General features: G+C 40.8%; 59 protein-coding genes (2 of these 59 running past the window's edge). 56 read left to right on the top strand and 3 right to left on the bottom strand.

Annotation, left to right across the window (positions count from 1 at the left end; genetic code table 11):
• The 23 genes from aroB to BW961_RS00525 all read left to right on the top strand — a co-directional run.
• Positions 1 to 389, top strand: the 3' portion of a protein-coding gene (gene aroB / locus BW961_RS00635) for a 3-dehydroquinate synthase (RefSeq protein ID WP_068590196.1). It extends 718 nt beyond the left edge of the window; 389 of the gene's 1,107 nt are visible here — the last part of the coding sequence; its start codon lies off the left edge, out of view; the stop codon is at positions 387 to 389.
• Positions 382 to 756 (top strand): chorismate mutase, encoded by a 375-nt coding sequence (aroH, locus tag BW961_RS00630; RefSeq protein ID WP_068590200.1) that lies wholly within the window; start codon positions 382 to 384, stop codon positions 754 to 756. The genes aroB and aroH overlap by 8 nt, the downstream gene beginning before the upstream one ends.
• A 294-nt stretch (positions 757 to 1,050) precedes the next feature.
• The gene (gene trpE / locus BW961_RS00625) at positions 1,051 to 2,604 is read left to right on the top strand and encodes an anthranilate synthase component I (protein WP_068590203.1); all 1,554 of its coding nucleotides are present in this window, start codon (positions 1,051 to 1,053) and stop codon (positions 2,602 to 2,604) included.
• A 157-nt stretch (positions 2,605 to 2,761) separates the two neighbouring features.
• Positions 2,762 to 3,787 (top strand): anthranilate phosphoribosyltransferase, encoded by a 1,026-nt coding sequence (gene trpD / locus BW961_RS00620; protein WP_411830664.1) that lies wholly within the window; start codon positions 2,762 to 2,764, stop codon positions 3,785 to 3,787.
• Positions 3,777 to 4,586 (top strand): indole-3-glycerol phosphate synthase TrpC, encoded by an 810-nt coding sequence (gene trpC / locus BW961_RS00615; protein WP_068590205.1) that lies wholly within the window; start codon positions 3,777 to 3,779, stop codon positions 4,584 to 4,586. The genes trpD and trpC overlap by 11 nt, the downstream gene beginning before the upstream one ends.
• Entirely contained in the window at positions 4,587 to 5,276 is a 690-nt protein-coding gene (locus BW961_RS00610) for a phosphoribosylanthranilate isomerase (RefSeq protein ID WP_068590207.1), read from the top strand.
• Positions 5,273 to 6,469, top strand: a complete 1,197-nt coding sequence (gene trpB, locus BW961_RS00605; RefSeq protein WP_068590210.1) for a tryptophan synthase subunit beta — start codon at positions 5,273 to 5,275, stop codon at positions 6,467 to 6,469. Before BW961_RS00610 ends, trpB begins: the two co-directional genes overlap by 4 nt.
• On the top strand, positions 6,466 to 7,272 hold the full coding sequence (gene trpA / locus BW961_RS00600) for a tryptophan synthase subunit alpha (RefSeq protein WP_068590212.1): 807 nt from the start codon (positions 6,466 to 6,468) through the stop codon (positions 7,270 to 7,272). Before trpB ends, trpA begins: the two co-directional genes overlap by 4 nt.
• A gap of 27 nt (positions 7,273 to 7,299) precedes the next feature.
• Complete coding sequence (hisC, locus tag BW961_RS00595; RefSeq protein WP_068590214.1) at positions 7,300 to 8,397, top strand: histidinol-phosphate transaminase; 1,098 nt, start codon at positions 7,300 to 7,302, stop codon at positions 8,395 to 8,397.
• 31 nt (positions 8,398 to 8,428) lie between these two features.
• Positions 8,429 to 9,526, top strand: coding sequence for a prephenate dehydrogenase (locus BW961_RS00590; protein WP_068590216.1), 1,098 nt, complete (start codon positions 8,429 to 8,431; stop codon positions 9,524 to 9,526).
• A gap of 218 nt (positions 9,527 to 9,744) precedes the next feature.
• Entirely contained in the window at positions 9,745 to 10,149 is a 405-nt protein-coding gene (locus BW961_RS00585; RefSeq protein ID WP_169810340.1) for a DUF3224 domain-containing protein, read from the top strand.
• A gap of 556 nt (positions 10,150 to 10,705) precedes the next feature.
• On the top strand, positions 10,706 to 11,299 hold the full coding sequence (locus BW961_RS00580) for an RNA polymerase sigma factor (protein WP_068590218.1): 594 nt from the start codon (positions 10,706 to 10,708) through the stop codon (positions 11,297 to 11,299).
• Positions 11,296 to 11,898 (top strand): hypothetical protein, encoded by a 603-nt coding sequence (locus BW961_RS00575; protein WP_068590221.1) that lies wholly within the window; start codon positions 11,296 to 11,298, stop codon positions 11,896 to 11,898. The genes BW961_RS00580 and BW961_RS00575 overlap by 4 nt, the downstream gene beginning before the upstream one ends.
• Positions 11,899 to 11,932: 34 nt before the next feature.
• The gene (locus BW961_RS00570) at positions 11,933 to 12,526 is read left to right on the top strand and encodes a histidine phosphatase family protein (RefSeq protein ID WP_068590222.1); all 594 of its coding nucleotides are present in this window, start codon (positions 11,933 to 11,935) and stop codon (positions 12,524 to 12,526) included.
• A gap of 217 nt (positions 12,527 to 12,743) precedes the next feature.
• Positions 12,744 to 13,889 (top strand): hypothetical protein, encoded by a 1,146-nt coding sequence (locus tag BW961_RS00565; RefSeq protein WP_068590225.1) that lies wholly within the window; start codon positions 12,744 to 12,746, stop codon positions 13,887 to 13,889.
• Between the two features lie 42 nt (positions 13,890 to 13,931).
• A complete protein-coding gene (locus tag BW961_RS00560; protein ID WP_068590227.1) occupies positions 13,932 to 14,438 on the top strand; it encodes a gamma carbonic anhydrase family protein in 507 nt (168 codons plus the stop codon).
• A 24-nt stretch (positions 14,439 to 14,462) separates the two neighbouring features.
• Positions 14,463 to 14,642: an IDEAL domain-containing protein gene (locus tag BW961_RS00555; protein WP_068590229.1), complete on the top strand. Its 180-nt coding sequence runs from the start codon at positions 14,463 to 14,465 to the stop codon at positions 14,640 to 14,642.
• Positions 14,643 to 14,715: 73 nt separating this feature from the next.
• Positions 14,716 to 15,150, top strand: a complete 435-nt coding sequence (locus BW961_RS00550) for a DUF2487 family protein (protein WP_068590231.1) — start codon at positions 14,716 to 14,718, stop codon at positions 15,148 to 15,150.
• A gap of 178 nt (positions 15,151 to 15,328) precedes the next feature.
• On the top strand, positions 15,329 to 15,874 hold the full coding sequence (locus BW961_RS00545) for a QcrA and Rieske domain-containing protein (RefSeq protein ID WP_068590233.1): 546 nt from the start codon (positions 15,329 to 15,331) through the stop codon (positions 15,872 to 15,874).
• Between the two features lie 16 nt (positions 15,875 to 15,890).
• Positions 15,891 to 16,562 (top strand): menaquinol-cytochrome c reductase cytochrome b subunit, encoded by a 672-nt coding sequence (gene qcrB, locus BW961_RS00540; RefSeq protein WP_068530469.1) that lies wholly within the window; start codon positions 15,891 to 15,893, stop codon positions 16,560 to 16,562.
• Positions 16,563 to 16,580: 18 nt separating this feature from the next.
• A complete protein-coding gene (locus BW961_RS00535; protein WP_068590235.1) occupies positions 16,581 to 17,456 on the top strand; it encodes a menaquinol-cytochrome c reductase cytochrome b/c subunit in 876 nt (291 codons plus the stop codon).
• Positions 17,457 to 17,661: 205 nt separating this feature from the next.
• Positions 17,662 to 18,300, top strand: coding sequence for a DUF1405 domain-containing protein (locus tag BW961_RS00530; RefSeq protein WP_068590237.1), 639 nt, complete (start codon positions 17,662 to 17,664; stop codon positions 18,298 to 18,300).
• A 90-nt stretch (positions 18,301 to 18,390) separates the two neighbouring features.
• Positions 18,391 to 19,239, top strand: a complete 849-nt coding sequence (locus BW961_RS00525; protein WP_068590239.1) for a sporulation protein YpjB — start codon at positions 18,391 to 18,393, stop codon at positions 19,237 to 19,239.
• Positions 19,240 to 19,328: 89 nt separating this feature from the next.
• On the opposite strand, the gene BW961_RS00520 is transcribed toward BW961_RS00525, so the two are convergent.
• On the bottom strand, positions 19,329 to 20,198 hold the full coding sequence (locus BW961_RS00520; RefSeq protein ID WP_068590592.1) for a YitT family protein: 870 nt from the start codon (positions 20,196 to 20,198) through the stop codon (positions 19,329 to 19,331).
• Positions 20,199 to 20,381: 183 nt separating this feature from the next.
• On the opposite strand from BW961_RS00520, the gene BW961_RS00515 reads away from it, so the two are divergent.
• From BW961_RS00515 to BW961_RS00410, 22 genes are all read left to right on the top strand, one after another.
• Positions 20,382 to 20,711 carry a nucleotide pyrophosphohydrolase gene (locus tag BW961_RS00515; RefSeq protein ID WP_068590241.1) on the top strand — a complete coding sequence of 110 codons (330 nt, stop codon included), beginning with the start codon at positions 20,382 to 20,384 and terminating at the stop codon, positions 20,709 to 20,711.
• Between the two features lie 50 nt (positions 20,712 to 20,761).
• Positions 20,762 to 21,301 carry a tetratricopeptide repeat protein gene (locus BW961_RS00510; protein ID WP_068590243.1) on the top strand — a complete coding sequence of 180 codons (540 nt, stop codon included), beginning with the start codon at positions 20,762 to 20,764 and terminating at the stop codon, positions 21,299 to 21,301.
• Between the two features lie 22 nt (positions 21,302 to 21,323).
• Complete coding sequence (gene dapB / locus BW961_RS00505) at positions 21,324 to 22,127, top strand: 4-hydroxy-tetrahydrodipicolinate reductase (RefSeq protein WP_068590245.1); 804 nt, start codon at positions 21,324 to 21,326, stop codon at positions 22,125 to 22,127.
• Positions 22,128 to 22,145: 18 nt separating this feature from the next.
• Positions 22,146 to 22,568, top strand: coding sequence for a methylglyoxal synthase (gene mgsA / locus BW961_RS00500; protein WP_068590247.1), 423 nt, complete (start codon positions 22,146 to 22,148; stop codon positions 22,566 to 22,568).
• Complete coding sequence (bshB1, locus tag BW961_RS00495; protein ID WP_068590249.1) at positions 22,565 to 23,257, top strand: bacillithiol biosynthesis deacetylase BshB1; 693 nt, start codon at positions 22,565 to 22,567, stop codon at positions 23,255 to 23,257. The genes mgsA and bshB1 overlap by 4 nt, the downstream gene beginning before the upstream one ends.
• Before the next feature lie 110 nt (positions 23,258 to 23,367).
• Positions 23,368 to 24,546 carry an N-acetyl-alpha-D-glucosaminyl L-malate synthase BshA gene (bshA, locus tag BW961_RS00490; protein WP_068590251.1) on the top strand — a complete coding sequence of 393 codons (1,179 nt, stop codon included), beginning with the start codon at positions 23,368 to 23,370 and terminating at the stop codon, positions 24,544 to 24,546.
• 32 nt (positions 24,547 to 24,578) lie between these two features.
• On the top strand, positions 24,579 to 25,862 hold the full coding sequence (locus BW961_RS00485; RefSeq protein WP_244555831.1) for a CCA tRNA nucleotidyltransferase: 1,284 nt from the start codon (positions 24,579 to 24,581) through the stop codon (positions 25,860 to 25,862).
• A complete protein-coding gene (locus BW961_RS00480) occupies positions 25,855 to 26,826 on the top strand; it encodes a biotin--[acetyl-CoA-carboxylase] ligase (RefSeq protein ID WP_068590253.1) in 972 nt (323 codons plus the stop codon). Before BW961_RS00485 ends, BW961_RS00480 begins: the two co-directional genes overlap by 8 nt.
• A 334-nt stretch (positions 26,827 to 27,160) precedes the next feature.
• Entirely contained in the window at positions 27,161 to 28,033 is an 873-nt protein-coding gene (gene panB, locus BW961_RS00475) for a 3-methyl-2-oxobutanoate hydroxymethyltransferase (RefSeq protein WP_068590256.1), read from the top strand.
• On the top strand, positions 28,030 to 28,926 hold the full coding sequence (gene panC / locus BW961_RS00470) for a pantoate--beta-alanine ligase (protein ID WP_068590258.1): 897 nt from the start codon (positions 28,030 to 28,032) through the stop codon (positions 28,924 to 28,926). The genes panB and panC overlap by 4 nt, the downstream gene beginning before the upstream one ends.
• The gene (gene panD / locus BW961_RS00465; RefSeq protein WP_068590260.1) at positions 28,919 to 29,302 is read left to right on the top strand and encodes an aspartate 1-decarboxylase; all 384 of its coding nucleotides are present in this window, start codon (positions 28,919 to 28,921) and stop codon (positions 29,300 to 29,302) included. Before panC ends, panD begins: the two co-directional genes overlap by 8 nt.
• A 129-nt stretch (positions 29,303 to 29,431) precedes the next feature.
• Complete coding sequence (locus BW961_RS00460; protein ID WP_068590262.1) at positions 29,432 to 30,061, top strand: tetratricopeptide repeat protein; 630 nt, start codon at positions 29,432 to 29,434, stop codon at positions 30,059 to 30,061.
• 168 nt (positions 30,062 to 30,229) lie between these two features.
• Positions 30,230 to 33,091 carry an ATP-dependent DNA helicase DinG gene (gene dinG, locus BW961_RS00455; protein ID WP_068590264.1) on the top strand — a complete coding sequence of 954 codons (2,862 nt, stop codon included), beginning with the start codon at positions 30,230 to 30,232 and terminating at the stop codon, positions 33,089 to 33,091.
• Between the two features lie 37 nt (positions 33,092 to 33,128).
• Positions 33,129 to 33,803, top strand: coding sequence for a redox-sensing transcriptional repressor Rex (locus BW961_RS00450; protein ID WP_068590266.1), 675 nt, complete (start codon positions 33,129 to 33,131; stop codon positions 33,801 to 33,803).
• Positions 33,769 to 35,079 (top strand): amidohydrolase, encoded by a 1,311-nt coding sequence (locus tag BW961_RS00445; protein ID WP_068590268.1) that lies wholly within the window; start codon positions 33,769 to 33,771, stop codon positions 35,077 to 35,079. Before BW961_RS00450 ends, BW961_RS00445 begins: the two co-directional genes overlap by 35 nt.
• Before the next feature lie 23 nt (positions 35,080 to 35,102).
• Positions 35,103 to 35,615 carry a cell wall elongation regulator TseB-like domain-containing protein gene (locus BW961_RS00440; RefSeq protein ID WP_068590270.1) on the top strand — a complete coding sequence of 171 codons (513 nt, stop codon included), beginning with the start codon at positions 35,103 to 35,105 and terminating at the stop codon, positions 35,613 to 35,615.
• Between the two features lie 237 nt (positions 35,616 to 35,852).
• A complete protein-coding gene (locus BW961_RS00435) occupies positions 35,853 to 36,383 on the top strand; it encodes a hypothetical protein (protein WP_068590272.1) in 531 nt (176 codons plus the stop codon).
• A complete protein-coding gene (locus BW961_RS00430; protein WP_068590274.1) occupies positions 36,376 to 37,878 on the top strand; it encodes an AAA family ATPase in 1,503 nt (500 codons plus the stop codon). Before BW961_RS00435 ends, BW961_RS00430 begins: the two co-directional genes overlap by 8 nt.
• Before the next feature lie 134 nt (positions 37,879 to 38,012).
• A complete protein-coding gene (locus BW961_RS00425; RefSeq protein ID WP_068590276.1) occupies positions 38,013 to 38,885 on the top strand; it encodes a 3-hydroxyacyl-CoA dehydrogenase family protein in 873 nt (290 codons plus the stop codon).
• Entirely contained in the window at positions 38,882 to 40,087 is a 1,206-nt protein-coding gene (locus BW961_RS00420; protein WP_068590278.1) for an acetate/propionate family kinase, read from the top strand. Before BW961_RS00425 ends, BW961_RS00420 begins: the two co-directional genes overlap by 4 nt.
• 59 nt (positions 40,088 to 40,146) lie before the next feature.
• A complete protein-coding gene (asnS, locus tag BW961_RS00415) occupies positions 40,147 to 41,442 on the top strand; it encodes an asparagine--tRNA ligase (protein WP_068590280.1) in 1,296 nt (431 codons plus the stop codon).
• Positions 41,443 to 41,459: 17 nt separating this feature from the next.
• Positions 41,460 to 42,161 (top strand): DnaD domain-containing protein, encoded by a 702-nt coding sequence (locus BW961_RS00410; RefSeq protein WP_068590282.1) that lies wholly within the window; start codon positions 41,460 to 41,462, stop codon positions 42,159 to 42,161.
• 86 nt (positions 42,162 to 42,247) lie between these two features.
• Here the strand turns inward: BW961_RS00410 and BW961_RS00405 are convergent, their stop codons facing one another.
• Positions 42,248 to 43,051, bottom strand: a complete 804-nt coding sequence (locus tag BW961_RS00405; RefSeq protein ID WP_068590285.1) for an AAC(3) family N-acetyltransferase — start codon at positions 43,049 to 43,051, stop codon at positions 42,248 to 42,250.
• Positions 43,052 to 43,259: 208 nt separating this feature from the next.
• Complete coding sequence (locus tag BW961_RS00400) at positions 43,260 to 44,000, bottom strand: SDR family NAD(P)-dependent oxidoreductase (protein ID WP_068590287.1); 741 nt, start codon at positions 43,998 to 44,000, stop codon at positions 43,260 to 43,262.
• 173 nt (positions 44,001 to 44,173) lie between these two features.
• On the opposite strand from BW961_RS00400, the gene BW961_RS00395 reads away from it, so the two are divergent.
• From BW961_RS00395 to BW961_RS00345, 11 genes are all read left to right on the top strand, one after another.
• Positions 44,174 to 45,058, top strand: a complete 885-nt coding sequence (locus BW961_RS00395) for a LysR family transcriptional regulator (RefSeq protein ID WP_068590289.1) — start codon at positions 44,174 to 44,176, stop codon at positions 45,056 to 45,058.
• Positions 45,059 to 45,082: 24 nt separating this feature from the next.
• A complete protein-coding gene (locus tag BW961_RS00390; RefSeq protein WP_068590291.1) occupies positions 45,083 to 45,643 on the top strand; it encodes a DUF1697 domain-containing protein in 561 nt (186 codons plus the stop codon).
• Positions 45,644 to 45,759: 116 nt separating this feature from the next.
• Complete coding sequence (locus tag BW961_RS00385; protein ID WP_068590294.1) at positions 45,760 to 46,188, top strand: PH domain-containing protein; 429 nt, start codon at positions 45,760 to 45,762, stop codon at positions 46,186 to 46,188.
• A gap of 36 nt (positions 46,189 to 46,224) precedes the next feature.
• Positions 46,225 to 46,932 carry a class I SAM-dependent methyltransferase gene (locus BW961_RS00380; RefSeq protein ID WP_068590296.1) on the top strand — a complete coding sequence of 236 codons (708 nt, stop codon included), beginning with the start codon at positions 46,225 to 46,227 and terminating at the stop codon, positions 46,930 to 46,932.
• A gap of 377 nt (positions 46,933 to 47,309) precedes the next feature.
• On the top strand, positions 47,310 to 48,296 hold the full coding sequence (locus BW961_RS00375; RefSeq protein WP_394327647.1) for a phosphodiester glycosidase family protein: 987 nt from the start codon (positions 47,310 to 47,312) through the stop codon (positions 48,294 to 48,296).
• 47 nt (positions 48,297 to 48,343) lie between these two features.
• Positions 48,344 to 48,901 carry a hypothetical protein gene (locus tag BW961_RS00370; RefSeq protein ID WP_068590300.1) on the top strand — a complete coding sequence of 186 codons (558 nt, stop codon included), beginning with the start codon at positions 48,344 to 48,346 and terminating at the stop codon, positions 48,899 to 48,901.
• A 70-nt stretch (positions 48,902 to 48,971) separates the two neighbouring features.
• The gene (locus BW961_RS00365) at positions 48,972 to 50,753 is read left to right on the top strand and encodes a sensor histidine kinase (RefSeq protein WP_068590302.1); all 1,782 of its coding nucleotides are present in this window, start codon (positions 48,972 to 48,974) and stop codon (positions 50,751 to 50,753) included.
• On the top strand, positions 50,750 to 52,099 hold the full coding sequence (locus tag BW961_RS00360) for an ABC transporter substrate-binding protein (protein WP_068590304.1): 1,350 nt from the start codon (positions 50,750 to 50,752) through the stop codon (positions 52,097 to 52,099). The genes BW961_RS00365 and BW961_RS00360 overlap by 4 nt, the downstream gene beginning before the upstream one ends.
• A 387-nt stretch (positions 52,100 to 52,486) precedes the next feature.
• Positions 52,487 to 54,142, top strand: coding sequence for a response regulator transcription factor (locus tag BW961_RS00355; protein WP_326110746.1), 1,656 nt, complete (start codon positions 52,487 to 52,489; stop codon positions 54,140 to 54,142).
• Between the two features lie 204 nt (positions 54,143 to 54,346).
• On the top strand, positions 54,347 to 55,357 hold the full coding sequence (locus BW961_RS00350; protein ID WP_068590308.1) for an S-layer homology domain-containing protein: 1,011 nt from the start codon (positions 54,347 to 54,349) through the stop codon (positions 55,355 to 55,357).
• A 61-nt stretch (positions 55,358 to 55,418) separates the two neighbouring features.
• Positions 55,419 to 57,671: the 5' portion of a glycosyl hydrolase family 95 catalytic domain-containing protein gene (locus BW961_RS00345; RefSeq protein ID WP_169810341.1), read on the top strand. It continues 1,719 nt past the right edge of the window; 2,253 of the gene's 3,972 nt are visible here — the first part of the coding sequence; its start codon is at positions 55,419 to 55,421; its stop codon lies off the right edge, out of view.

The following is a 57,671-nucleotide window of genomic DNA, read 5'->3' as shown; positions in this document are numbered from 1 at the left end:
ACTTGCGTGCCATTCTTAATTTGGGGCATACCATCGGACATGCGATTGAGGCTGTTGCAGGTTATGGTGAATATATGCATGGTGAAGCCATTGCGATCGGTATGGCTGGATCAGCCCGCCTAGCCGTTCGACTTGGTCGTGATGCTACTATTTATGATGAAACGGTGAGTATGCTTCAATCCTTACGGTTGCCTGTTACGATGTCATCACATCTATCAACGGACGACATCATGGATGCAATGAAACACGACAAGAAATTTAGAGAAGGTCATATGCTCTTTATTATTCCAGATTCCATTGGATCTGTTAGCATTGTGAAGGATATACCCGAACAACTTGTACGTGAAACGATTGATCAACTCAGAGAAGGAGGAGAAACTCATGTATAACCGCGGAATTCGTGGAGCTACAAGTGTTACACAAAATGATGAGCAGGAAATACTACAAGAGACAGTGACGCTTCTTAAAGAAATTGTCATTCGTAATGAGATTGAGCCAGAAGATATCTGTAGTGTATGGATTACGATGACCGCTGATTTGGATGCAACGTTCCCTGCTAGAGCGATTCGTCAACTAGAAGGTTGGGACTTAGTTCCACTCATGTGCTCGGTAGAAATACCTGTTCAGGGTAGCTTACCTCAATGTATTCGGTTCATGATTCAGGTGAATACGGAGAAGAGTCAACGTGAAATGAAACATGTATATTTAAATGATGCACGTAAGCTAAGACCGGATCTTTCTACAACATCGAACTAATATATTCATTCTTCGGGTTGTCAAAGGCTACTGTAATCATGTATAGTTGAGTTAGTTGAGTAGAGCACAGTTTAGTTGAGATGAGTATAGTTGAGCAGAGTCCATATGTATTTTAAATTCGGTACAGAATCACTTCTGATTCTTGATCTTATTCCTTTAGCGTTAGCTATATTAGGTTTATGATCTTGAGATGAAGAATGAGATTTGTGACCGGACTCTTTCATATACTTCATTACCAGTAAACCTCTACTTTTGTAGAGGTTTTTTGTTTAATTTAATGAGGGAGGGATGGTCATGATGACCCCCAGTTTAGAACAGGTAATAACACTATCAAGTCAATTTAATCTTATTCCCGTAGTAAAACGTCTATTGTCTGATATGGAAACACCGATCCGTGTTTTTCAAAGGTATGCTCAGCGCGATCGCGCATTTCTACTAGAAAGTGTAGAGGGTGGGGTTCAATGGGCTAGATACTCCTTTATCGGAACAGATCCATTCCTCATGGTATCAGGTAAACAAGGGCGAATTGTTCTTGAAAAGAATGGCGTAGAAGAGATTATGAAGGGAAAACCGGTAGAGGAACTTAAGGCGTTATTACGTTCTTACCGTAGTCCCAAGCTAGAGGAGATGCCGCCATTTACAGGTGGTGCCATTGGATTCTTTGGTTATGATCTACTACAGTATTATGAGAATTTACCAGCACACGCAGTGGATGATCTCCATATGGATGACATTCGGTTCATGTTCTGCGATTCCATTATCGTGTTCGATCACGTAAAGCAACAAATTCTATTAGTAGGTAATGTGCATGTTAAGGATGGAGATACCGATCTTGATATTGCGCGAGAATACGAAGCTGTTAGTCGTAAGTTAGAAGATATCGCAGAGCAGTTAGAAGAACAAGGTCCACGTGAAAATGTGAATCGTAACAGTATCCCTCAGGATGTGGAACTTGGAGTCATCAAGTCCAACATGACCAAAGAACAATACATTTCGAACGTCGAACAAGCGAAAGAATATATCCGTGCGGGTGACATCTTTCAGGTTGTATTGTCCCAGCGGTTTCATATAGAAACAGAAGTATCACCTCTTCATGTGTACCGTGTACTTAGAACATTAAATCCTTCACCCTATATGTATTATTTGAAAATGGATGACGAGATCATTGTAGGAACGTCGCCTGAAGCACTTGTGAAAGTGAATGAAGGTCGAGTGGAGACTCGACCTATTGCAGGCACAAGGCCTCGTGGAATAAGTGAAAGCGAAGACCGTGCATTAGCTGAAGAATTGCTAGCAGATGAGAAAGAACGTGCAGAACATCTAATGCTCGTCGATCTAGGACGCAATGACCTGGGCAGAGTATCTAAATTCGGAACCGTTAAATGTGATTCATTTATGGAGATCGAGAAGTACTCACACGTGATGCATATCGTCTCTAATGTAACAGGTCAGCTCGATGAAGATAAAGATTTCTTCGATGCATTTCTATCTTGTCTACCTGCGGGAACCGTATCAGGAGCACCTAAGCTCCGAGCAATGCAAATTATTGCGGAGTTAGAGAAAGAAGCGCGTGGGGCATATGCTGGAGCTATCGGATACTTAGGTTTCTCCGGAAATATGGACTCTTGTATCACGATTCGCACATTGATATTCCGTAAAGGCAAAGCCTATATACAGGCGGGTGCAGGAATAGTGTGGGATTCTGTTCCAGAGAAAGAGTATGAGGAAACAGTTAATAAAGCAAAAGCGCTACTAAAAGCGATCCGTACGGCAGAGATCATGTTTCCACCAGCGAAACGAGATCACGATATGATAAATCAAGATTATTTATATGAATATACACCATAAGATCGTGTTCAAAATATGACTTTTTGAACAACCTCTAAAAGTGTTCGAATATTGGATAGGGGTTTAGAGAGCTGAACCCATGCAAATGAATATAATGGAGATGAGTATAGTGGAGAATAGTGTAGAAAAGTTGAGTAACGAATTGAATCAAGCAGATATGATTCAATCAAGCCTATCTAATTTGATTTCAGGAAATGATCTTTCAAGAGCAGAGGCACGTCAGGTTATGCAGAGTATTATGGACGGGGCAGCAACACAGGCTCAGATTGGTGGACTATTAACTGCACTTCGGATCAAAGGTGAGACTGTTGAAGAGATTACTGGTTTTGCTGAAGCGATGAGAGGATCGGGCACTCGAATGTTGACGGAAAGTGCCCACTTGCTGGATACATGTGGTACAGGAGGATCAGGAATACACAAATTCAATATATCGACGACCTCTGCCATCATTTCATCAGCTGTCTCTGTACGTGTAGCCAAGCATGGTAATCGCTCAGCGTCTGGACGTGCAGGAAGTGCAGATGTATTGGAAGCACTTGGAGTGAACATTAACATTACAGCTGAACAAGCGAAACGTTGTTTGGATGAGATCGGGATTTGTTTCTTATTCGCTCAAATTTACCATCCATCTATGCGACATGCAGCAGCACCACGTAAAGAGCTTGGTGTGCGAACAGTTTTTAATATGCTAGGGCCACTAACGAACCCGGCAGGAGCTGACCGTCAGCTCTTAGGTGTGTATGATCGAAAGATGACGGAGACGATTGCACATGTACTGAAGGAGCTTGGATTGAAGCGTGCTTTGGTCGTTTCAAGTTTAGATGGATTAGACGAGATTAGTATCTCTGCACCAACCCAGGTATCTGAATTACGTGGAGGTCAAGTAACGACTTATGAAATCAATCCACATGACTTAGGACTTGAGATGCATCCTCTAGAAAAAGTTCTAGGGGGGGATGCAGCAGAGAACGCCAGAATCATTCAAGGGGTTCTGCAAGGAGAGAAGAGTCCTTATCGAGATGTTGTCTTAGCAAATGCGGGTGCTTGCATTTATGTATCCGGCCTTTCTGAGAGTATCTTAGAAGGTGTCAAGCTAGCTACAGAAGCTATAGATAACGGCAATGCGTATGCTAAATTAAATCAATTGATTCAAATGACAGGAGAAGAGTCCTATGTATCTTGATAAAATCGTAGCAACTAAAGTAAAAGAGGTAGAGGAACTTGCGAAGAACTTTGATTTATCAACAACAGAACGAATCATTGCAAACTTACCTCCGACTAGAGGGTTTCTAAGAGCAGTATCGTCAGATCGTCATAGAGATATGGGATTAATTGCGGAGGTCAAGAAAGCCTCGCCATCCAAAGGTTTAATTCGTCCGGATTTCAATCCTGTAGAGATTGCACTTGCATATGAGCAGGCGGGAGCAGATTGTCTATCTGTGCTGACAGATGTAGATTACTTTCAAGGTAGTGGTGAATACTTGAGAGCTGTACGGACAGCAGTGAATATACCCCTTCTTCGCAAAGATTTCATTATTGATGAACGTCAAATCTATGAGGCTCGCTTGTTAGGAGCGGATGCGGTGCTTCTTATTGCAAGTATATTAACACCTTCTCAAATCTCTTCACTCATGAAGACGGCATCCTCGATTGGACTAGATGCATTAATTGAAGTTCATAACGCACAGGAGCTAGAGGATGTATTACATTTAGATCAGGCATCGTTAATAGGGATTAACAATCGTAATTTACAAACGTTTGAGACATCGCTAGAGACGACTGCCAAGCTGATTCAAATGATTCCAAAGGGGATTACGATAATCAGTGAAAGTGGAATTTCAAGCACAGATGATATGGCCTTCCTGAAGCAGTCAGGTGCAGATGGAGTGCTCATTGGCGAATACTTCATGCGTCAACAAGATGTTGGTGTGGCTGTAAATGAGCTGATGGGAGCTCCCCATGAATTCCAAGGAAGGTTATAGATGAACAATACAGTCGTAAAAATCTGTGGACTTCAGGACGTTGAAGTGCTAAAATCGATGTTAAACTTACCAGTAGATTATATCGGATTCGTATTTGCTAACAGCCGTAGACAAGTGACAGCTGAAGGTGCAAATATACTTTTACAACAGCTCCAAGCTTGGCAACATGAGACCCGTCCTGAGGGTGTAGGCGTATTCGTGAATCCTGATATGGATTTCTTATCTAAAGTAATGGAACAAGCTCCCCTCGATGTCATTCAATTACATGGACAAGAAGATGCCGTGTTCTGCGAAGCCGTGAAGCGCAAGTTCGGTGTGAAGGTATTTAAAGCTGTTTCAGTGCATAGCAAGGGAACTGAGAATCATTCGAACTCGATAGACCAGCATGTCATTTCAAAAGATTATGTTGGCGTTATTGATGCCTTGTTACTGGATACGTTCGACCCTATTTATGGGGGTGGCTCGGGGCAGACCTTTGCGTGGGAGAAACAAATTCCGCACTATCAGGAATGGAGCTCTGAACACGGTATCCCACTTTTTGTGGCAGGCGGCCTTGAACCTAATAATGTTGGGGAATTGATCACGAAATATCACCCTTATGGGGTTGATGTTTCTAGCGGTGTAGAAACTAATGGTTTGAAAGATATAGAGAAAATCAAAGCTTTTATCGAAAGGGTGAAACAGATATGACGCAAATGCCAGACCAGAATGGTCGCTTCGGTCCATTCGGTGGTCGTTTCGTACCAGAAACATTAATGAATGCACTGATAGAACTAGAGGAATCGTATAAACGCAACGCAGAGGATCCTAGTTTCCAAGCGGAAATTGACTATTTGTTGAAACAATATTCTGGTCGTGAGACACCTCTATATTATGCGGAACGACTCAGTCAACATTTGGGTGAAGCGAAGATTTATTTGAAACGTGAAGATTTAAACCATACAGGTGCTCACAAAATCAATAATGCGATCGCTCAAGGCCTTCTTGCTAAACGTATGGGTAAGAAGAAGGTCATCGCTGAGACGGGAGCTGGCCAGCACGGCGTAGCAACAGCTACGGTAGCTGCACTTCTTGGCATGGAATGTAAGGTATTCATGGGTGAAGAAGATACGAAACGCCAAGCTCTGAATGTCTTCCGAATGAAGTTACTCGGTGCAGAAGTAATTCCAGTCACTTCAGGTTCACGCACGCTGAAGGATGCAGGTAATGAAGCACTTCGATACTGGGTTAGTAATGTAGATGATACGTTTTATATTCTAGGTTCTGCTGTAGGACCACATCCATACCCTATGATGGTCCGTAACTTCCAGAGAGTGATCGGAGATGAGACGAGACGTCAAATTCTTGAACTGGAAGGTCGTCTACCGAATATACTTGTGGCCCCTGTTGGTGGTGGAAGTAACGCGATTGGAATGTTCTATCCTTTCATAGAAGATAAAGAAGTAGCTATGGTTGGTGTAGAAGCGGCAGGAAAAGGCGTGGATACCGACTTCCATGCTGCTACGATGACTAAGGGAACACATGGTGTATTCCAAGGGTCTATGAGTTATCTCTTGCAAGATCAACATGGTCAGGTAATTGAAGCTCATTCTATATCTGCTGGACTTGATTACCCAGGCGTTGGGCCAGAACACTCTTACCTTAAGGATATTGAACGTGTTAAATATGTTCCGATCACGGATCAAGAAGCACTTGATGCATTGCAATTACTTTGTAGGACGGAAGGAATTATCCCGGCACTTGAATCTGCACATGCGGTAGCTGAAGTAATTAAGATAGCTCCTAAGTTAACGAAGGATGACATCATAGTTATTTGTTTATCTGGACGTGGAGATAAAGACGTTGAATCCATCATGGCTTACACAGGAGGTGTTCAGTCATGAATTTAATGGATCAGACATTTGAAGTGCTGAAGAGTCAGAATCGTACCGCGCTCATTCCTTTTTTGACAGTAGGAGATCCAGATATTGAGACGACGGTGGAAATCATTGTACAATTAGAGGCAGCTGGTGCAGATATCCTTGAGTTAGGTGTACCTTATTCCGATCCACTAGCGGATGGACCTGTTATTCAACGTGCATCTCAGCGAGCACTGAAGCATGGGGTTAATATTCGTACATGTATGGAAACGGCGGTAAAGGCACGTGAGTCAGGCGTCCAAATGCCATTTATTCTATTCACATACTTCAATCCAGTGTTACAGATGGGTCTGGACCTTTTCTTCAAAGAAGTTCAGACTCATGAAATAAGTGGACTTATTATTCCGGATCTTCCAGTAGAAGAATCTGGAGAAATACGTCGACGTGCCGATGAAGCGGGAGTAAGTCTTATTCCATTGGTGGCACCCACTTCAAATGAACGAATTGAAAAGATTGTAAGTAATGCAAGCGGATTTGTGTATTGTGTATCTTCCTTAGGCGTAACAGGGGAACGGTCCACTTTTCACCAAGGGGTTGAAGAATTTATTCAAACCGTTAAGAAGTATACGAATATTCCAGTTGCCGTTGGGTTCGGTATCTCTACTCATGAACAAGTAGCGCACTTCTCGCAAATATGTGATGGTGTCGTTGTTGGTAGCGCTATTGTTCGAGAGATTGAGTCCGTAATTCCGTTATTAAATGATGCTAATACTAGACAAGAGGGACTATTACAAATTCGTAAGTTTGTGGCACAATTAAAAGCATAAATAGATAGAAAGTGAGGGGATATTATTATGCAACCTAAATCCCATATTGTTAACCTGCCAGTATATCAACCAGGAAAACCAACAGAAGAAGTGAAACGAGAATTTGGATTAACTGAGGTCATTAAGTTAGCTTCCAATGAGAATCCATATGGAGCATCTCCTCGCATTAAAGATGCGGTTCTTTCTGAAATTGAGAATATCAGTATTTATCCAGATGGTAGTGCTACTAATTTGACGACAGCATTAAGTAATCATTTGGGTGTGGATAGTAACCAGATCATTTTTGGATGTGGATCGGATGAGATTATTGCATTGATTACACGTGCCTTTTTTGTACCAGGTGACGAGACGATCATGGCTGATCAGACGTTCTCAGTGTATAAGAGTAATGCCGACATTGAAGGTGCACTCAGCATCGAAGTGCCACTAAAGAATGGTACACATGATCTTGATGCTATGTTAGCTGCTATCAATGAGCGTACTAAGATCGTATGGGTATGTAATCCGAACAATCCGACAGGGACTATCGTAACGGAGAATGCGTTAATTACGTTCTTAGATGCTGTTCCTTCCCATGTATTGGTCGTACTTGATGAGGCTTATTGTGAATTTGTTACAGACTCATCTTATACGGATGGTATAACCTTGTTAAGTAAATACCCTAATATAGTCGTTCTACGTACATTCTCCAAAATATATGGTTTAGCTTCTCTACGTATTGGATATGGTGTAGGAAGTGCTGAAGTAATTAAATTAATTAATCAAGTTCGGGAACCATTTAATACGTCACGTATCGCTCAAGTTGCCGCAATTGCTGCATTGGAAGATCAAGGGTTTGTAGATCAATGCCGTACTTTGAATGCTCAAAGCATTGTTTACTTACAAGCTGAATTTGATCGTCTAGGATTGTCTTACATGCCTGCAAATGGGAACTTCGTTATGGTCGATGTTCGTAAGCCATCGGGTGAAGTATTCCAAGGTTTATTACGAAAAGGTGTCATTATTCGTGCGGGGCATCAACGGTACCCGAGTTATATTCGAGTGACTGTAGGTACGCCAGAACAAAACGCGGTGTTCATTCAATCGCTTGAAGAAGTGCTACATCAAGTATCTGCCCAAGTGTAAATAATAAATTTAAGAATAGAAATGAGATATCATGAACACTACAAAAATAGCTATCTTTGGAGTAGGATTAATCGGGGGTTCATTGGCACTTTGCTTTAAAGATAAGCCAGGAATTACGGTGGTGGGCCATGCCCACCGCCCTGATTTAATGGATAAATATATTAGCAGAGAAGTTGTGGATAAGGCTACACTCTCGATAGAGGAAGCCGCCTGTGATGCTGATTTTATTTTTCTTTGTGTACCCGTAGGGAAATTAGAAGAATATTTAGAGAAATTGAGTGGGCTACCTTTAAAGAAGGGCTGTATCATTACGGATGTGGGAAGTACCAAAGCAAGCATATCCGCAGCAGCTGAAGCATTAGTACTGAAAGACGTTTATTTCATTGGTGGACATCCTATGGCTGGATCAGAACGATCGGGCGTAGAAGCGGCTTCAGTCCTTCTATTTGAGAATGCGTATTATGTATTATGTCCTTCAACAAATGTGCCAGATGAAGCAATAGGTTCACTAGAACGCCTATTGTCTTTTACGCGTGCTCAAATTGTGAAGGTGGAACCAAGACTTCACGATGAGATCGTAGGTGCTATTAGCCATTTACCGCATGTTATTGCAGTAGCTCTAGTTAACCAAGTCTGTGACTTAAATGAATCTAATTCATTATACCGTAGGTTGGCAGCAGGAGGATTTAGAGACATCACGCGTATCGCTTCAAGCGACCCTATCATATGGCGGGACATTCTTCTGAATAATAATGAAGTCATGCTTCGATTGCTTCGGGATTGGAACTTGGGTATCTCTTCTTTTATCGAAATGCTTACGACGAGCAATGGAGAAGGGATAGAAGAAGCTTTTCAGAAAGCCAATGCTTTTCGCAATGAACTCCCAGAAGGACGCAAGGGAATGATTGCGCCGTTATTTGATCTGTATTTGAATGTCCCGGATCATCCCGGTATCATTGGTAAGATTGCCACTGAACTTGGTTCAGAGCAGATCAACCTTAGTAATATTCAAATCATAGAGAGCAGAGAAGATGTTCCAGGTGTCATGCGGCTTTCATTCCGTCAGGAAGAGGATATGGAACGTGCAAGGATCTTACTGCAAGAGCTACAATACACCGTATTTATGTGATTTATAAAAGTGTTTACATTAACTTATAAAACAATAATTGACAAATGAAAACGGATACATTACAATGAACTTACAGTATGGTTTCTCTCCACTCCTATCCAATACTTCCGCTCTGACTTGAGCGGAGACCACTTTGAAAAAAGTGGTCTTTTTTTTGTCTTGGGATATAACTAATGATGTGTTATATACTTCGAAAAAATGATTGTGAGGTTCTATATATGATGAACAGTATGCAAGCTAAAGCAACTTTTAAATTAACACAAGCGAGTGAAGTTCCGTTTAGTGAAGTTGAAGGAGGAACCAGACTCACACAGGGAACTTTTACTATGGAGTATAGTGGCGGGCTACAAGGCGAAGGCATACTGCAAGAGTTGAAATGTTATTTGCCGGATGGGTCTGCTACTGTATACGGCTTAGAACGCATTATAGGCTGTATTGGGGATAAGTCAGGTAGCTTCGTGTTAGAACACGTGGGGAAATTTGAGGAAGGTGTACTTACCTCACAACGAAAGGTTGTCAAAGGTTCTGGAACTGGGGAATGGACAGGGATTGTTGGTGAACTTAACTTTGAGTCTGGGAGTGCTGAAGTGTTCACAATCACCTTTAATTATGACTTTGAGTAAATGATACTTATTCTTAATAAGTACAATGGTTATACATCCATGAGTTAGTGAATGACCACTCACAAAAGTGGTTTTTTTTGTTCTGTGATCATCAGGACTGTAACTTTATGATCTCATAGTGCGTTTAGTAAAGTATATGGGAAGGGTGTCACTGGAGTCGTGTTCGGACCAAAGAGGTAACTGCAGTAATGGAATTCTTCTGCTAATATCTGAATATTAGATGGAAATGCAGCATATAAGAAAGAGATGAAAATACGAAAAAAATGAGAGAGGAGCAATGATCTTTTGGATGGGTAATTTGATGAATGTTGTCACCCTGTGGTTAATAAAGGAAGTTGTCGATTCTATCAATCTACCTGACTATCATTTTTATTTATGTTACAATGGTTAAGCAAGTTTGTTGAATTGTAGTGGAATTTTTCAGTACATAGAGGATGTTGTTTGGGGATTTTATTATTATATAGCGGTTAAACCGCAATTTTTTTATGCCAGTTCAGCTCGATTTTTGTTTGAATTTGAGCGAAGAACAAATGGTTGGCGAGGAGGTCGCACTCATATGACGGACTCCCAGATGGTTCGCGAGATAAAAGAGGGAAATGTCGAACTTTATTCTGTATTAATGCGTCGTTATCAGCGTAAAATATTAGCGTTTGTATATCATATGCTTAAAAGTTCCAATATGGAGCTGCAGGCGGAAGATCTTTGTTCTGAAACTTTTTATAAAGCTTACCGCAGCCTGAATACATTCAGGGAAGTGGATGCGAGCTTTTCCACATGGCTGTACACGATTGCTCGCAATACGGTTCTTAGTGAACTGCGTAAACATCGCAATGGAAATATACCACTAGAAGAATGTGGAATTGTTCCGGTGGCACCTCTTGAAGTAGCACCAGAACAAACAATTCTCCGCAATGAGAAGGTTAATCTAGTCAGGATTGCGATCAATAATTTGCCGGAGAAACAACGTTCTGCATTAATTTTGAGAGAATACGACCAATTAGATTATCAGGAAATAGCTAATATTTTGGAACAAAGCGTAAGTTCTGTTAAATCACTTTTATTTCGTGCGCGTTCTAGTGTGAAGACACAACTTGAACCTTACTATTATGACCACATTAATGATGAGTATGAAGGGATGACAAGCAGATGAAATGCTGTGAGGCTCAGGAGTCATTCGGGTTAATGTGGGATCTCCCCAGTGAAGACCCGAAGAGGCGTATGTTAGAACAACATATAGCAACCTGTACCGAATGTTCAGCTGAGTTCGAATTTTGGGAAGAGAGTCAATGTTTGATTCATGGTTTAAGTGTCGATGTGACTGAGCTACAATCAGAGTCTGTGAACCGTCAAGTCATGGATCGAATATATAGCGAATCTCCTTGGCTGATTCAAGATAAAAGTCAGCCGTTTGCGGTATCTGGAGCAACGCGGCGTAAACTATCTCTATGGATTACGGCCTGTCTGATGTTGTTTTGTATTAGTTTTTTCTATCTTGTCATGATGGATCGATCAGATCCACCAATAGATACTGCTCCTACGAATGGCATTTTGCCTACGGGCGTTGCAGGGATTCCCAATGTTTTTCCACAAGATGGGAATTATATCATTCCTGCGTTAAATAGTGGCATTATTGAACCGTTGGTGGTCACTATGGGACCAACTCATCCTATATATTGGATGGTTTTATCTACTCTGAGTGTAGCCTTGGCACTATATTCATTAAGAAGGTTAGGTCGCATTCGTCGCTGAACATAGCTACTTACTGGAATGGAGGACAAATAGGATGAAATTAGGTCTAATTCGTCATGGCGTTACTGACTGGAATATGATTGGTAAAATTCAGGGGCAAAGTGATATTCCTTTGAATGACGATGGACGAGGGCAAGCCAGAGCATTAGGTGAACGTCTGCGGGAAGAGTCTTTCAAGTGGGATTATATTATCAGCAGTGGTCTATCGCGTGCTGAGGAGACGGGATCTATTATTGCTTCCATCTTGAACATCCCACTTCTAGAACCTGATAAGCGCCTATTAGAGCGTTCCTTTGGGCAAGTAGAAGGCCTTTCTGCTGAGGAACGCGAAAAGAACTGGGGTAAGGAATGGGACCAGCAGGACCTTGGTCAAGAGAAGAAGGATGCGATCCGAACTCGAGGTCTTGAATTTATGGGAGATATATGGAATAAATATCCGGATAAGAACGTACTTGTGATTAGCCACGGTGGCTTTTTAGCCGTATTATATACTGCCTTGTTTGACGATCGATTTACGGAGCGTATTGGGAACTTGTCGCTAACCATCCTCGAGAAAAAGGACTTGGACTGGACGCCATTACTATACAATTGCACCCGTCATTTACTTGGAAAACAGCTTGAGTCCTAAATAATAGGGCTTTTTTTGTGTGGAAAAAAGTTTTAACTGGATTTATTTATGAATGGTAATGGATTAGGTTTAGATTTAGTGAAAAACGTCAACTATGTATTCAAATGATTAACTTGTGATCCTGTCAAAATGCTGAATCTATATTGGAATGGTGCAACCTAGTATCAAATTATGAAAACATACCAATAATGGAAATAAAACGGCGAGGCGATCAAGGATGAATCTAGCGGATATGCTCACGTTTGCTGACATTGGTCAGTTGACTACTATTGCAAGTCACTATCAATGCGAGTGCAAGCGTAATTCAAAACACGAGTTAATTCAGAGCATCTTAGTGACTTTGAATCGCAGGGAATTTATAGGACAACAAATTCGATGTCTCTCGGTAGACGATTTGCGGTTTCTGAACGCGATCTTGTTTGACAGTCGAAGTTACTTCAACGTGGAAGAGTTAATTGCCATCATTAGGCAAACCTCTTTTCAAATAGTTGAGGGAGAACGATCCAAGGACCTACCCAAGATTCCAAGCCCACGTGAGGTCATTGCGCGCTTCAAAAGTAGTGGTTGGTTATTTAACGGTATGACACAGCATACAAGGTACTTGTTTCAGGTTCCTGAAGATCTAAAGGAAAGGTTTCGGAAAGAACTAGGTTCTTATGTAAAAAGTACAATACATTTCACAGAAGAACCAGCTGTTTATAGGGAAGAACAAGGTCTCGTGGCAGAAGATTTAGTTTTCTTTCTCCGTTTTGTTCAACAACAAGAGATTGAAATGAATCAGGAAGGCACGATGTATCGAAGAACACAGCAACAGATCATGGAAAGTTTCCATATTACAGAAGCACTTCTTTCAAAAGGGGGATGGCGCTTTGGTTATGGAAGAACATTTACGGCTTATCCTAGCAGGTTAGCCTTGATCTATGATTATTCATTTCATATGAATTATATTGAAGAGATGGGTCATAGACTAAAGATAACCAACATGGGACTGGAAAGGCTTGAGCAAGGTAAAAGCGAAGGTATGGTACAGATATTTCGCTATTGGTTAAGACTGTATAAACAACCTATTCCGAATTTGTCGTCTATTGTCTATTGGATTGGACAGTGTGCATGTGAATGGATAACGATTTCTTCGTTGCAAGAGGCCTTAGGATGGCTGATAAAACCATATTACTATGACACTTCGCAATCGATTATGGAACAGCGCGTACTTCAAATGATGATGCACCTTGGCCTTGTCCGCATCGGGAATACCGAAGAAGGTACAGTTGTGAAAATGACCGTTTGGGGTAACAGAATGGTTGAAAAGTGTACGCTTCATGCGAAAGATGACGAATTAGATCTGAGGATTGACAAGGTGTAAACCAATTGATACAATCACTCCCAAGTTAAGGAGTGATGTGAGATGTTGATCGCATATGGTAGTAAGCTACCTAAGTTACATAGTTCCGTCTTTGTCGGTGAGGGTGCCAAGATTATTGGTGAAGTTGAGATTGGTGAGGATTCAAGTATATGGTTTAATGCCGTACTTCGTGGTGATATGGCTCCTATTATCATTGGAAGCCGCTGTAATATTCAAGATGGCACTGTAGGCCATGTTAATACATCACAACCCCTTATTCTAGCTGATGACGTTTCTGTAGGACATGCGGCTATTATCCACGGTTGCAATATAGGTAAAGGCACATTAATTGGAATGGGAGCAATAGTCCTGAACGGAGCAGATATTGGTGAATATGCTTTAATAGGTGCGGGTTCAGTCGTGACTGAGAACACAATCATTCCACCCTATACCCTTTCCTTGGGAACGCCTGCTAAAGTGGTACGCGAGCTAACAGAGAAAGATTTGCAACGTATGGCGATGACCATGACTAATTATGTAACCAAAGGAAGGGAATATAGGTTCTCTTAACCATTCGTTTGGAGGTGCATCCAATTGGATAAGTTGAAAGTTACTTACGAAGTCATGTTGGGATTAGCTGCTGAGATGGTCTGGGACGAATGCATACGTAAACATCGTAGGGCAGAGCTCTACAAGGGAATTGACAGCGCTTTAGCTAATGGAGATAAGATGGCATTTACTGAACTGACAGATGAACTTAAATCTTTAGAATGAAGAAGTGCATCTATGCATTTCTTCTTTTTTAGTTTAAATTAAAGGGTATGAAGAAATAGAGAGGATGACTAGTGTGAAGTTCAGCGAGATATCTCAAGCGTCTTGGTCAGAGTTACAACCCTATTTAGATACCTGTGTAATTCCATTCACGGGTCTGACGGGTTTAGAATCTCCCGTTGAAGCTACGGCTTCATTAGAAAGATTACGTGATTTCATGGATTTAGTTGAAACACGGTATAAAGGAAGGATCGTAACCTACCCGGCTTTTCATTATCAAAATCAAGAAATTCCCAAATCGTTGAATGAATTATGTCATAGAGTTAAAGAAAGTGGGTTCAAATATGCTATCATTATGACAGCGGATACAATACTAGAAGAATCGAAAGTGTTAAATTGTGATTTAATACTGTCACAGCAACAGTTAGCGCCATTATTTGAGAACGATCAGACGGTGCTTTCTTCTATTATTCAAGACAAGGTTGAAAGCCTCTGGAAGACTAAGCGGTGACCCAATTGTGACAAAATTTCAACAATTTTTTTATGTAAATCTTTCTTGTTGACATGAAAATGTGTATAATTCTTGACGGTCTTAATAGGCTAATATATTATTAATATGTCCTGGTAATTTGTGTGATTAATATCATTGAAAATGAACTATGAATGGGTTGAAAAAGGGGGTTGAAGACATGGAAAACAACCGAAATGATCATCATGAAGAAGAGCACCAACCCAATAGTCGTAAAGAAATGTCCCGTCGACAATTTCTAACGTATACTTTGGGAGGAGCAACGGCATATATGGCCGCAGGTGCGATCTTGCCAATGGTACGTTTTGCAGTGGATCCTATTTTGCATAAGAAAACTGATGGTGCATATGTAAAAGTGGCAGAAATTAGCAAGATTACCAATGAACCACAAGAGTTTACCTTTGAACTCAAGCAACAAGATGGCTGGTATCCTAGTACAGCAAACTTAATTGCATGGATTCGTAAGGATGAAACAGGTAACATTTATGCTTTGTCTCCCATTTGTAAGCATTTGGGATGTACAGTGGGATGGAATAACGATAAGAATTTCCCAGATGAATACCACTGTCCTTGCCACGGCGCTCGTTATACTAACGTCGGTAAGAACTTAGCAGTTTCTCCTAAACCACTCGACACGTACAAGATTAAGATCGAGAATGGTTGGGTCTATCTAGGTAGTACTGAGCCAAATACGGAAGTGAAATAGGAGGCGAAAATTTCGGATGTTTAAGAATATCTATAACTGGATTGACGAACGTCTCGATGTCACGCCGATATGGAGAGACGTCGCGGATCATGAAGTACCGGAACACGTAAATCCGGCGCATCATTTCTCTGCATTTGTTTACTGCTTCGGTGGATTGACATTTTTCATTACCGTCATTCAGATTTTGTCAGGTATGTTCCTGACAATGTATTACGTACCAGATATTATCAATGCATACAACAGTGTTGAGTATTTACAGACACAGGTTGCATTTGGTCAAATCGTACGCGGTATGCACCATTGGGGTGCGAGTTTAGTAATTGTAATGATGTTCTTACATACCATGCGTGTATTCTTTACTGGCTCCTACAAAGCCCCTCGTGAAATGAACTGGGTTGTAGGTATGCTTATATTCTTCGTAATGCTTGGTCTGGGATTAACAGGTTATTTACTTCCTTGGGATAACAAGGCATATTTTGCAACGAAAGTTACGATGGAAATTGCAAACTCTGTTCCATATTTAGGACCTGTTTTGAAGGAATTAATGCAAGGCGGTACAATTGTTGGCGCTCAGACGTTAACTCGGTTCTTTGCCCTTCATGTATTTTTCCTCCCGGCTGTACTGTTAACTCTGTTGGTTGGACATTTTATCATGATCCGCAGACAAGGGATTTCCGGTCCACTATAATAGAAGGGAGGTATTTTGATGGCGCACGGAAAAAAATCGGACGAAAAAATTGTCTTTGTTGGTGATTCGCGAGTTAAGAAATCCAAAGGTTTTATTGTGCCACCTGATTACACGGCATACCCTGGTAAATCAGAAGCGTTCATCCCTAACTTTTTGTTGAAAGAATGGATGGTTGGAGTTGTCTTTCTAGTGGGATTCTTAGTCCTAACGATTGCTGAACCGGCTCCACTAGGCTTTCCAGCAAATCCAAGTGCAACGATTATCCCGATGCCAGACTGGTATTTCTTGTTTCTTTATGAATATTTGAAACTACCTTATGCCTCAGGCGATTATGTGGTTCTTGGAGTTATTGGTGTCACAGGGGTAGCTTTCGGCGCATTGTTACTCGCTCCTTTCCTAGATACAGGGAAGGAAAGACGTTTCTATCGCAGACCTATCACATCTTCACTTATGATCCTTGCGATTATGGCGATTGTATATCTGACAAACGGTGCTTGGACCCATTACTCTAACGAAATGGAAGCTACCGGTCAGAAAGCAGAGCATATCCAACGTGAGGAAGAAGCAAGAGAGAAACGTGCTAAGGGTCTTCCGACTACAAATGCAATTGCAACAAAAGAGGTTGCCATTGTAGAAAAGGAAGATGTAGCTATGGAATCTTATAAAAAGGCAGGTTGTATTACTTGTCATGCAGCGGATATGAAGGGTGCAGCTGGCCCGTCTTTACGTGGTATCGGTGAAGTACATGACAAAGATGCGATCTTAACCATTATTAAAGAAGGTTATGGCGATGGTAAGATGCCTCCTATGTACGATAATGCTATTGCTGCTGGTCTAACAGATAAAGATGTTGATCATCTAGCTGAATGGCTTGCGAAACAAAAAGCAGAATAGTAGGATATAATAAGATGAGAACCTGATCGGGTTAAACGATCAGGTTCTTTTTGGAAATATAAGAAAGTAACGTTTCACTCGATAGGCTACTTCTTAATATTTCGACAGAGATGGGTACCCGCCCATTAATGAACGGTGTAGCTGCATCCTCATGCGGGATATGATCAATTAAGCGCTTAACTTACTTTTTAAGGAGGAACAAAGGGTGTCGATTTCTTATTTGTGGAGCCGATCTTTTCTATGTAATCGTAAATTCCTATGGCTCTTGTTTATATGTAATGTGATTGGAACGATCTACGGATACATATGGTATGGCAATCAAATGGCTTATACATTAGAGAATTATGCTTCATGGTTAATTGTATTTGTTCCAGATAGCCCAACCGCAAGCTTATTCTTTACGATAGGTATAGGATGCTTATTGTACAAGCCTCGTTCGATGTGGGGTAATCAAATTCGCTATTTATTTGAATCGTTAGCTGTGGTTACTTCAGTGAAGTATGGTTTATGGGCAAGTAGTATGATATTTGCGGGTCAATATCAAGGGGATGTACTCCAATGGCAAGACTGGATGTTAGTAGTATCTCATACAGCGATGGTTATTGAGGCTCTTCTATATGTGCGCTTCTTTGGGTTCAATACGAGTGTGTTGATAGGTGCTGCTGCTTGGACACTATTAAATGACTTCATCGATTATTCGTATGGTATTTATCCTTGGCTTCCTAGTGTGTTGAGTGATAATTTAACCGCCGTCCAGAACTTCACAATTGGACTTACAATCTTTAGTGTTATTGTATCTTGGATAACTTTAAGATTAGCTAGACGGGATACTCGCAGAGCTTAGGGGAATTGCTAAAGGTGAATAGTCGAATTTGAGGCAGTTTGTTCTATATACATCCCTCTTACCATACATATACGGTAGGAGGGATGTCCCATGTCACGTAAATTCATATCTCATCCATTATTAACGATGTTGGTTGTCTTCATCATCGTCTTCATGCCTGATTATCACATGATCTGGGCGGATGAATCATCATCACTGCCTTCTAAGCAGGCTGGACAGCTAAGTGAGGCTGTAGAGACGTTATATCGTGATGTTGTAGATGGTAACATAACGAAAGTTCGCCTGGAAACAGAACAAATCGAGAAATTATTTACTTCATCATCATTTCAAGGGCTAACTGAAGTTGAGGGGATTCATGCTCTTGCAGAGTGTATTGTAGAAGTGAAAATAGCAACAGCTCAAGCGACACTTCAACCGGAGCTGTGGTTACAAGCGATAGCGAAATTACGGTTAGCAGCAGATAGTCTAAGTAATAGACAACAACCCTTATGGCATCAATATTATAAAGTGGTGCGTGAGGACTTGAGTACGATGCAGAGTCAATTTAATTTGAATAATAAAGAGGGTTTGAAACAAGCTTATGATAGCCTTCAAACTCATTATGAATTGATTCGTCCCGCTATTGTTATACAAAAGAAACCTTTTGAGGTTAATATGATCGATTCGTGGATCTCGTACGCAGGGGGGGTAACTAACACGACAACTTCGAATCCCGAAGCGATACGGAGTATGATTTCACAAGGTGAAGAGCATTTTAATACGTTATTTGGAAAAAAGAAGGATGAACCTGCGTTTGCTCCTCAAATTCAATATAATATGTTTAATAAGGGGCTCTGGATCGGAGCATTATTTATAGTCTCAATCTTATCCTATGTTGGTTATCGTAAGTATCGAGGGGAACAGACCAGTATGAAGGCTCTTCCACCACCTAAGATTTAAAGAAGGGTCGCTTCAACAGGCATCGTTATCCATGCTTGTTGAAGCGACCTTGTTTATAATATTAGAAAGTAATACTTTCAATTAATATGCTATTCCTCCCTAAAGCCTTCACCATGTACATCATGGACATCGTTTATGATCACAAAGGCCTTGGGGTCTAAGGACTTTACAATGAGACTCAAACGTCGAATTTCTTGTCTAGAGACAACACAGTAGACCATATATTTGGCTTGCTTTGAATAGGCACCAATCGCTGGAATAAGGGTTACGCCTCGATCCATTTCTTTCGTGATCAAATCTGCTATTTCTGGTGCATGGTCACTAATGATAGTGAAAGCTTTTGCAGCGTAAGCTCCTTCTTGGATGAAATCAATGACTTTCGAAGCAATATAGACCGCAACGAAAGTATATAATATTTTCTCCTTTGGAATGAAGAACAAGGATGCACCGATGATGATGATATCCAGTGCGAGAATGACTTGCCCCATACTCCAGCCTAATTTACGATTGCATATTCTTGCGACGATGTCTGATCCCCCGGTAGTACCCCCGAAGCGGAATACAATTCCAAGGCCTGCGCCAAGTGTTACTCCAGCATACAGGGAGGCGAGAATGTAATCATATTGCGTCACAAAGGGAGATATTAAACCGCGATGAATCAATATCTCGAAAAACCATAGAAAAAAAGTCAAAGATAAGATTCCGACGCCAGAATAGACCATCTGCTTCTTTCCTAATACCATCCATCCCAGTATGAACAGCGGGATATTTAGGATAAACGTAGATAAAGCAGGTGGAATTTGGAAAGCATAATTAAGCAAGATTGTAACCCCAGTGATTCCCCCCTCCATTAATTGGTTAGGAATAATGAAGTAGAGAAGACCAAAGGCGTAAATAGCGGTACCTACAATAATAGGTATGATCATTTTGAGCTGTGTAACGATGGTGGTTAATTTCATAGGATCCTCACTTTTCATAATTAGGAAAAACCTAGATTTTTTTGTCATCAATAGTATACCTGTTCAGGCTACTTAATAAAAATATTTGTTTCAAAATAGCTTTAATATGACATTTGGAGTAAAATGATTACGAGAAAATCCAATATAGTCACAAGTATTTCACTAAAGGGGATTGGTTCAAATATGGAGAAATCTTTGGCGGAAATGCAACGAGAAGTGGACCTCTACATATCACAATTTAAAGAAGGGTATTTCAGTCCATTATCGATGTTAGCGCGAATGTCGGAAGAAGTAGGCGAATTAGCCCGTGAGGTGAATCATCAATTTGGTGAAAAACCAAAGAAACCAAGTGAAGAAGATAATTCGATTGAACTAGAGCTTGGAGATATTATGTTCATAACGATGTGTTTTGCAAATTCACTAGGTATTGATCTAAGTAAAGCACATGACTCTGTCATGCATAAATTTAATACGCGTGATGCTAATCGTTGGACCTTGAAAAACACCGATTAATGATCTTGACATATGCTGTAGTAAAACCTATTTTGAAGGTGTGAACAGCTATGAAATCGGAAGACTATGTTCAACAGGCGTATCATTGTATTTTACAAAATGACTTTTTGGAAGCCATTCGTCTTTTTGAAGAAGCCATCGCTATTAACCCGGCTGACGCTGAGATTCATTATAAATGCTCGATTACCTATGCTCGCAATAACAGGATCGATAAAGGAATTGAACATGCTGAAAAAGCACTTGAACTTGCGCCGGGGAAAATCATTTATAAATATTATTTGCAGCATCTTAAAGCCATACAACTGGTGCATGAGTCCAAGAAACAAATGGATAGGATGAGCGGTACTTCTGTTGTTAATCTTTATCAAGTCGTGTTTCTGTTAAAGGAAGCGATAGCACTCGATCCGTTAAATGCTGAAGCGTACGTGTGGTTAGCTCTAACTTATAGTGAGCTGAATGAACATGCGGCTGCGATCTCGACGTTAAAAGAAGGGCTCTATCTCATGCCAGCAGAGCAAGGTCTCGATAAATTGTTAGAACAATTAAAAAAAAGATTTAGAAAGTATATAAACGATTCATTAAATGAGTAAGAACACGAGGGAGATGGGACTTATGTCAAATCCAATTAGAGTAGCGGTCGTAGGTGCCGGAGGCCGTATGGGAAGAGAAGTTGTTAAGTTAGTTCTAGAGGATAAAGAACTTGAATTAGTTGCAGCAGTAGGCCGCTCTGATGGTGAAGTGGATGCTGGTAGCCTTGTAGGGCTACCAGCAAGTGGCATTATCGTCACTTCAGATATGGAACTTGCTTTTGTTGAGTGTAAGCCTGATGTTATGGTTGACTTTACTACGCCACAAACTGCGTATAGTAATACGTTACTGGCGATTAAACATGGGGTACGTCCGGTGATTGGAACAACGGGGTTTACACCGGAACAAATCAAGGAACTGGACAAGCTGTGTATAGAGAAGGAGATCGGTGGATTGATTGCTCCGAATTTCTCAATTGGTGCTATCTTGATGATGAAATTTGCAGCGCAAGCTAGTAAGTACTTCCCGCATGTTGAGATTATTGAGACTCATGGTGATCAGAAGTTAGATGCACCTTCAGGAACAGCAATCAAAACAGCTGAAATGATTGTTGAGAATCGTCAGGAGCTTCGCCAAGGAAACCCGAATGAAGAAGAGATCCTTGAAGGCGCACGTGGCGGTTACTACAATGGATTTAGAATTCATAGCGTACGTTTACCAGGGGTCTTTGCTCAACAGGAAGTGATATTCGGCGGATATGGCCAGACACTCAAAATTCGTCATGATTCATATGAACGCGCTGGATATATGCCAGGGGTTAAAGTAGGCATTCAAAAAGTGATGGAGTACACCGGACTTGTATACGGATTTGATCAATTCATCGACTAACTAGGAGTGATAGAAACTATGAAAATTGCATTTATAGCACATGACCGCAAGAAGGAAGAAATGGTTAATTTCGTAATTGCTTATGAACGTGTTTTTGAAGGAAATGAATTATATTCAACAGGTACCACAGGACTAAGAATTATGGAAAACACGGATTTGAAAATCCATAGATTCATGTCTGGCCCACTGGGTGGAGATCAACAAATTGGTGCACTTGTAGCCCAAAATGAGATGGACCTTATTATATTCTTAAGAGACCCACTTATGGCACAACCACATGAGCCGGATATTAATGCGCTTCTTCGTCTTTGCGATGTTCAGGGCATACCTTTAGCAACGAATATTGCAACAGCAGAAATTCTGGTGAAGGCATTAGATCGTGGTGATTTTGCGTGGCGTGACCTCGTACATAAGTACAAGCCCATTAGTGAAGAGCTATGACAGAGCAACTTGATATCCTCGTGTTCGGTGCACATGCAGATGACGTAGAGATTGGGATGGCAGGTACGATTTATAAACATGTTGAGGCGGGTTATCGTGTAGGGATTTGTGATTTGACTTTTGCGGAAATGTCCTCCAATGGGACAGTGGAGACTCGTAAGCAAGAGGCAGAAGAAGCGGGTAAAGTATTGAAGTTGACTTCACGGAGTAATCTGGGACTTCCAGACCGTGGTTTATTTATGACTCCGGACAACGTGAAGGCCGTAACGGAAGAAATTCGTGCTCATGCGCCTCGGATCATATTTGCACCATACTGGGAGGATAGACATCCAGATCATGTCGCTTGTAGTAAGCTAGTAGAAGAGGCTGTGTTTAATGCAAAACTCCGGCGGTACATGCCGGAGAGTCCTTTTGTGAATGTGGAACAATTATATTTCTATTTCATTAACGATCTAGGGAAAGCTGATCTTATTGTGGATATTTCGAAGCAATATGACATGAAGGAGAAGGCTCTGTCATGTTATCGATCCCAGTTTGAAAAGTCAGAGTCAGAAACGGTAGTTACACCTCTTAATCAAGGATATATTGAGCGTGTGAAATCGAGAGATAGATTGGTGGGTCAACGCAGATTGGTACCTTTTGCGGAAGGATTTGCAATCAAGAGTCCTTTCTTAGTTGAACACTTTTAACTATCGATATTATTAATTTGACCATTCGTGGATTTCATTGTTATATATTTCGTCTCCTACCATGCATAATATAGGTAAGTGAGTGTGAAAAGGAAAGGGGGGCGGTCGTTATGGACCAAGGTCAATCATTAAAAATAGGAATTACATGTTACCCATCTCTTGGTGGTTCAGGTGTTGTGGCGACAGAACTTGGTAAGATTTTGGCTGAAAAGGGTCATCAAGTACACTTCATTACGCAAAGCATTCCATTTCGGTTAGGTACGAAGTTTCAAAAAAATATTTTTTATCACGAAGTGGAAGTTAGCGACTATTATGTATTTCGTTACCCACCTTATGATTTATCATTAGCCACTAAGATGGCACAGGTAGCTAAAATGCAGAATCTTGATATTCTCCATGTGCATTATGCTGTTCCTCATGCGGTATGTGCATTTCTTGCCAAACAGATGGTAGGAGAGAAGCTCAAAGTGGTTACAACTCTTCATGGGACGGATATTACTGTCTTAGCACAGGATGAATCGCTTAAGGATCTTATTCGGTTAGCTATCAATGAGAGTGATGCGGTCACAGCGGTATCAAATGACCTAATTAAGGAAACTAGAGATGTCTTGGATATTAGCCGAGATATTGATTTGACATATAATTTCGTGGATAAACGAGTGTATTACCCTCGAGATACTTCTACGCTACGTGAAGATTTTGCGAAACCAGATGAGAAAATACTGATGCATATTTCTAATTTCCGCCCAGTCAAACGGGTGTCGGATGTTGTGGATATTTTTGCGAAAGTGAATAAAGTGATTCCATCCAAATTATTGTTCGTAGGAGAAGGCCCTGAATTACCAAAAATTCAATGTAAAATTAATGAATTAGGACTCGGGGATAAGGTTCATTTTCTCGGTAAACAAGATGAGATTGCACATGTCATTTCGCTAGCAGACGTGCTATTACTTCCCTCTGAGAAGGAAAGTTTCGGTCTAGTTGCATTAGAAGCGATGGCTTGTGGGGTACCGACGGTAGGCTCTGAAGCGGGAGGGATTCCTGAACTTGTTATTCATGGTGAAACAGGGTTCTTAGCTCCTATCGGAGATGTAGACCAGATGGCTGACTATGCGATTCGTCTACTAAGTGACCCAGCTTTATCTGAGAAATTTATAGAGGCATCTCTAAAGCGTGCACGTGAGAGTTTCTGTGATGAATTGATTATGAAACAGTATGAAGAGATCTATTACCGTGTTCTTGGGAGAGAAGTTCCGAGTTCCGATCATTTAGATGAGTTATGCAGGTAGGCTGTATGTTCTAAAGTGTGGGGGCGTTGCAAGTGGTGAAGTGGAATAATGCAGAAGTTGGCATGGCAGAGCAAAGTGAAAACCTCCTTAGAACGTTACTGGGACAAGGATTCGAAGGCTATTGGGTCGGTGGCTGTGTTCGAGATGAATTGATCGGTCGCCCTGTCCATGATATGGATATGACGACATCAGCTCTTCCTGAGGAAATTGTAGGCTTGTTCAAGCATACGATTCCAACGGGAATTCAGCATGGGACGATAACAGTAATGTTACAAGGGTACGCCTTTGAAGTTACTACATACCGTGTAGAGAGTACTTATGAGAATCATAGGCGACCCGATGAGGTTACATTTGTTAAAGAAATCTCTGAGGATTTAAAGCGGCGAGATTTCACGATGAATGCGATTGCTAGAGCCGTGGATGGTACATATATAGATCCCTTTGGCGGTCGACAAGACACGGGAAAGGGTATTATTCGATGTGTAGGGAATCCTCTTGAACGATTTAATGAGGATGCGCTGCGCATGGTTCGCTGTGTACGGTTCGCATCCGTATTTGGGTACTCGATCGCTAAGGATACCTGGAAAGGATTATTGTCTCAGCGTGCTAACTTACAATACATCGCGTTGGAGAGAATTCGGGTTGAGTTGGAAAAGGTAATGAGTGGAAATAATCCGCTCAGAGGTCTTGATCTACTCCGTCGTAGCCAGCTTTTGGATTTCGCTAAAGTGCCCGTACTTAGTACGCAGTTCGATTCAGATATTATCATGGGACTAAATCAAGTGATGCTTGAACCCGCCAGTCTCAAGTGGGCCTTGCTTCTCTATGCGGGTGGCTATACGTCCAGCGAAGCGGGGCAACTCTTGCGGAAATGGACATTTAGCAATCAGGACAAGGATGAGATTTGCAATATTCTGCGATTAGACGAACAGGTGAAGCAAGTTATCCGAATTCAGGACAGTGAGATTTCGAATGAAGAACGGCGGTTATCTTGGATCAGATTGGTTCTTGATCGTGGGAGATCAACTGCACTGAATTGGCTTAAGTTACAAAGAACTCTGCCAGAACATAGGCAGGTATTCCCGTTGGCATGGTTAGACCTCTTGGCTACTTGGGAGCAACAGATGCATATACATCATCTCAAGGAATTAAGTATAACTGGTAAAGAAGTCATGAAGGTTAATCCTATTCCAGCGGGCTCTTGGCTAGGAGAGTTGTTACAGCAATTGTTGTTATCTGTAGCAGCGGGTATCGTCGCAAATGATAAAAATTGTTTAATTGAGGAAATAAAGCGGGTGAACATAAGTCATGGCTGAGGAAACATTATTGAATATTCTGCTTGAGAATCCCACTGGGTTTGTATCGGGTGAAGAAATGAGTCGGAGACTATCGATCAGCCGTACAGCCGTGTGGAAGCAGATCAATAAGCTAAGAACGTTAGGATATGAATTTGAGGCAGTGCCTAACAAAGGGTATCGTATTCTCATGAAGCCGGATACTTTGGACAAGTTAACACTGACCAATGCACTAAATACTGTTGTGATGGGTTCAGATCTTGAGATCATCAAGACTACAGTCTCTACGCAAGAGGAAGCGAGACAGAGAGCAGAATTAGGAGCGCCTGAAGGAACTGTTATCATCGCTGAAGAACAGACAGGTGGTAAAGGAAGATTAGGTCGGAAGTGGTTCTCACCATACGGTAAAGGTATCTGGATGAGTCTAGTTCTTCGTCCGCAGCAATCGCTTGAATATACATCACAACTCACGCTTCTGAGCGGAGTGGCTGTATGTAGAGCGATAAGAAAGACGACGGGTCTAGATGTTGGAATCAAATGGCCAAATGATATTCTGATGAATCAACGCAAAGTATGTGGTATTTTGCTTGAATCAACCGTTGAGGATAAGGTTGTTCGTTATTGTATTGCTGGAATAGGGATTAGCGTAAATGTAGATTCGGCAGAATACCCTGAAGATTTGCGAGACATTGCCACTTCTTTAAAGGCAGAAAGTGGAGGTATAGTGGATCGTACGCTATTAATCGCAGCTGTTCTAGAGGAGTTCGAAACGTTGTACCAGCTATATGCTCAGGAGGGTTTCCTCCCTATTGCATCGTTATGGGAAGCACTCTCAGTAACGATTAATCACGAGGTTGTATTTAACACAACTCAAGGGCTCAGAGAGGGCCTAGCTGTCGGATTAGATCCGAGTGGTGCATTGCTTGTAGATACAGGGATGGGGAACATCGTTCCTGTGATCTCTGGAGATGTCAAACTTAAATAATGAAATATGCCAACGTATTTGGTATACTGTTTGTGAGGCGGGATCGAGCATGACTCGAACTGCACTTGATCAAAAGTTAAAGAATTTAAAAAGACTACACTTACTAATTAATTATTGTAGTGAGTGACGTTGGATTCTGCTCTGAGCCGAAAGGACCGAGACAGAAGGGACGATCGAAAGTGACTCTTTTTTGACTATCGGACCTTTTTAGTGAAATTGCTAAAAGGTTTTTTTGTTGTGTTAAATATGAAAATCTAGATCTAACACACAACAACAGGGAGAATCTATCCTTGATTCCGAATTGTTTTTCAAAAGAGAAAGGGGCACAACTATCATGACAAAGAAGTCAGCACTAAACATTGTGAAAATGAAACAATTGAAGGTGGAAGGAACGCCGTTAAGTATGGTGACTGCATACGATTACCCTACAGCAAAACTATCTGATGAAGCTGGTGTAGATATCATACTGGTGGGTGATTCCCTTGGTAACGTAGTACTTGGATATAACTCTACGATTCCAGTTACGTTGGAGGATATGATCTATCATACCCGTGCTGTTGCAAGAGGGGCAGAGCATACTTTTATCGTGGCTGACATGCCATTTATGACGTATCACGGCAATATAGATGAGACCTTACGAGGTGTGAGAAGGCTTATGCAGGAAGGACATGCTCAAGCTGTTAAGATGGAGGGCGGTAAGGAAATATGCGCTACGGTAGAAGCTATTGTTAAATCGGGTGTTCCTGTACTTGGACATATTGGTCTAACACCACAATCTGTGAACCAAATTGGCGGCTATCGAATTCAGGGTAAAGATGCGGCAGATGCGCAAAGGTTGATGGAAGAAGCAAAAGCGTTAGAAGCAGCAGGCGCATTTGGAATCGTATTGGAATTAGTAACGGAGCAAGTGGCTGAAGCCATATCGAAGGAACTGTCTATTCCAACGATAGGTATTGGAGCTGGACGTTATTGTGACGGACAAGTGCTAGTATTCCATGATATTTTTCAATATGCATCGCCATATATAAATAAACGTTTTGTCAAAACGTATGGTGATATCGGCACATTAATCCGAGAAGGATTAGAGAATTATGTTAAAGAAGTGAAAGAACGTATCTTTCCGGCTGAGAATCATGTGTTTGTAGCTGAGGATCATGTACTGGATTCACTATATGGAAATGGCATAACAAAGGTGGAGAAATCATGAAGGTCATTCGTAATATTGTTGAGCTCCGAGCAGAACTGAAGCAATATAGAGTAACAAGTAACGGCGATTGTAGAGTAGGATTAGTTCCTACAATGGGCTACCTTCACGAAGGTCATGCGAGCTTAATGAATCGTGCCCATGAGCTAAGCGACTTGGTAGTTCTTAGTATATTTGTGAATCCAATTCAATTCGGCCCAGGGGAAGATTATGAGACCTATCCTCGGAATGAAGAGCAAGATCTAGCTTTGGCTGAGCGTCAAGGAGTGGATATTGTATTTATTCCCCAAGTGGAAGAAATGTATCCCACACAAACGTTGACCAAAATTAGGGTTAGTGAAGTCACTCAATTGTTATGTGGGGCGTCTCGACCGGGACACTTCGATGGTGTGACTACGGTTGTAAGTAAATTGATTAACATCGTACAACCTGATCAAGCTTATTTTGGTTTGAAAGATGCGCAGCAAGTAGCGGTGCTACAACAGATGGTGCACGATTTGAATATGAATGTTGAGATTGTGCCATGTCCTATTGTACGAGAAGAAGATGGATTGGCACTCAGTTCTAGGAATGTGTATCTTAGTTCAGAAGAACGTAAACAGGCATTGGTGCTGTCTCGTTCTCTATCTGAAGTAAAGGGTACTTTGGAGCAAGAGGGGTCTCTAAGGGCTTCTGAGATTCGTGAGAAACTGATAAGCTTGATTAATCTCTCTCCGTTGGCTGTCATTGATTATGTTGAAGTGTTGACTTTTCCAGCATTAAGTCGTATAAACGATGATGTCCTACTTAACCATATCACTGGGAAATTAATAATAGCTGTGGCTGTTAAATTTGGCAAAACACGACTTATAGATAACTTGTTAATTACGCCAAAGGAGGCGGTATCACTTGTTTAGACATATCATGAAATCTAAAATTCACCGTGCAACAGTTACGGAGGCGAATTTAAATTATGTGGGCAGTATTACCATCGATGAGAGTCTTATGGAGGCTGCCGATTTACTTGAGAACGAAAAGGTTCAAATTGTAAATAATAATAATGGGGCTCGTCTAGAAACTTACGTGATTCCTGGACCTCGCGGCAGTGGTGTTATTTGTCTAAATGGAGCAGCAGCCAGACTCGTTCAACCTGGAGATGTTGTCATTATCATTTCTTACGCCGTCATATCCCAGGAAGAGCTTAGTTCCCACAAACCTACAGTCGTATTTGTAGATGAGAAGAATCAGCTTGTTGAATTGATGGATAAAGAAGTGCATGCGACAATTCGCTAATCGATTGGAAATAGGAAATCATCATAATATGTAATGTATGGGATGGCGAATGAAAAGCATCACTTCAACAAAAAATGAAGTCAGGTACACCGCACTGATTTCATTATTGTTAAGGGTGGGATGCAGGCCATGTTTCAACATGTATTCGCTGAAATGAACCACATGTTAGAGGAAATCGTCAAGCATTACCCAAATGCGCAAGAGACCCAAAAGCAGCTGCTGATTCAGAGATGGAACATGCTTAAGGCCATGAGTGATGGAATTATTGAAGAATGGCTATCGTTTGAAGACAAGATGGGTGCTTTCCGAGAACATACGGTGCTACCCCCTATGTTTCCTTTAGGTGATACACCTGAAATGGGAATGGAGTCATTTGTTAGAGGCCAGGGATACTTTAAGTTGCTGATGTATCGTCAATCCATTCAGCAATTCTCCCAAATCGTTTATGATTATCCAGACAGCTTACTTGCCCGAATGTATATTGCGATGGCTCACCTCCATTTGGAGGAGACGTCGGAAGCTTTAGAACATTTCCAATGGATTCTTCCATTAGCAGAGCATAAGAAGCTAAAAGCCATGATCTATAATGCATTAGGCTGTATACAGGCTAAACTTGCGGACACGGGAAAAGCTCAAGAATATTTCACATTGTCATTACAAAATGATCCTACACTTCCTGATCCACTTATTAATCTGCAAGTCTGCAACCAAAACCGCGGTCAACTCCAGTATGGCAGTCAGCTTATTTCATTAATTTAGCATGATGACTCAAATGAAGGCGATGCCCGTTCCTGCGAAAGCTACGAGTATCGCCTTTTTTTCTCGAAATATAAAAGGACAACAAAGCTGGTTCTACTTGCTTAATGAATAAATTCTGATCTTCTGTTATGCTGTTAAAGAGACTGGATTGAAAGGGAATACTTAATTATGAAATTTGCTGTACTGGACTTTGAAACGACAGGCAACCAGTCCGCCGATGAAATTATTCAAGTTGGACTTGCCATTATTGAAGAAGATCAATCGATATCCCGAGTGTACGGGTCATATGTTAATCCGGGGATACCTATCCCACCTTTTATTTCGAATTTAACGGGGATCACGAATAGTGACGTTGAGAACGCTCCTTCCTTAGAAGAAATGATGATGGAGTTAGTTCCGATGCTGGATGATGTTGTATTAGTCGGTCATAATGTTTCTTTTGATTTTAATTTTTTGCAGAATGCACTTGATCGGTGCGGTTATTTACCATACAGCGGACGGATACTGGACACGATAGATTTCCTGAAAATATGTTTTCCATCGTTAACCACATATCAATTAGGTCTAGTATCTACACAATTCGGTATTGTGCATGATCGACCACATCAAGCCGATAGCGATGCCTTGGCCACAGCACACGTATTATTGAAATGCCTAGACGAATTGATTGGTTTACCACTCATTACGCTCCAAAGGCTTACTGAGTTATTTGCTGATGAGGATAGTGACTTGGCTTGGTATTTCGACGATTTATGCAGGGAGAAGGAAAAAGAGCCTGCGCAAGACCTTGAGAGTCACAACTTTTATCGTCAATTGGCTCTGGCTGTTGAAGATTGGTCGGATATCTCCACACCACGGAATGATGAAGATGATAATCCTCTTAAATCCATGGATTTCCCACAATTTCTTGCAGAAATTGAAGAACGGCTCCGTGCAATTATGCCACAGTATGAGGCGCGCGAATCCCAGAGCATGATGTTCGGTGAGGTCATGAATGCACTTGAGAACGACAAACATCTTCTTATTGAAGCAGGGACGGGTACGGGGAAATCGTTAGGATACTTAATTCCTGCCATTTATCAGAGTGTGAAACGTGAGTCGAAAGTTATGGTAAGTACACATACGATTAACCTTCAAGAGCAGTTACGTGAACGAGATATACCCTTGTTAACTCAAGTCGTTCCTTTCCTATTTAAAGCTGCAATTTTCAAGGGGAGACAGCATTATTTGTGTTTGAGAAAATTTGAACATAAAATAAATAAGAGGGACTTCGTTAATCCCAAAGAAGACGTGATCCTAGCTGCTCAAATGATTGTATGGTTGGCACAAACAGAGACGGGCGATGATGAAGAACTAAATCTGGGTGGTCGTGGTGGGGATTTCTGGGAAACGGTTTCAAGTGACTCCGATTCCTGCCTTGGACGTGCATGCCCATGGTTTCGTAAATGTTATTATCATCGTGCTAAGCATGAAGCCGGCATTGCGGATGTAGTGATCACTAATCACTCGAAGTTATTTACGGATGTAAAAGCCGGACACCAGCTATTACCTGCTTATGAACACTTAGTGATTGATGAAGCACATCATTTAGAAGAAGTTGCGGGTAAACATTTGGGACTTCATATGAGATACTTCACTGTGGTTCATACACTTACACGTCTTTACAAAGATAATCGGAATGGTCAATTTCCAGCATTAATACAACAATTGCGTTCTTCCAGTGATGAGAAGGCTTCCGATTGGACCGTTGTGATCGACAGATTATGTGGTGAATTGGTTGAAGTGAAGGAACATTGGGATAGATTAAACGATATGTTATTTGCTCTTCTACCTGAGCGAAGTGATGCGGCTCCTGGAGATACAGGACAGTTCGTTCTACGCTTACAGCCCAATAAGAAACCTAAGGATTGGGATGTATTAGCTGCGATAGAGAATCAGATTTACGTAACCTTAGGTGAGGTGACTCGTAAAGCTGAGAAAATGCTAAACGACATTAAAGATAATCTAGATGATTTCAGCGCAGACAGCCTAATAACGGATATAAGCGGTCTAATTAAAGATTTATCAAATGAACGTGAAGATCTTCACATGTTCATGGCGCTAAGCGATATAGGCAATGTATACTGGATGGAGGCAAATGGCCATTTCCGCAGTAAATCGTTGCAGATGTATGCTGTTCCAGTAGATGTAAGCAAGCAACTGAAAGAAGTATTTTTCGATAAAAAGAAGAGCATTATTCTCACTTCGGCTACATTGTCTATCGAGAAATCTTTCCAGTATATGATTGAGAATCTGGGGCTTCAAGAAGCATCGGATAATGGACGATTAGTGACCGTACAACTGCCATCTCCTTTCCGCTACCGAGATCAGGCATTGCTTGTTATCCCACGTGACTTTCCAAGTGTGAAAGGGAGTGTTGGTGATGCGCTCTTCGTTGAGACACTTGTGAAGTCATTGGCTGATACGGCTATCGTTACGCAAGGTAGAATGTTAGTGTTATTTACATCGTATCGGATGCTTCGTCAAGTGTATGAACCGCTACGTAGCGCCTTATCTTCAAGTGATATCACCATACTAGGTCAAGGTGTTGATACGGGGAGTCGCAGTAAGTTAATCCGTCGTTTTCAGGATAGTAGTGCTTCAGTGCTACTAGGAACAAGCAGTTTTTGGGAAGGGATAGATATCCCAGGGGAAGCATTGACTTGTTTAGCGATTGTTCGCTTACCATTCCAACCGCCCAACCATCCACTGGTGGAAGCTAAGAGTGAGCTACTCAAGCAGCAGAAGAAAAACCCATTCATGAAATTGTCAGTACCGCAGGCAGTGATTCGATTTAAACAAGGATTTGGTCGGCTGGTGCGAACGGCAAGTGATAGAGGAATTGTTATTGTTTACGATACGCGTGTGATAGAATCATACTATGGTAAACATTTCCTTTACTCATTACCTGGTCCAAAGATGGAACATATGCCGACCAATCAAATGGTCTCAAGAATATCAGAGTGGTTACATGAAGGCGATAAATCCTAAAAGCGGATGTTATAGCTAATAATTAGGGGGAGCAAGTATGAAGTCTGACAAAATTTCAGAAGCTGTGGTCCGAAGATTACCCATTTACTTGCGGTATCTATCAGGGCTTCAGCGACGAGAAGTGGCTACAGTTTCGTCTCAGGAACTCGGCCAAAAGCTTGATTTGAATCCTGCACAAATTCGCAAAGATCTTGCTTATTTTGGAGATTTCGGACGTAAAGGCATCGGCTATGACGTGGCATATCTTATAGAAAAAATTCGTCATATCCTTAATCTTGATCAACAAATTAATGTGGTTCTAATTGGTGCGGGTAATTTAGGCCAAGCATTATCAAATTATAATATGTATTTGAAAGAAAATTTAAAGATAGTCGCAGTATTTGATGCCTACGGACCAAAAGTTGGAACGCTAATTAATACATTAAAGGTTCAGCCCATGGAGGAACTCTCCGCAACCATCAAACAACACAACATACGGATCGGTATTATTACCGTTCCTGAACATGAAGCACAGCAAGTTGCTGATAAACTAGTAGAAGCGGGTATTGGGGCTATCTTGAATTTTGCTCCGATCATATTGAAAACACCGGCGAATGTTCGCGTTCATGCGGCTGATTTCACAACAGATATGATTAGCTTGGCTTATTATTTGGATAACGGAAAGGAAGATTTGGACGATGTTAAACAATCAAGCACAGAAGTGGATCATTAAGAATGGAACGTTTGTTGTTTTGAATGATGAACATTCCGTTGTGAAGGGATACATGCTTGTTGAAGATGATTTAATAACGTATATCGGCGAGGAAAAACCTGATTGCTCCGATGATATTCCAGTATTTGATGGGACGCATTTATTGTTCTTACCAGGTCTTGTTAATACACATGGACATGCAGCTATGTCATTGCTAAGAGGTTATGGCGATGATCTTGCACTTCAAGTATGGTTGCAAGAGAAAATGTGGCCTATGGAAGAGAAATTCACTTCTGAAAATGTTTATTGGGGATCGTCACTATCTGTATTAGAAATGTTAAAAGGTGGAACAACAACTTTTCTAGATATGTATGATCACATGGATCAAGTGGCCAAAGTCGTTCAAGAATCGGGTATGCGTGCTGTTTTAACAAGAGGCGTTATCGGTTTTTGTTCAGAAGAGATGCAACAACATAAACTTAATGAGGCTATCAACTTCGCTAAAGATTGGAACGGTCAGGCCGAGGGACGAATTACGACGATGATGTCGCCTCACGCGCCTTATACATGTCATCCAGCCTTCTTTGAGAAGTTTGTACAGGCAGCTCATGATCTAGACCTTCCGATGCATACACATATGTCGGAAACGCTCAGTGAAGTTGCACAGAATGTGGCTGACTACGGCCTTCGTCCTACGCAACATTTAGAGAAGCTTGGCATGTTTACTCGTCCGTCGATTATTGCACATGGTGTGCACTTAACTGATGAAGAAATTGAAATATTAGCGACTCATGATGTCGGCGTATCTCACAATCCAGGAAGTAACTTGAAGCTCGCAAGTGGTATTGCGCGCGTAACAGATCTTCTGAAAGCTGGCGTAACGGTATCGCTTGGAACAGATAGTGCAGCTAGTAATAACAATCTTGATATGTTTGAAGAGATGAGACTTGCAGCACTGATTCACAAAGGGATTTCGGGTGATCCTACAGCTATACCTGCTGCTGAAGCACTTCGGATGGGTACAACATATGGCGCTAAATCATTGTTCCTAGACAATGTAGGAAGATTGGCCCCGGGGATGAAGGCTGACTTCATTGCACTAAATACCGATCAGGCACATTTCTTACCTCATACGGACTTCATCTCTCATTCAATCTATTCTGCTAGTGCTAAAGACGTAGAGCATGTATGGGTCGATGGCAAGCAAGTAGTCAAGAACGGAGCTTGTCTCACAATAGACGAAGAACGAATTCGCCGTGAAGCTCAATCTGCTTTCGAGGGCTTACTAAATCGGTAAGAACATAGGAAAGGAAGTTCAGGTTGAAGAACAAGAAGAATATTATTTTATTGGCTATTGCAATCTCTATTGTTATATTATTCGGACTCTATCGCTATTACATATACACTATGCAAGATCAATGGAGCGAAGAAGAAATGGCTATCGCTGCAGCGAAACAACATAGTGATTTAATAAAAGTGACAAGAACTGAAAAATCGGTCTGGGATAACGTGGTTTGGGTCATCCAAGGTAAAGATAAGAATGATCAAAGTCTATTCGTCTGGGTACCATTCACAAAAGAATATAAAGTTGATGAAACATCTGGAGCCATTCACAGTGAATTATTACAGAATGGATTATCGGAGAGTCAGATAAAAGCTAAGATCCTAAATGAGCTGCCAAACATAAAAGAGATTCGCTTGCAACCTGGTTTGTTCAACGGAAATAATGTGTGGCAATTGTTTTATAGAGATCAAGATCATTATTACTATCGTTTCTATAAATTCAGCGATGGTTCACAACTTGGTGAACAATATACTTTGCCAAATCGATAAATATAATGGATGATTCAAGTCACAATTAAGTGCGATTTTGGCTTGATTATCCTTCCTCAATTTAACCCGACTGACTCATTCCTATTAGGATGAGTCAGTCAGGTTTATTTGTGTTTTAAGATGAAAAATTTGAATATCCAGATATTATCGATATAATAGTATAGAAAGTATGATATACTTATTCGTGTACTTATTGTATATACAAATATCCATCAACTTTCGGAAGGGGACTGTTATATGAAGTTTCGTATCATGCCTATCGCACTTACGGTTGTTATCTCAGGTTCGCTTTTGTTTGGCGGATGGTTCGTTTATAAGCAAGTGAAGGTTCAAAATCCACTCCAAAATATAGTGACGGAATACGAAGGAGTTAATACTGCACAACTGAACATTACACGTGATGAGGTCGTTGTGAAACTTGATATTGAACCGGGTACTCGATTACCAGGTTTGGTTCAACAATTAAAGACTGAAGGAAAATCGATCGTTGGAAAACGCACATTGAAGTTAGATGTGAAGGAACACACGACAACTAATATAAACAAATTCTGGGATAAGGCAATGTTTCCAGTCGCAGAAGCAATGGAGAATAAACGCTATACACAGATTGTAGATAAATTGAAAGAAATGGAACAAGGTTCAACTGTAAAAGTGTTAACTGAAATGGATGATCAGAATGTGTATATTAGTCTAACCGATGGAAAGGGAAGCAAATTTATCATTCTACCACGTGTTCCTGGCGTGTTGGGGGTGTGGAATAATGCCTAAATTGATGAAGGAAATCTTGATTGGTCTCGTCCCTGTGGTGCTCATCTTTCTTGCCTATATTGGTGTGAATATGATTCCATTTCTTCTGGTGGCCGGCGTAGTGGCGGTCTTTCTGATTGTACTAAAGATGCGTGGGGGAATCGCGGTTGGTGCGTCTACTGATCGTAAGCGTAAGAAGAAAGGTCCTAGCAAACTGACCTTTGATGAAATTGGCGGGCAAGAACATCCTAAAGAGGAATTGATGGAAGCACTTAACTTTCTCATTCGTCATGAAGAAATTCAGAAATATGGTATTCGCCCATTAAAGGGCATATTACTAACAGGACCTCCAGGAACAGGAAAGACATTGCTTGCAAGAGCAGCAAGTCATTATACTGATTCTGTATTTGTGGCTGCATCAGGCAGTGAATTTGTTGAGATGTATGTGGGTGTAGGCGCTGGGAGAGTCCGTGATCTATTCAGAGATGCGCGGACGCGTGCACAAAAGGAGAACAAGCAAAGCGCAATTATTTTCATCGATGAGATTGATGTCATCGGAGGTAAACGTGAAGGCGGACAACAACGAGAGTATGACCAAACCTTAAATCAACTATTAACGGAAATGGATGGTATATATAACTCGGATAGCCCACGAATACTTCTCATTGCCGCAACAAATCGTAAAGAGATGCTGGATAGTGCTCTTCTTCGTCCTGGACGGTTCGATCGACATATTCAAGTGGATCTTCCAGAAAAGAAAGGTCGCAAACATATCTTAGAAATTTATGCTAAGAATAAGCCTATTCATACTGACGCCAACATGGATAAAATCGCGGAAGAGTCTTATGGGTTCTCTGGAGCACAACTTGAAAGTGTGATGAACGAGGCAGCGATTTATATGATGAGAGAAAATAAGGTTGAGATTGAACAACGGCATATGTCGATGGCTATTGATAAAGTCATGATGGGTGAAAAGACTGATCGGGAGTCAACCCAAGAAGAGAAGAAGAGAGTGGCCATTCACGAATTAGGACATGCGATCATGGCAGAAATTGTTCGCCCAGGAAGTGTGAGTCAAGTTGCACTGACGCCACGTGGTCAGGCTCTAGGGTACGTTCGTCATAACCCGCAAGAAGAACAATATCTGTATACGAAGGCATTCCTAGAAGAACAGATCATGATTGCGCTTGGTGGAGCGGCTTCGGAAGAAATATATTATGGTGGTCGAAGCACTGGATCTAGTAATGACTTTGAACAGGCGCTAAACATTGTACAAACGATGATGAAGTCAGGATTAACCTCCTTGGGTATTATTAATATAGATATGGTGACGACAGAAGAGTTAATGAAAGTAAATAATGTCATTTTAGAACAATTAATGACACGTACTCGAAGTACATTAGAGCAGCATCGTCATATCTTTGATCATTCATTGGAAATCCTTCTTACCGAGGAAAACTTATCAGGAGAACAATTTCGATGTCTATTTCGTGAAACTTCGCTTTTACCAGCATAAAATATGATGCTGGTTATTTTTTTTTACTTTTGTTCCATGCTAAGATATTATTATATGTTGGAGTGAAAAATCGTATTTTCCGACAGACGGGGTACAATAGCGAATATTAGACATAGAAGAGGAGTGCATACCGGATGTTATTTAAAAAGATTGGTGTCATCGGTGGTGGTACGATGGGACAAGGAATCGCGGAAATGCTTGCTGCAAAAGGTATTGAAGTATTGTTAGTTGAGAAATCCGTAGAGAAATTAAATTATTCTTATCAAATGATTGAAACGAGTCTCGACAAACAGCTTGAGAAATGGGGAATTACCCAAGCTGAGAAGAAACTTATTTTGAGCAGAATCCAAAAAGTAGTTCATTTCGCTGAGCTTGGCTCTTGTGATATGGTTATTGAGACGATTTCTGAAGATATAGAAGCAAAGAAACTAATATTCTCACAATTGGACCAAGTGTGTCCTAACAATATTATTCTTGCGAGCAATACATCGACGTTGAGTTTGACGGAACTTGCTAGCACTACGATGTATCCTGAACGTGTCATTGGCATGCACTTTATTTATCCAGTAGGTAAAGTAGATTTAGTTGAGATTATACGTGGATTGAAGACATCGGATATTACATTCTTAGAAACGAAACGTTTCGTAGAGGAAATTGTAAACAAAAAAGGAATTATGATCTACGAATCTCCTGGATTTGTGTCTTCTCGGTTAATTTGTTTATTAATTAATGAGGCACTTCATATTCTTCAAGAAGGCGTAGCATCTGCTGAAGATATCGATGATGCGATGCGTATAGGGTATCAATTCCAGAATGGTCCTCTAGAAATGGCTGATCGTTTCGGGCTTGATTCTGTACTTGCAGCACTTGAAAGAATGTTCCGTGAATTTGGTGAATTGAAATATCGTCCGTCTACCATACTTAAGAAGATGGTTCGTGCTGGGCATCTAGGCGTTAAAACAGGTGAAGGATTCTTCAAGTACGACAAGGATGGTGACCGGGTATGAAAGTATTAGTTATTAATTCAGGAAGTTCTTCTTTGAAATACCAATTGTACGATATGAGAGACGAGTCAGTACTAGCTAAAGGCCTTGTAGAAAGAATTGGGATGGATTCTTCCATACTGAATCATAAACCTACTGGAGGTCAGGAAGTTACGGAAGTCAAAGAGATTCTGGAGCACAATACTGCCATTCGAAAAGTATTATCGATGCTAACAGATCCAGAACATGGTGTTATTAAATCGATAGACGAAATTCAGGCTGTTGGTCATCGCGTTGTTCATGGGGGAGAATCCTTTAAGGCATCTGCACTTGTTGATGATCCTGCTAAGACTGAAATTCGCCGTTTGTTCGATTTAGCACCACTACACAATCCAGCAGCGATGATGGGAATAACAGCGACAGAAAATAATATGCCCGGTGTTCCTCAAGTTGTTGTTTTCGATACCGCTTTTCATCAAGCAATGCCTGAAAAGGCTTATTTATATGGGATTCCAAAGGTTTTGTATAACAAATACAAAGTTCGCCGTTACGGCTTCCACGGTACCTCCCATGAATATGTTAGCCACATAGCAGCTGAGTTTCTTGGTCAAGCTATTGAGGATCTGAAGATTATTACTTGTCATATTGGGAACGGAGGAAGTCTGACTGCCGTTCAAGGAGGACATTCTATAGATACTTCAATGGGTATGACTCCATTAGAAGGCTTGATGATGGGAACTCGTAGTGGAGACCTTGATCCAGCGATTGTACCGTTTGTTATGAATAAAGAAGAATTAACTGTGAATGAAGTGAACTCTATGCTGAATAAACATAGTGGTCTTCTAGCCATATCCGGTATCAGCAGTGATATGCGTGAAATTACAGATGGTATGGCAAATGGCGATGCGAATTGTACACTTGCTTTTGAAATGTACGAATATCGTTTGCGTAAATATATAGGTTCATATGCTGCGGCTATGAATGGTGTTGATGTGATTGTATTTACAGCAGGAGTTGGTGAGAATTCCGTTGTTGTCCGTGAGAAAGTATGCGAGAATTTAACTTATCTTGGGGTAGAAATCGACGATGCACTGAATGCCATTCGTTCTGGCGAACCACGATTGATCTCAACAAGTCAGTCGAAAGTGAAGGTTCTTGTTATTCCAACGAATGAAGAATTGGTTATTGCACGTGATACGTACCGCATTGTTAGTGAATTGAAATAGTTGTTCTTCATCATGAATATATAATATCGAAGGTCAGACAATAAGGGAGAGATTAAGGCATGTCCAACAAAAGTGTGATTCGTGATGTGTTTAAACATGTTGGCGAAACAGTGACCATTGGAAGCTGGATCAATAACAAACGTTCAAGTGGGAAAATTCAATTTCTACAACTACGTGATGGTAGCGGATATATCCAAGGGGTAGTCGTAAAGAGTGAAGTAACAGAAGAAGTCTGGGATGCTGCTAAGAGTCTGACACAAGAAAGTTCGCTGTATGTAACGGGAATCATTCGTGAAGAACCACGTAGCGCATCTGGGTATGAAATGTCTGTCACGGGGATTGAAGTGATACATATCACGGAGAACTATCCCATTACTCCAAAAGAACATGGTGTTGATTTCTTAATGGATCATCGTCATTTATGGTTGCGTTCGAACAAACAACGTGCGATTCTTGTAATTCGTGCGGAAATCATTCGTTCGGTACGTGAGTTCTTTGACACAAATGGATTTACATTGGTGGATCCACCGATCCTTACTCCGACATCTGCGGAAGGAACAACTAACTTGTTCCATACGAAATATTTCGATGAGGATGCTTACCTAACTCAAAGTGGCCAGTTATACATGGAAGCTGCAGCGATGGCGTTAGGAAAAGTATATTCTTTCGGACCTACTTTCCGTGCGGAGAAATCCAAAACACGTCGTCATTTGATCGAATTCTGGATGATTGAGCCTGAGATGGCATTTACAGATCATGAAGAAAGTTTGCGCGTTCAAGAAAACTTTATCAGTTATGTTGTACAATCTGTGCTTAAGAATTGTCGTACAGAATTAGAAGCAGTGGGTCGTGATGTTTCTAAGTTGGAGCAGATTCAAGCGCCATTCCCTCGTATTACGTATGATGAAGCTATTGAATTCCTACATGGAAAAGGTTTCGACATTCCTTGGGGTGATGATTTCGGTGCTCCTCATGAGACTGCGATCGCTGAGAGTCATGACAAACCAGTATTCATAACACACTACCCTGTTGGTATCAAATCATTCTATATGAAGCCTGATCCAACACGTCCAGAAGTCGTGTTATGTGCTGATATGATTGCACCTGAAGGATATGGTGAGATTATTGGAGGATCGCAACGTATTGATGACCAAGCGTTGCTTGAAGAGCGTTTCAAAGAGCATAACTTGTCATTAGAGACATACCAATGGTATATGGATTTACGTAAATATGGATCAGTACCTCACTCTGGATTCGGTCTAGGTCTAGAACGTACTGTAGCATGGATTTGTGGACTTGATCATGTTCGTGAGACGATTGCCTTCCCACGTACGTTGTATCGTCTGTATCCTTAAGTTAAGAGGTGATGTCCATGGATAATAATGGATGGAGAACATGGGCAGAGGGAGCTTCATCAGGCATGGGATCAGGGGTAGCTATAATACCTTATGCACTGTTCCGTTATTACCGTAGATTGAAGCTGAAGGACAATGAGCTGTTATTGTTAATGCACCTCATGTCTTTCAAGCAGGTGGAGCACAAAGAGTTCCCTACATTAGAAGATATGCAGGAACTTGCAGGGGGAACGACAGCATCCATATCTCTGACGCTACAGAAGCTCATGAAGGATGGATTTCTCAGCATTGATGAAGAGTTCGATGAAGAAAGTGGTATTCAATATGAACGTTATAACGTCTCAGGACTTTATGATAAGTTAAGCATATGTATGGCGAATGATGCTAAGAATAAGGCTAAACAAGCTTCTATTCAACGTGAAAAAACTATATCAGCTGCAGGTGAGCCTGAGTCTGAGCGTAATATGTTTACCATTTTCGAGAAGGAATTTGGACGACCACTGTCACCGATGGAATGTGAGACGATATCGGGATGGCTAGATCAAGACAAATACCCTGACGAACTCATTCTCATGGCTTTGAAAGAAGCTGTATTTGCTGGGAAGGTCCATTTCCGTTATATCGACCGTATATTACTGGAATGGAGCCGCAATCGCGTCAAGAATGTTAATGATGCTAAAGCCTATACGCAAAAGTTCCGTAGTAACGGTAGAAGTTAAAAAGATTATTCGGATTTATATAAAAGATGAGAACCGCAAAGGCTTAGGCAGCTTTGTGGACTCATCTTTTTTGTGTTTAAATTTGATTACACTCTATTCCTTTCCATCCACTGAACCGTCCAATCAATTAATGGTCTTTGTTTCATGAAGCGTACATCCGCATTTCCTACTTTATGAACCACAATGTTGTTTTCTGTATCATAAACGCTACCTAATCGAATGAAATCTTCATCATCGACTGCTTGGGTAGAATAAGTCACCCACTGTCGCTTGCCGTCTACCATGATCGCGCTACTCTCATCTGTAAATCGTTTTGTTGCAAAGTGTGCTCTTGTCTCCGCTAAATGGAGCGAGGTATTCTTATCGTATCCGACACCTATCAAGAGGACGTATCCATCTAAGGTATACAATTTGTCAACAGGAGAGTTGATCCCGAAAATATTACTTAAATCATGTTCTGATGTTATATATTCCGCATGTTTCCCTACAGCTGCTATCGATCTTGCCGGGTGGTCAGATCTGTATGCCCCAGGCCAGCTTCTAAACATTTCAGCCACAATACCCATACTAATGGCAGGTGTAATCTCTTTATCATAGGCGGGCCAGTGTTCACGAATGATGGGCCACCATTCTACGGGTTCTTCCCAATGTACGCCCGTGGATGGGTCGAGATTCTTCCATGTCTGAGAGGGCATCATTAATGTACCTTCCTCTCCTACGATTTCAAGAAGGGATCGTATTAACGTTTCTGCGCCACCAACAACAAATCCCAGACTTTTTAATGATGTATGTACAAATATCGTTTGCCCTTCTGCTACTCCACAGGTGATAAATTGTTGGATTAAATCTGCTTTGGTTAAGATGACTCTAGTCTCATTTGTTACTGTCATTGTTCAACCCTCCATTATCAATATAAAACAAAACACAAAAACAACCCTATTCGTAACGTGGGTTGTCTCCGGTATCGCCAGAAAAGCATAGCCCTTATGTTGTTTTAAATGGAATGTTTTGAATATTATAACAGTTGTGATTATTGACTACAATGGTGAATTAATTGATCAAATTGATATGATACGGATGGATATCCTAATATTGTTATTATAATGTTTGTCCACTATCTATCGTAATGATCTGACCAGTCATGGCCTCTTGTTCCAAGACTGAACAGATAAATTTAGCAATATCTTCAGGTGTGGAGATGTGCTGTAACAGAAGATGAGGAGCTAACCTCTTCATTTGTTCTTCTCTTCCAGCCCACCATCTTGTAGCAACGGCTCCTGGTACAACACAATTTACTCTTATATCAGGAGCTAAGGCACGTGCTAACGATTTAGTCAGCGCATGTACGGCTGCTTTGGATACGGCATAGGGTAGTGAAGATCCTAACCCTGTAATACCCGCTATACTTCCGAGATTGACAATTGCGCCTTGGTTACTCGTTTTCATGTATGGGGCAACGGCTCGAGCGCAGTTAAACATGCCTTTCACATTCACATCAAAGAGATTATCCCATACAGCATCCGTTACGGCTTCAAGATCATCGAGTGCGATATGAGATGTTATGCTAGCATTATTCACAAGCAAATCAATCGTACCGAATTGTTGTACAATGTGTTCGACCATCTCACGTATTTCCGTATCGTGAGAAACATCTGCTTGTATCGCTATGGCATTTCCACCATGGCTATTAATTAACTGCACCGTTTCATCAGCATCTGCTTTAGAACGCGAGTAATTAACTGCCACGTTAGCCCCACGTTTCGCAAGTTCTAAGGATGTAGCTCTACCAATCCCAGTCCCACCGCCGGTGACGAGCGCTACCTTGTATTTTAAATCCATTCTTATGCACTCCTTAGCCAATGTTCTTTTATGAAATCTTTACTGATCTAAACGTCTGAAATTTATGATATATAGGAACTTAAATAATTGTATATTGCTATTTCAGTTTTGTATAATTGAATTAATTGAACGTTCTATTCAAAATAATTGAACTAACTTTAAGAGGAGTAAAGATGGATCTTAAAACATTAAAAACGTTTCAGCTAATAGTGAAATACGGAAGTTTCAACCGAGCCGCTGAGGAAATGAATTATGCTCAATCCACCGTTACAATGCAAATTCAAAAGCTGGAATCCGATTTGGGTATTAAGCTTATCGAGCGTGGGAAAAAGATTACATTAACAGAAGCAGGAAGAATGTTTCATGAACAAAGTATACAAATTGTAAAGAATATGGAGCTATTACAAACGAATATGACGGATTTGCAGTTAGGTGAGGCAGGAAATATTCGAATTGGTGTGACGGAGCCTACTGCTAGTTATCGGTTACCTAGTATTTTGGAGAAGTTTATAACTCAATTCCCAAAAATCAGAGTATCTGTAGAGTTTGCAAATACACCTGTGTTGAGCGAGCGACTTCTCAAAGGGGAGATTGATTTTGCTCTTTGTTCTGAACCAGATCTCGGATCGGAGCTTTATTTTGAACCTCTATTTAAGGAAGCCTTTGTGCTGTTAATGCCCGAGAATCATCCTCTTACGGAGAAATCTGATATTACGTTGGATGATATTCGGAGAGTACGTCTGCTTATTACATCAGCAACCTGTCCATATCGAAGAAAACTTGAGATGGTATTGCAGGAATCAGGAAATATTGGTTCGGACACGATGGAGATTGGGAGCATGACGGCTTTGAAATACTATGTTGAAAGAGGATTAGGTATCGCTTTTGTGCCGGAAATTGTTTTGAACCCTGTTCCTTCTGGAACAATCGTTCGGACGATGAGTGACTGTCATATAGACATGACTTTTGGTATTCTATGTAAAACATCAGAATATCCGCTGAGTAGCGCTAGTTCAAAGTTATATGAATTTATTAAACAGGATCTAATTGAAAAATAGAAGAAAAGAAGAGGTTGGTGCCAAATGACTACATATATTGCGTTCTTGCGAGGGATTAACGTAGGCGGAAAGAATATGATTAAGAAGGCAGTGTTAAAGCAAATGTTCGAAATGATGGGGTTACAACGTGTTCAGACTTATATCCAAAGCGGAAATGTTTTGTTCCAATCCAATGCGTTGGAGGAACCCTTAATCAGACTAATCGAACATGAAATTGAAACGGTTTGTGGATTCTCGGTCAATGTGATGCTGAGAACATCTACGGAATTGGAGCGGATTATCGATCATTGCCCGTTCTCAGAAGATATTCTTGCTGAAGCAGAAGCAACATCTGTAGGCGAGAGTCTCTATGTCGCTATGTTGGTAGAAGTACCGGTTCAAGAAGATATTGATCGGCTGAGCGCATATAGCAGCATTAACGATGAATATTATGTTGTAGGGCGAGACGTCTATTTATTGTTCCGTAATAGTGTTCGGAATTCGAAGCTTGCGAATCATTTACATAAGCTTGGTGGACCCGTGACAGTTCGGAATTGGAAAACATTAAGTAAGCTAGTAGTAATGGCACGGTTGATGGAAGATTAATCGAGGGATGAATCATATTCGGTATTGCCAATTAATAGATTGTGCTATATTGTTAGAAATTAATTACACTAGATCTATTGTTCGTAATACGTAATACACATAAGAGGAGGAATTCTTTGAAATTTATTCCGAGGAGAGACCTTTGGTTATCGATTACGATGTGGTTCTGTATCATTGGCTTAGCTTTGGCAAGCATATCTCCACTTTTTAAGGTGGGAACTAATATCATTGGTGGGAGTATATTATTCCTATTCTGTATGGGGATGGCGGGCTTCATAGCTTGGATATGGTTGGGGGTAGTCTATAAGTTATTGGATACTGAATTGTTCATTCGGATGGGACCGTTAACCAACTCTATAACTTATGATAGCATTACTCATGTGAAGCCAGTTCGATCTTGGATATCAAATATGGCTATGGCGACCTCTAGTCGTAAAGTTGAAATTAAGTATGGTAGATATGATGTTGTGCAAGTCTCTCCCCTTGATCAAGAAACCTTCATAAGGGAGTTAAGGATTCGCTGTCCACATGTACACATAGAATAAAGTTGAACTTAATTATACATGAAGAGGTGTGTTTAGATGAGTAGAGCTGAGCAGAGGACTAAGTTAGAGATAGAAAGAATTGTTTTTATAGGGAGAAGTTATAAGGAATATCTAGACATGTTTTCGCTATCAGAGGACGAGTTGAAAGGGAAGAAAATACTGGATTGTCCAGCAGGAGCATGTTCTTTTACAGCAATAGGTAACAAATTAGGATTGGATATCACAGCATGTGATATTGCTTATTATCACGCTCAGGAAGACTTAGTAAATAAAGGACTACAAGACATAGTACATACAATGGAACACATGGAGAACGTAAAAGAAAAGTATATTTGGGATTATTTCAAGGATATAAACAGTCTCAGGGAACATCGTCAAAGTGCTTTGAATGATTGTGCTAATGATATGAGAGAATCTAGTGAGCGGTACATTCCAGTGACGTTACCTATGTTACCGTTCAAAGATGGAGAATTCGATATTCTTCTGTCTGCCCATTTCCTATTTACATATGCTGAACGCTTAGACTATGAATTTCATATAACAACGTTGAATGAATTGTTGAGGGTGTCTAAAGAAGAAATTCGTATTTTTCCTTTAGTGGACCTGGAAGGCAAACGTTATGAACATCTAGATAGAATAGTGAAATATCTAGAAGATATGAGATGTACCGTTGAAGAAATTAACGCATCTTATGAGTTTCAGGCAAACGCAAACGCTATGTTAAGAATAATCAAAGGGAGATAGGAGGGGCAAGGGCGATAATGCTTAGACCCTCACAAATATTGAATGAGCGCATGTCGGATATGAGAAAGAAAAGTATGCATTCGGGTCACAGTTCAGGACAACGTGTTATGTTGTCCTTTTTTTTGCATTTATGAAGATACACATAATAGTTAAAATATTGAAACTTTGTATCTCATATTATCGTCTACTATAAAAGATATTACATAATTTTCTAGATGATAGTTGGAAGACAAGACAGGGAGGCAAAGAAAGAAGTGGAACCTACATCATTACCACGGCGTTCAACAGTACGCCAACAGAAGAAAATCAAGAAGAGGAAAAAAAGGTCGTTCTTTTATATATTGACCATGGTGTTTCTTGGCGTATTTGTGTTGCTCATGGCTGCCGGTAGTTGGGTGTATTTTGCGCCTTCAGCCCGAAATCTACGCTATCTGATTGCAGATACATTTATAACTACCCAGCACCGTTCCTTGGCTAAATATATTATCGGCGAAAATGAATTGAAGACACGGGTAACGGAATATAATACCCGGTTTGAGCAAATGGGAGATGAGATTGATACGCATGACATTCAGCCTGTCGCCGAAGAGAAGGAAAAGCCACTTGTAGAAATTGAGAATATATCAGGTAGCGGTTATACCGGATACGTCATGATTGTCAATGATCCAACGAAAGTCCGCCTAGGTATCCCGAGTAAAGTAGGTACCGGGGAAAAGGTCTCTGATATGGTTAAGCGTACAGGTGCAATTGCGGGAGTCAATGGGGGTGGATTCGCGGATCCGAACGGGAAAGGAAACGGATTCAAGCCGATTGGTGTCGTTATTTCGCAAGGACAACTATATTATAATGGCAGCGGGGGGAAGAAGAGCACACAGATCGTAGGTCTAGATAGACTTGGGAAAATGATTGCTGGTAATTACACGCTTAAAGAACTGACAGATCTTGGTGTTCAGGAGGCGGTTACGTTCCAACCACGTATGATAGTCAACGGGAAGGGACTTATTAAGAACGCAGGCGAAGGTTGGGGAGTTGCTCCAAGAACAGCTATGGGCCAGCGCGCAGATGGGGCGATATTATTTGTTGTCATTGATGGAAGACAGGTGGGAAGTGTGGGAGCTAACTTGTATGATGTGCAACAAATCTTACTTGAACACGGCGCTGTGATTGGAGCTAATTTGGATGGAGGTTCCTCTACCGTGTTAGTCAAGGATAATGAAATTGTGAATAGTCCGTCTTCTCAATACGGTGAGCGCTATCTACCTACAGCATTTCTGGTCTTTGAACATCCTGAGCAAGTCGATCTACCAAACATTTGGAAGGGACTTGATTCGAAGGATATTGATGCAGGGAAGAAGCGGAAGTAAGTATTTCTTTTATCATAAATGAGGTTGACTAGTAAGGAGGTTTGTAATTGTTTAAAAAAATGGCAGGATTGTATATAATCATCGTTCTGTTGGGCTTACAGATCGGTTGTAGCACAGGACTAAAGGGGGATGGGAACCAGTCTACGGTTACGCAAATAGAAACGGTTGAGGCGGCTAATCAAAGTAAGAAGAGTATTCCTTATAAACAACTGATATATTCGAAGAATTCTTCTAGGTTTGCTTGGGAGTCCAGTAACGCGGAAAACCTACCAAAAGAAATAACAGATAAATATGAAGAGTATAAGAATTCAGTACCTGGCGGATTTATAGTTAAAGAAACACCAATAGCTTATTTCATATGTGTAAGTATTGGACAAAAGGGATCTGTAACAGAAGGATTTAAGATTAAATCACTAAGATTACCGGATGTATATACAGAGAACAATCCAACGTTAACAATCGAGGTAATTCCAGTGAGTAATGAAAATAATTCAGATAAGAAAATGAAAGGGCAGGTCTTCGTAAGATCGCTTATTAGTGTGTCTAAGGAAGATTTGCCAGATGGTATCGAGATTAATTCATTCAGCATGAGTTTAGAAGACTGATGAAAAGGTACTGCATCCAAGTAGGAGACATGATGACTATCGACCCATTCCTTCAAATCAAGGAGCCATAATGCATAAAAAATTGCGTATGTCCACGATATTAAGATCGTTTATTATTTTAGTTGTCATCGTACCCGTTATTTTGATCTGCACGTTCATATTAAATATATATGAACGAGATATTCTCCAGCAAAACACGGGACGTTCCTTACAGACCTCACAAGCGGTTGCTTATTCTGTCAGTCAGGAAATCAATCGGATGGAAGGGGTATTCGCTTCTATCGGTGTGGATCAGGATGTGAAATTAACGATATTTGATATACATAATAAGATTGGTATAGAGAGACAAATAGCCAATAATAAGTTGAAAGTTTTGATAGAAAAGTACACCGCGGCGGTCTCCGGACGAGTTCTTTCAGTCAACTTCTTATTTGATAACGGAGTAACATACTCATATTTGAAAAATTTAGAGAATGAACAGACCATGATTCGTCAACAAGAATGGTACAGTGAAACCCTTAGAACACCTGATATCACGAAATTTCTGGGGATGATACCTAATGCGGTTTACGGTAATTATAGTCCATATATGATGGCGACTGCCTTCTCTCCTAGTGATACCAATCAAAAGTATAAATTAGAAATGATTCTGTTTACGTTTGAAAGCGGTGCTTTCGATCCGATCCTGCAATCTCGTGATAATTCGGAATCTGTGCTACAGATTGTAAGTGAGAAAGGTGAAATTATCGCATCAAATACAATTACGAATAGAGGCAGTTTGATCCCGGATAAATTGCGTGCAGAAATTGGACGAGATGATAAAGGCTCTTTCATTGACGATACAGACGGTAACAAGGAATTGATTACCTATGCTAAAGTGATAAATACAAGTTGGTATATCGTACAAATTATTCCATACTCAGATTTAATGGAAAATTACAGAAATGTTAATTCAATTGTATGGATACTTGCGATTTTGATCATTGTGTCTTTTGTACTCGTTTCCTTTTACTTTATTTCGTTTGTGACTAAACCGATCCGAGAATTGGTTCGTATTACCGAGGGAGACTTAAAGGATAGGTATACGATTTCAGGAAGTTTGGAAGTGGTAAGCTTAGGCCAATCTTTTAATCTGATGACTGATCAGGTTCAGGAGCTAATAGATCAACACAAGAAACAAGAGGTGGAGAAACGAAAGGCGGAGTTTGCTGCGCTCCAGTCTCAAATTAATCCTCATTTTTTGATCAACACTTTAAATACCATTAAGTACATGGCGTTAATCAGCAAAGCAGATAATATCCGTAATATGACGCATGCTCTAACTAATTTATTGGCCTCTTCATTTAATAGGGGAGGACTACTAACGACAATAGATGAGGAAGCCGAACACTTAAAACATTACCTCTATATTATGGAGATACGTTTCGGTAGACCTATTCAGATGGAGTGGGATATCGATAGAGCGCTTTCCAATCATTATTTGTTGAAGTTATTGATACAACCTATTCTGGAGAATAGTATTATTCATGGATTGAAAGAAGTGAATTATCCAGGGCGAATAGATATTACCATTAAAGCTGAAGAAGATTTGATCATTACTATTGCAGATAATGGAGCGGGTATGTCAGAAGATGCGATGACTCAGATGGATGATAGAACACCTATATATAAATTTAGTGGAATGGGAAATAGGAACGTGCATAGACGGATACAGCTGCACTATGGCGAACGTTACGGATTGGAGTACGAGCCCAATCATCCTCAAGGGACAACGGTTAGGATACGATTGCCTTTGATTATTGAACCGGATGATGAGGAACTGGCTGATAAGACGAGGGAGACATCTATATGAAAATGAGAATAGGGACAGGAACAGCCTTACTCGTTACCTTGATTTTCATAGGTTTTCTTGCCGTTTACATCGTATTAAGTAGATTAGAAATGATAAATAAAGACTATTCATTAAGCACTCAAATGCTGCAATCGGAACAAGGACCTAATCATAATCAACCAGTGAAAATTAAATTTGGGATGTGGGAAACGAAGACAGATGTAGAATTTTGGACTAGGAAAGTAAGAGAATATTCCGTAATTAAACCGAATGTAACAGTTCAAGTCGAAACGATTCCAGATAACAGCGGGCAATATCTGAAGGTACGTTTGGCGGTAAGTGATTTGCCAGATGTGTTCTATTTGAAGGCAGCGGATTTGCCCATTTATAAAAACTCTCTTCAGCCACTTGATCATTTGAATGCGACCAGCAGAAATAAGTACCCTGCAGAGTTGGATGGTGAGATACTTGGGTTGCCGCTTGTTTCTTTCACTGAATACGTCTTTTATCATCCCAGTGTTTTTCAGGAGGTCGGCGTTGAGGTGCCTCAGACCATTTCCGAGTTTATGAGTGTGCTTGAAAAAATCAAATTGCATGGAAAATATATACCTATCGCGATAGGTGGTAAAGAAGACTGGACATTTTATCCTTTCATTGAATTTGGTCCCCCTATGTTAAAGGGAGATGAGAATTACTTAGCAAACATCTCAAATATGAAGGAACCATTCGGTAAAGGTTCAGCATTCGAAAAAGCCGCGTATATGCTCAAAAGGATCGCGGATAATCAACTTGCCGGATCTAATGCTCTTGGAATCGGTTTTGATCAGGCGACGCAATTGTTCCAATCTAACCAAGCGGCAATGATCGCAATGGGGCAATGGTATTATTCGGATCATATGACTAAAGTAGGTGATGATAAGGATTTAGATGCATTCCCCTTGCCATGGAGAACTTCCAGAGAAGAACGATTACAAGCTATTACAATACCCGATCAGTATATTGCCATTAATAAGAATTCCCAAAACACGGAAGAAGCGACAGCTTTCCTCGAATGGGTGTTTAGCACCTCTGTTTATCAGACGTATATTCTTAATTCACAGAATTCGTCAACTCTAACGGATGTAGCCTCTAGTCCCGCGTTCTTTAATAAAGTTAACAGGAAACATCCCTTCGAATCTTTTATGTATGATGGCATATCTCAGAAATTCGCGATCATAAAAAATGCTGCTCATTACGATGAGAAAAAAATGGCACAAGAAATTTTTGCTGGTGCGTCCGTAGATGATATTCAGAAAAGAATGAATGAAGATTGGAGCAAAGCGCTACAATCCATTGATGTTCATAATCCAACATTTTTTGACAACTAGTACAAACATAACGACCGAATCCCACTATTCACCTTGATTATATGAAGTCCTTTGGGTTCTTGACCTCTAACGAATTTGTCTGAGGATTACGACCAAAGGGCTTCTTAAATGTATCCTCCTCGAGCACAAGATTTACATCCTCTATTTGTGTTTATAATCACTAAAATGACAAGTATTTACACAGAGTCGAAATGCAATCGAATTTCCGTACATAAAAATCGAAAAAGGTCGGTTGTATGTATTCGAAAAAAACGCCTTTTTGTCGGATATTCTATATCCCGAATTTAGTTAATTAATGAGTGTGAAGACATATTGTATAAGTAAAAAAGGTGTGCTAGTATTCGTAACAAATCTGATATTAAATGGCATGAAATATAATTAGCTGATATTGAAGGGGGAGTAAATACGAAATTCCAAGCACTCATCGTTGATGATGAACCCTTAGCCAGATTAGCACTTCGGGAGTATATTCTATTAACTTCAACAGACATTGAAGTTGTGGGTGAAGCTAGTAATGGGGAAGATGCAATATCCTTTCTTCAAGAACATCAGGATATTGATATCATACTAGCAGATATTCAAATGCCGCGAATGAATGGGGTGGAACTTCTCACAGCTATTCGTAAAATATCGTTTTCCCGAGAGCCACTGATCATTATGCTTAGCGCATATAATGATTACGCTTATGTAAGAGACTCATTTGTTCTGGGTGCATTCGATTATATGCTTAAAGCGAAATTAGACGAAGCTTATATTGCGCCAGTGTTGCAAAAGACGGTAGAGGAATTGAATAGGCGACAAAGAGACTCAGCTTCCGTCCCTCCGCAGAATGAAGACGAAGCTGTCTGTTCTATGCTGCATCGGCTAGCAGTGTCAAATAGCTCGGATTTCACAGATTATGAAAAAAATGAAAATTTGAAGCAAGGTTTGAATATCGTACGGAAACATGTGGGGGAGAAGAATCAAGAATTAGTTCTAATCAGACTCTCGCAGACTATTCAATTCGAGCACACCCACCGTATCATTTCACAGACTATTTTGACAGTGTTGAATAAGGACAAGCATGTGAGGAACTGCTTTGTTTGTCGTCACGATGACCGCCATTACATCTTGTTTTTCACGTTTCCCGAGCAACGCAGTATGATGGCTATTCGAAGTCTGACCCATTCGATATTGACAGATATTAAAATTAGGATCCGACAGTTCCTGAATTTGAATTTATCAATCGGAATTAGTGATGTCGCAAATGGTTTCATGCAATGGAATCGTCTGTTCCTACAAGCTGAAAGGCTGTCTGCTCTCAGCTACTATAATGGATACGACTATTTGTTTTATCCTGAAGCAGAACGACCTACTATTATGCAAACAGAAGATTGGAAGGAAGATTGGACTCTATTCAAGTCGGAACTGCTACATGCACTAAAAGAAGATAACAAAACACTTTGGAAACAACGGATGCAGCAGGGTTTCGAGCTACTTGTCGAGAGTTTCCCTTCTTCACCTGATCGGATCAGGTCCGCTTTGAGTGATCTAATCTGGAAGGCAGGATCGTTGATTTACCAGAAAGGTAAGTCATCTGAAAAGCTTCACGAAAGATTTCCTTATCCTGTTGAATATGTGCGCCAGCTGGAGACGTTGGATGAGACAATCCAGTGGATAGAGCAGTTTTTAAACATGTTGCATGAAGAATTACATCAGGAAATTGAAAGCGCAACCATCTCGCTTAGCCCTGTTGTTGCTAAAGCAAAGGCAATACTGGAACAATGTTATTATGAGGAGATTCATTTATCGAATATAAGTGAGATTGTTGGTGTTAGCGAAAGTTATCTAAGTAAGCAATTTGCTAAAGAAATCGGAATGAATTTCATCCCATTTTTGACGAATTTAAGGATTAATAAAGCAAAGGAAGGACTGGAGAATGGTTTGAAAATTTATGACGTGGCGGAGAAAGTGGGGTATGTTAACACAGAGCATTTCAGCCGGATATTCAAAAAAGTGACGGGGGTCAGTCCGTTAGCCTATCGAAAAGCGTATGAAAGATAAATGTGCTTGTAGCGAAAAATTATTAAAATTTATATCAAAAATGATCATTGTTACTTCAAAAAAGATCATGTGTATCCTCTTCGATTGTTTGTATCATAAAGGAATGAGTTACTAAGGGAGGCTAGGTTTTATGGGCGAACCTTTAATTTTACCTAAGTCGTTGTTACAAATCGCAGTTGTAAAATTAGAAGGGATGGATAATAAATGAAACGTAAAATGATGATGAGCACATTGATTTGTATGCTTTGTACCATGGTATGGATAACAACAACCAATGCGGAAACGGTATCGGATTTTGCTATGAATACGTCGGATATAGAATCAGTGAATGGGCAATTCACCATTACATTAAATGGGAAAAATATTAAGGATTTATATGCATATGAAGCTAAATTTAACTTTGACCCCAACGTATTGGAGGTAGTTAAAGCAGAAACAACAATAAAAGGTTTTTCTGTATCTCCAGTAATCAAGGGTAACGTGGTTACCATTGCACACACCAAGATTGGGAATGTGGATGGACAAAAGGGAAATATGGATATTACAAAGATTACTTTTAAAGCGAAAAAAGCGGGGTCCTCTGCAGTGAAATGGACATCGTTCAGAATATTAGATCACAATTTGAAAGATCAGAGTTTTACTCTGGATAAATCTGCAACATTCACAAAAATTTTCAGTGATATTGTTGGTCATTGGGCGAAAGCAAATATTATGGAGATGGTGTCTAAAGACGTCGTGCAAGGTGTGGATAGCGATCACTTTGCTCCAAATAAAAATATCACTCGTGCAGAATTTGCTGCTTTGATATCCCGAGCATTAAAACTTAAGGAGGGCACTAATCAACCTTTCGCCGATGTAAAGTCCGGTGTTTGGTATGAAAAGACTGTGAAGAGTGCCTATGCTGCAGGTATCATTACTGGGATTTCCAGTAAAGAATTCTCTCCGAACAAGAGTATTACACGGGAGGAAATGACAACTATGCTGATGCGAGCGAAATCATACGCTTCAGGAACAAAGGTGGAAACGCTTCCAAATGTTTCGTTGAAGAAATTTAATGACGAAGGCAAGATTAGTGAATGGGCAAAAGGTTCTGTAGGCTTCGCCATCTCTTCGGGTTTGATGGAGGGTAGATCAGAAAGTGTGTTCGCTCCTAAGGAGCATGCGACTAGAGCGGAATCGGCTATTGTAATTAAGAGATTACTATCAGGGTCCTAATATTCACATTAGCATGGAAGAGAGATGATAGGTAGTGATAATGATCATTAGGAAGAAGGTATTGTCGTTAGTAGCACTTCTTGTATTCATTCAGATCCTAGGGGTAAATGGTACTGGTCAAGTAATTGCCGCAGAAAATGTGGAAGTAGCTTATACGCAGAACTTCGAAGATGATCAAGTAGGTGGATGGAGGGCGGATACCGGTACTGTCGGTATTAGTGTCGATAATAAAGCGCTTAAGCTCGTAGCGCAGCCGCCCTCACAGATCGTTGATGCTAATTCACCGGCGTATGCACATGGTGAGTTGGAGATGAAGGTCAAGGTGGCAAGTGGTACTGGAAGATTCGGCGTCTTATTCAGATATGTAGATTCAAATAATTATGCTGGTGTGATCTATGATTCTGGTAATTGGCTATGGTATGCCAAGAAACTTGGGGCTGAACAATATTCATCGATTGCGACTAGCCCAGTCCTTGTAAACGGACAAATGTATGCGATCAAAATAGAGTACATCGATAAAGTGATTAAGGTATCAGTGGATGGCACGCAAATCTATACCGGTGAGGTTGGTGCATTGCCTGTGGATGCCGGTAAGATCGGTATCCGTACTTGGAATAATACACAGACGCTAGTCATAGATGATGTGAAGTTGACTAAGCGTACTTCAAAGACCGTCCAAGTTACATATTCAGGTACAGTGATGGCCCCAGATCACAAATTATCGTTATGGTACAACAGACCAGCGACCGATTGGGAGACACAGGCTTTACCTATTGGTAACGGTTACATGGGAGGTATGGTGTTCGGGGGAGTAGAGCGCGAGCATATTCAATTCAATGAGAAGACGCTTTGGAGTGGGGGACCTGGTCCAAGCAAGCCTAACTATCAAGGTGGGAATCGAAATGATGCGGCTGATTACTTGGCGGACATCAGACAAAAGTTAGCTGAAGGTAATGTGAGCGGAGCGCATTCATTGGCAGACTCCAAGCTAACTGGTCTTGAAGCAGGCTTCGGAAACTATCAAAACTTCGGCGATCTATATTTAGATTTCCAAGTTCCGCAGGAGATGAATGTCTCTGATTATCGTCGAGAGTTGGATTTAGAGGACGGAATGGCTCGTGTTTCTTATACATCTGAAGGCGTAAAGTATACACGTGAATATTTTGCAAGCTATCCTGATAAAGTCATGGTGATGCGTTTAACTAGTAGTGAGCCTAACCTAAACTTCGATGCCAGGATCGTGGGCTCTCAGACAGGTTCTGTAGTGAAGGCGGTTGGCGATTCACTACTCTTGACTGGCAAAGTACCGGATAATCAAATGGGATTTGAATCACAATTAAAAGTACGAAATACAGGTGGTAGCCTTAAGCCAAATGGCGATCGAATTACGATCGCTGGTGCTTCGGAAGTGACTCTTCTCTTATCGGCGGCAACCGAATATGTGAATAGTTATCCGACGTATAGAGGAGCCAATCCTCATCAAATAGTAAGCAATAATATAGCTGCAGCCACTGTGAAATCCTACGAAACGCTTCATTCAGCCCATTTATCTGACTATAAATCCCTGTTTAATCGGGTTAGACTTGATCTGAACGATACGAAATCAACCGTTCCGACGAATCAACTTTTAGAAAATTACGATGCAACAAGAGACCGTAATCTAGAAAATTTGTTTTTCCAATATGGTCGATATCTGCTTATATCCTCATCACGCGAAGGCTCTCTACCAGCAAATTTGCAAGGGATTTGGAATAATTCTAATACGCCTCCTTGGAGCTCAGACTATCATTTTAACATTAATATTCAGATGAACTATTGGCCATCGGAGGTCACGAACTTAGCTGAAACCGATATTGCACTTATTGATTATGTAGATTCATTACGAGAGCCTGGGCGTATTACGGCGCAAAAGCATAATGGAATTACAGGTGCTGGCTGGGCGGTTAATACGATGAATAATCCGTTTGGATTTACGGCACCAGGTTGGAACTACGACTGGGGCTGGGCTCCGACGGCGAATGCCTTCATTTCGCAACAACTATGGGAGCATTATGAGTTCAATGGAGATAAACAATATTTGCGAAATAAAATTTACCCGGTCATTAAGGAAGCAGCGGAGTTCTGGTCTAAGTTCCTGATTAAAGATAAGGATGGAACTCTAGTATCTTCTCCATCCTATTCGCCAGAGCAAGGAACGATTGCGATTGGGGCATCATTCGATCAACAGCTGATCTATGAGTTGTTTACTAACGTTATTGACGCTTCTCAAGTGCTGGGTGTCGATGAAGCTTTCAGAGATGAACTAATACAGAAG

The sequence above is a fragment of the Paenibacillus macquariensis genome (genome assembly GCF_900156375.1).
GTDB classification, from domain to species: Bacteria; Bacillota; Bacilli; order Paenibacillales; family Paenibacillaceae; genus Paenibacillus_AQ; species Paenibacillus_AQ macquariensis.
This window is presented reverse-complemented; position numbering and strand designations above follow the sequence as displayed.

Excerpts from the sequence above, each read along its gene's own strand:
- BW961_RS00425 (WP_068590276.1), top strand. The coding sequence starts at position 38,013 with ATGTTATTTAAAAAGATTGGTGTCATCGGTGGTGGTACGATGGGACAA.
- BW961_RS00420 (WP_068590278.1), top strand. The coding sequence starts at position 38,882 with ATGAAAGTATTAGTTATTAATTCAGGAAGTTCTTCTTTGAAATACCAA.
- trpE (WP_068590203.1), top strand. The coding sequence starts at position 1,051 with ATGATGACCCCCAGTTTAGAACAGGTAATAACACTATCAAGTCAATTT.
- bshB1 (WP_068590249.1), top strand. The coding sequence starts at position 22,565 with ATGACAGAGCAACTTGATATCCTCGTGTTCGGTGCACATGCAGATGAC.
- BW961_RS00560 (WP_068590227.1), top strand. The coding sequence starts at position 13,932 with ATGTTGATCGCATATGGTAGTAAGCTACCTAAGTTACATAGTTCCGTC.
- BW961_RS00580 (WP_068590218.1), top strand. The coding sequence starts at position 10,706 with ATGACGGACTCCCAGATGGTTCGCGAGATAAAAGAGGGAAATGTCGAA.
- dapB (WP_068590245.1), top strand. The coding sequence starts at position 21,324 with ATGTCAAATCCAATTAGAGTAGCGGTCGTAGGTGCCGGAGGCCGTATG.
- bshA (WP_068590251.1), top strand. The coding sequence starts at position 23,368 with ATGGACCAAGGTCAATCATTAAAAATAGGAATTACATGTTACCCATCT.
- qcrB (WP_068530469.1), top strand. The coding sequence starts at position 15,891 with ATGTTTAAGAATATCTATAACTGGATTGACGAACGTCTCGATGTCACG.
- BW961_RS00405 (WP_068590285.1), bottom strand. The coding sequence starts at position 43,051 with ATGACAGTAACAAATGAGACTAGAGTCATCTTAACCAAAGCAGATTTA.
- BW961_RS00350 (WP_068590308.1), top strand. The coding sequence starts at position 54,347 with ATGAAACGTAAAATGATGATGAGCACATTGATTTGTATGCTTTGTACC.
- dinG (WP_068590264.1), top strand. The coding sequence starts at position 30,230 with ATGAAATTTGCTGTACTGGACTTTGAAACGACAGGCAACCAGTCCGCC.
- aroH (WP_068590200.1), top strand. The coding sequence starts at position 382 with ATGTATAACCGCGGAATTCGTGGAGCTACAAGTGTTACACAAAATGAT.
- BW961_RS00610 (WP_068590207.1), top strand. The coding sequence starts at position 4,587 with ATGAACAATACAGTCGTAAAAATCTGTGGACTTCAGGACGTTGAAGTG.
- BW961_RS00510 (WP_068590243.1), top strand. The coding sequence starts at position 20,762 with ATGAAATCGGAAGACTATGTTCAACAGGCGTATCATTGTATTTTACAA.
- BW961_RS00585 (WP_169810340.1), top strand. The coding sequence starts at position 9,745 with ATGATGAACAGTATGCAAGCTAAAGCAACTTTTAAATTAACACAAGCG.
- BW961_RS00360 (WP_068590304.1), top strand. The coding sequence starts at position 50,750 with ATGAAAATGAGAATAGGGACAGGAACAGCCTTACTCGTTACCTTGATT.
- BW961_RS00450 (WP_068590266.1), top strand. The coding sequence starts at position 33,129 with ATGAAGTCTGACAAAATTTCAGAAGCTGTGGTCCGAAGATTACCCATT.
- BW961_RS00390 (WP_068590291.1), top strand. The coding sequence starts at position 45,083 with ATGACTACATATATTGCGTTCTTGCGAGGGATTAACGTAGGCGGAAAG.
- BW961_RS00570 (WP_068590222.1), top strand. The coding sequence starts at position 11,933 with ATGAAATTAGGTCTAATTCGTCATGGCGTTACTGACTGGAATATGATT.
- BW961_RS00535 (WP_068590235.1), top strand. The coding sequence starts at position 16,581 with ATGGCGCACGGAAAAAAATCGGACGAAAAAATTGTCTTTGTTGGTGAT.
- BW961_RS00435 (WP_068590272.1), top strand. The coding sequence starts at position 35,853 with ATGAAGTTTCGTATCATGCCTATCGCACTTACGGTTGTTATCTCAGGT.
- BW961_RS00565 (WP_068590225.1), top strand. The coding sequence starts at position 12,744 with ATGAATCTAGCGGATATGCTCACGTTTGCTGACATTGGTCAGTTGACT.
- asnS (WP_068590280.1), top strand. The coding sequence starts at position 40,147 with ATGTCCAACAAAAGTGTGATTCGTGATGTGTTTAAACATGTTGGCGAA.
- BW961_RS00525 (WP_068590239.1), top strand. The coding sequence starts at position 18,391 with ATGTCACGTAAATTCATATCTCATCCATTATTAACGATGTTGGTTGTC.
- panB (WP_068590256.1), top strand. The coding sequence starts at position 27,161 with ATGACAAAGAAGTCAGCACTAAACATTGTGAAAATGAAACAATTGAAG.
- BW961_RS00395 (WP_068590289.1), top strand. The coding sequence starts at position 44,174 with ATGGATCTTAAAACATTAAAAACGTTTCAGCTAATAGTGAAATACGGA.
- BW961_RS00460 (WP_068590262.1), top strand. The coding sequence starts at position 29,432 with ATGTTTCAACATGTATTCGCTGAAATGAACCACATGTTAGAGGAAATC.
- BW961_RS00410 (WP_068590282.1), top strand. The coding sequence starts at position 41,460 with ATGGATAATAATGGATGGAGAACATGGGCAGAGGGAGCTTCATCAGGC.
- panC (WP_068590258.1), top strand. The coding sequence starts at position 28,030 with ATGAAGGTCATTCGTAATATTGTTGAGCTCCGAGCAGAACTGAAGCAA.
- BW961_RS00445 (WP_068590268.1), top strand. The coding sequence starts at position 33,769 with ATGTTAAACAATCAAGCACAGAAGTGGATCATTAAGAATGGAACGTTT.
- BW961_RS00520 (WP_068590592.1), bottom strand. The coding sequence starts at position 20,198 with ATGAAATTAACCACCATCGTTACACAGCTCAAAATGATCATACCTATT.
- BW961_RS00575 (WP_068590221.1), top strand. The coding sequence starts at position 11,296 with ATGAAATGCTGTGAGGCTCAGGAGTCATTCGGGTTAATGTGGGATCTC.
- trpC (WP_068590205.1), top strand. The coding sequence starts at position 3,777 with ATGTATCTTGATAAAATCGTAGCAACTAAAGTAAAAGAGGTAGAGGAA.
- BW961_RS00590 (WP_068590216.1), top strand. The coding sequence starts at position 8,429 with ATGAACACTACAAAAATAGCTATCTTTGGAGTAGGATTAATCGGGGGT.
- BW961_RS00375 (WP_394327647.1), top strand. The coding sequence starts at position 47,310 with ATGGCTGCCGGTAGTTGGGTGTATTTTGCGCCTTCAGCCCGAAATCTA.
- BW961_RS00545 (WP_068590233.1), top strand. The coding sequence starts at position 15,329 with ATGGAAAACAACCGAAATGATCATCATGAAGAAGAGCACCAACCCAAT.
- mgsA (WP_068590247.1), top strand. The coding sequence starts at position 22,146 with ATGAAAATTGCATTTATAGCACATGACCGCAAGAAGGAAGAAATGGTT.
- BW961_RS00515 (WP_068590241.1), top strand. The coding sequence starts at position 20,382 with ATGGAGAAATCTTTGGCGGAAATGCAACGAGAAGTGGACCTCTACATA.
- BW961_RS00380 (WP_068590296.1), top strand. The coding sequence starts at position 46,225 with ATGAGTAGAGCTGAGCAGAGGACTAAGTTAGAGATAGAAAGAATTGTT.
- trpB (WP_068590210.1), top strand. The coding sequence starts at position 5,273 with ATGACGCAAATGCCAGACCAGAATGGTCGCTTCGGTCCATTCGGTGGT.
- BW961_RS00365 (WP_068590302.1), top strand. The coding sequence starts at position 48,972 with ATGCATAAAAAATTGCGTATGTCCACGATATTAAGATCGTTTATTATT.
- BW961_RS00430 (WP_068590274.1), top strand. The coding sequence starts at position 36,376 with ATGCCTAAATTGATGAAGGAAATCTTGATTGGTCTCGTCCCTGTGGTG.
- trpD (WP_411830664.1), top strand. The coding sequence starts at position 2,762 with ATGATTCAATCAAGCCTATCTAATTTGATTTCAGGAAATGATCTTTCA.
- BW961_RS00480 (WP_068590253.1), top strand. The coding sequence starts at position 25,855 with ATGGCTGAGGAAACATTATTGAATATTCTGCTTGAGAATCCCACTGGG.
- hisC (WP_068590214.1), top strand. The coding sequence starts at position 7,300 with ATGCAACCTAAATCCCATATTGTTAACCTGCCAGTATATCAACCAGGA.
- BW961_RS00400 (WP_068590287.1), bottom strand. The coding sequence starts at position 44,000 with ATGGATTTAAAATACAAGGTAGCGCTCGTCACCGGCGGTGGGACTGGG.
- trpA (WP_068590212.1), top strand. The coding sequence starts at position 6,466 with ATGAATTTAATGGATCAGACATTTGAAGTGCTGAAGAGTCAGAATCGT.